General features: G+C 60.0%; 55 protein-coding genes, 3 tRNA genes and 4 pseudogenes (1 of these 62 running past the window's edge). 35 read left to right on the top strand and 27 right to left on the bottom strand.

The genetic code is table 11. The annotated features are described in order from the left end of the window. Positions 1-885 precede the first annotated feature (885 nt). Positions 886-1,692: pseudogene (locus NB231_RS11725) on the bottom strand (IS1380 family transposase); the annotation flags it as partial. Between the two features lie 236 nt (positions 1,693-1,928). On the opposite strand from NB231_RS11725, the gene NB231_RS19720 reads away from it, so the two are divergent. After that, on the top strand, positions 1,929-2,492 hold the full coding sequence (locus NB231_RS19720; protein ID WP_005003073.1) for an IS1634 family transposase: 564 nt from the start codon (positions 1,929-1,931) through the stop codon (positions 2,490-2,492). A gap of 198 nt (positions 2,493-2,690) precedes the next feature. On the opposite strand, the gene NB231_RS11735 is transcribed toward NB231_RS19720, so the two are convergent. From NB231_RS11735 to mutS, 3 genes are all read right to left on the bottom strand, one after another. Then, on the bottom strand, positions 2,691-5,570 hold the full coding sequence (locus tag NB231_RS11735) for a hypothetical protein (protein ID WP_005003077.1): 2,880 nt from the start codon (positions 5,568-5,570) through the stop codon (positions 2,691-2,693). Between the two features lie 18 nt (positions 5,571-5,588). Then, positions 5,589-8,588: a hypothetical protein gene (locus NB231_RS16990; protein WP_005003080.1), complete on the bottom strand. Its 3,000-nt coding sequence runs from the start codon at positions 8,586-8,588 to the stop codon at positions 5,589-5,591. A gap of 403 nt (positions 8,589-8,991) precedes the next feature. Further along, positions 8,992-11,559 carry a DNA mismatch repair protein MutS gene (mutS, locus tag NB231_RS11745; RefSeq protein WP_005003084.1) on the bottom strand — a complete coding sequence of 856 codons (2,568 nt, stop codon included), beginning with the start codon at positions 11,557-11,559 and terminating at the stop codon, positions 8,992-8,994. 156 nt (positions 11,560-11,715) lie between these two features. Between mutS and NB231_RS11750 the strand changes: the two genes are divergently transcribed. The 9 genes from NB231_RS11750 (at position 11,716) to NB231_RS11790 (ending at position 19,652) form a co-directional block, all read left to right on the top strand. Continuing rightward, complete coding sequence (locus NB231_RS11750) at positions 11,716-12,210, top strand: CinA family protein (protein ID WP_005003089.1); 495 nt, start codon at positions 11,716-11,718, stop codon at positions 12,208-12,210. 93 nt (positions 12,211-12,303) lie between these two features. Continuing rightward, a complete protein-coding gene (thpR, locus tag NB231_RS11755; RefSeq protein ID WP_005003091.1) occupies positions 12,304-12,897 on the top strand; it encodes an RNA 2',3'-cyclic phosphodiesterase in 594 nt (197 codons plus the stop codon). Between the two features lie 59 nt (positions 12,898-12,956). Further along, positions 12,957-14,006, top strand: coding sequence for a recombinase RecA (gene recA, locus NB231_RS11760; protein WP_040663931.1), 1,050 nt, complete (start codon positions 12,957-12,959; stop codon positions 14,004-14,006). A 2-nt stretch (positions 14,007-14,008) separates the two neighbouring features. Further along, positions 14,009-14,497, top strand: a complete 489-nt coding sequence (locus NB231_RS11765; protein WP_005003094.1) for a regulatory protein RecX — start codon at positions 14,009-14,011, stop codon at positions 14,495-14,497. Between the two features lie 15 nt (positions 14,498-14,512). Further along, a complete protein-coding gene (alaS, locus tag NB231_RS11770; protein WP_005003096.1) occupies positions 14,513-17,122 on the top strand; it encodes an alanine--tRNA ligase in 2,610 nt (869 codons plus the stop codon). A gap of 56 nt (positions 17,123-17,178) precedes the next feature. Beyond that, a complete protein-coding gene (locus tag NB231_RS11775; protein WP_005003099.1) occupies positions 17,179-18,441 on the top strand; it encodes an aspartate kinase in 1,263 nt (420 codons plus the stop codon). A gap of 321 nt (positions 18,442-18,762) precedes the next feature. Next, positions 18,763-18,972 (top strand): carbon storage regulator CsrA, encoded by a 210-nt coding sequence (csrA, locus tag NB231_RS11780; protein WP_005003101.1) that lies wholly within the window; start codon positions 18,763-18,765, stop codon positions 18,970-18,972. Positions 18,973-19,345: 373 nt separating this feature from the next. Beyond that, a tRNA-Ser gene (locus NB231_RS11785) sits at positions 19,346-19,435 on the top strand. A gap of 140 nt (positions 19,436-19,575) precedes the next feature. Further along, positions 19,576-19,652 (top strand) — tRNA-Arg (locus NB231_RS11790). 62 nt (positions 19,653-19,714) lie between these two features. Here the strand turns inward: NB231_RS11790 and pgl are convergent. From pgl to NB231_RS11810, 4 genes are all read right to left on the bottom strand, one after another. Then, the gene (gene pgl, locus NB231_RS11795) at positions 19,715-20,446 is read right to left on the bottom strand and encodes a 6-phosphogluconolactonase (protein WP_005003103.1); all 732 of its coding nucleotides are present in this window, start codon (positions 20,444-20,446) and stop codon (positions 19,715-19,717) included. Between the two features lie 124 nt (positions 20,447-20,570). Continuing rightward, positions 20,571-21,566, bottom strand: a complete 996-nt coding sequence (glk, locus tag NB231_RS11800) for a glucokinase (protein ID WP_005003111.1) — start codon at positions 21,564-21,566, stop codon at positions 20,571-20,573. 68 nt (positions 21,567-21,634) lie between these two features. Continuing rightward, positions 21,635-22,651 (bottom strand): phosphogluconate dehydrogenase (NAD(+)-dependent, decarboxylating), encoded by a 1,017-nt coding sequence (gene gnd, locus NB231_RS11805; RefSeq protein ID WP_040663933.1) that lies wholly within the window; start codon positions 22,649-22,651, stop codon positions 21,635-21,637. A gap of 309 nt (positions 22,652-22,960) precedes the next feature. Then, positions 22,961-23,314 carry a hypothetical protein gene (locus NB231_RS11810; protein ID WP_005003114.1) on the bottom strand — a complete coding sequence of 118 codons (354 nt, stop codon included), beginning with the start codon at positions 23,312-23,314 and terminating at the stop codon, positions 22,961-22,963. A gap of 410 nt (positions 23,315-23,724) precedes the next feature. Between NB231_RS11810 and NB231_RS11815 the strand changes: the two genes are divergently transcribed. Then, positions 23,725-24,309: a hypothetical protein gene (locus NB231_RS11815; RefSeq protein WP_005003116.1), complete on the top strand. Its 585-nt coding sequence runs from the start codon at positions 23,725-23,727 to the stop codon at positions 24,307-24,309. Between the two features lie 213 nt (positions 24,310-24,522). Here NB231_RS11815 and NB231_RS11820 read toward each other — a convergent pair whose 3' ends face one another. Continuing rightward, positions 24,523-25,059 (bottom strand): YbhB/YbcL family Raf kinase inhibitor-like protein, encoded by a 537-nt coding sequence (locus NB231_RS11820; RefSeq protein WP_156776996.1) that lies wholly within the window; start codon positions 25,057-25,059, stop codon positions 24,523-24,525. Between the two features lie 47 nt (positions 25,060-25,106). Next, the gene (locus NB231_RS11825; RefSeq protein ID WP_232210461.1) at positions 25,107-25,574 is read right to left on the bottom strand and encodes a hypothetical protein; all 468 of its coding nucleotides are present in this window, start codon (positions 25,572-25,574) and stop codon (positions 25,107-25,109) included. Between the two features lie 66 nt (positions 25,575-25,640). On the opposite strand from NB231_RS11825, the gene NB231_RS11830 reads away from it, so the two are divergent. From NB231_RS11830 to NB231_RS11865, 8 genes and pseudogenes are all read left to right on the top strand, one after another. Then, complete coding sequence (locus NB231_RS11830; RefSeq protein WP_005003121.1) at positions 25,641-26,054, top strand: secondary thiamine-phosphate synthase enzyme YjbQ; 414 nt, start codon at positions 25,641-25,643, stop codon at positions 26,052-26,054. 76 nt (positions 26,055-26,130) lie between these two features. Further along, complete coding sequence (locus NB231_RS11835) at positions 26,131-26,472, top strand: DUF1820 family protein (RefSeq protein ID WP_005003122.1); 342 nt, start codon at positions 26,131-26,133, stop codon at positions 26,470-26,472. A 132-nt stretch (positions 26,473-26,604) separates the two neighbouring features. Next, positions 26,605-26,692, top strand: a tRNA-Ser gene (locus tag NB231_RS11840). Positions 26,693-27,698: 1,006 nt separating this feature from the next. Beyond that, a complete protein-coding gene (locus NB231_RS11845) occupies positions 27,699-27,860 on the top strand; it encodes a hypothetical protein (protein ID WP_005003126.1) in 162 nt (53 codons plus the stop codon). A 126-nt stretch (positions 27,861-27,986) separates the two neighbouring features. Beyond that, positions 27,987-28,646, top strand: a pseudogene (locus tag NB231_RS20155) (putative transposase). 304 nt (positions 28,647-28,950) lie between these two features. After that, entirely contained in the window at positions 28,951-31,431 is a 2,481-nt protein-coding gene (locus NB231_RS11855; RefSeq protein ID WP_232210462.1) for a heavy metal translocating P-type ATPase, read from the top strand. Continuing rightward, positions 31,428-31,877, top strand: a complete 450-nt coding sequence (locus NB231_RS11860; protein ID WP_040662304.1) for a DUF411 domain-containing protein — start codon at positions 31,428-31,430, stop codon at positions 31,875-31,877. The genes NB231_RS11855 and NB231_RS11860 overlap by 4 nt, the downstream gene beginning before the upstream one ends. 54 nt (positions 31,878-31,931) lie before the next feature. Further along, positions 31,932-32,213, top strand: coding sequence for a hypothetical protein (locus NB231_RS11865; protein ID WP_005003135.1), 282 nt, complete (start codon positions 31,932-31,934; stop codon positions 32,211-32,213). A gap of 131 nt (positions 32,214-32,344) precedes the next feature. On the opposite strand, the gene NB231_RS20060 is transcribed toward NB231_RS11865, so the two are convergent. After that, the gene (locus NB231_RS20060) at positions 32,345-32,470 is read right to left on the bottom strand and encodes a hypothetical protein (protein ID WP_269593423.1); all 126 of its coding nucleotides are present in this window, start codon (positions 32,468-32,470) and stop codon (positions 32,345-32,347) included. A gap of 415 nt (positions 32,471-32,885) precedes the next feature. Here NB231_RS20060 and mgtE point away from each other — a divergent pair, with 415 nt between their 5' ends. The 4 genes and pseudogenes from mgtE to NB231_RS20355 all read left to right on the top strand — a co-directional run bounded on the left by mgtE (position 32,886) and on the right by NB231_RS20355 (position 35,064). Continuing rightward, positions 32,886-34,214 carry a magnesium transporter gene (gene mgtE / locus NB231_RS11870; RefSeq protein WP_005003147.1) on the top strand — a complete coding sequence of 443 codons (1,329 nt, stop codon included), beginning with the start codon at positions 32,886-32,888 and terminating at the stop codon, positions 34,212-34,214. A gap of 16 nt (positions 34,215-34,230) precedes the next feature. Then, a complete protein-coding gene (locus NB231_RS20345) occupies positions 34,231-34,491 on the top strand; it encodes an IS5 family transposase (RefSeq protein WP_005003148.1) in 261 nt (86 codons plus the stop codon). A gap of 112 nt (positions 34,492-34,603) precedes the next feature. Then, positions 34,604-34,801: pseudogene (locus NB231_RS20350) on the top strand (transposase); the annotation flags it as partial. Further along, the gene (locus NB231_RS20355) at positions 34,801-35,064 is read left to right on the top strand and encodes a transposase (RefSeq protein WP_408634408.1); all 264 of its coding nucleotides are present in this window, start codon (positions 34,801-34,803) and stop codon (positions 35,062-35,064) included. The pseudogene NB231_RS20350 and the gene NB231_RS20355, both read left to right, overlap by 1 nt. 18 nt (positions 35,065-35,082) lie before the next feature. On the opposite strand, the gene NB231_RS11880 is transcribed toward NB231_RS20355, so the two are convergent. Together NB231_RS11880 and NB231_RS11885 are read right to left on the bottom strand one after the other, a co-directional pair. Next, positions 35,083-35,343 (bottom strand): transposase, encoded by a 261-nt coding sequence (locus NB231_RS11880; RefSeq protein ID WP_005003151.1) that lies wholly within the window; start codon positions 35,341-35,343, stop codon positions 35,083-35,085. Between the two features lie 27 nt (positions 35,344-35,370). Then, positions 35,371-35,700 carry a TMEM165/GDT1 family protein gene (locus tag NB231_RS11885; RefSeq protein ID WP_005003153.1) on the bottom strand — a complete coding sequence of 110 codons (330 nt, stop codon included), beginning with the start codon at positions 35,698-35,700 and terminating at the stop codon, positions 35,371-35,373. A 321-nt stretch (positions 35,701-36,021) separates the two neighbouring features. Here NB231_RS11885 and NB231_RS11890 point away from each other — a divergent pair, with 321 nt between their 5' ends. Together NB231_RS11890 and NB231_RS11895 are read left to right on the top strand one after the other, a co-directional pair. Beyond that, positions 36,022-36,861 (top strand): oxygenase MpaB family protein, encoded by an 840-nt coding sequence (locus tag NB231_RS11890; RefSeq protein ID WP_005003156.1) that lies wholly within the window; start codon positions 36,022-36,024, stop codon positions 36,859-36,861. Next, positions 36,858-37,346 (top strand): SRPBCC family protein, encoded by a 489-nt coding sequence (locus NB231_RS11895; RefSeq protein WP_005003157.1) that lies wholly within the window; start codon positions 36,858-36,860, stop codon positions 37,344-37,346. The genes NB231_RS11890 and NB231_RS11895 overlap by 4 nt, the downstream gene beginning before the upstream one ends. Before the next feature lie 16 nt (positions 37,347-37,362). Here NB231_RS11895 and NB231_RS11900 read toward each other — a convergent pair whose 3' ends face one another. Beyond that, positions 37,363-38,415 carry an SGNH/GDSL hydrolase family protein gene (locus tag NB231_RS11900; RefSeq protein WP_005003159.1) on the bottom strand — a complete coding sequence of 351 codons (1,053 nt, stop codon included), beginning with the start codon at positions 38,413-38,415 and terminating at the stop codon, positions 37,363-37,365. A gap of 151 nt (positions 38,416-38,566) precedes the next feature. Between NB231_RS11900 and NB231_RS18670 the strand changes: the two are divergent. From NB231_RS18670 to NB231_RS19185, 3 genes and pseudogenes are all read left to right on the top strand, one after another. After that, positions 38,567-38,776: pseudogene (locus tag NB231_RS18670) on the top strand (IS1380-like element ISTro1 family transposase); the annotation flags it as partial. Between the two features lie 40 nt (positions 38,777-38,816). After that, positions 38,817-39,707: an SWIM zinc finger family protein gene (locus tag NB231_RS11910; protein WP_005003161.1), complete on the top strand. Its 891-nt coding sequence runs from the start codon at positions 38,817-38,819 to the stop codon at positions 39,705-39,707. Positions 39,708-39,715: 8 nt separating this feature from the next. Further along, positions 39,716-40,765 carry a hypothetical protein gene (locus NB231_RS19185; RefSeq protein ID WP_005003162.1) on the top strand — a complete coding sequence of 350 codons (1,050 nt, stop codon included), beginning with the start codon at positions 39,716-39,718 and terminating at the stop codon, positions 40,763-40,765. 43 nt (positions 40,766-40,808) lie between these two features. On the opposite strand, the gene NB231_RS11920 is transcribed toward NB231_RS19185, so the two are convergent. After that, complete coding sequence (locus NB231_RS11920) at positions 40,809-41,069, bottom strand: hypothetical protein (protein ID WP_005003163.1); 261 nt, start codon at positions 41,067-41,069, stop codon at positions 40,809-40,811. Between the two features lie 15 nt (positions 41,070-41,084). Here NB231_RS11920 and NB231_RS11925 point away from each other — a divergent pair, with 15 nt between their 5' ends. Further along, a complete protein-coding gene (locus NB231_RS11925; RefSeq protein ID WP_456299407.1) occupies positions 41,085-41,435 on the top strand; it encodes a hypothetical protein in 351 nt (116 codons plus the stop codon). 164 nt (positions 41,436-41,599) lie between these two features. Here NB231_RS11925 and NB231_RS11930 read toward each other — a convergent pair whose 3' ends face one another. Beyond that, positions 41,600-42,460, bottom strand: coding sequence for an HDOD domain-containing protein (locus tag NB231_RS11930; RefSeq protein ID WP_005003167.1), 861 nt, complete (start codon positions 42,458-42,460; stop codon positions 41,600-41,602). Positions 42,461-42,727: 267 nt separating this feature from the next. Further along, positions 42,728-44,797, bottom strand: coding sequence for a thioredoxin domain-containing protein (locus NB231_RS11935; RefSeq protein ID WP_005003172.1), 2,070 nt, complete (start codon positions 44,795-44,797; stop codon positions 42,728-42,730). A gap of 121 nt (positions 44,798-44,918) precedes the next feature. Here NB231_RS11935 and ampD point away from each other — a divergent pair, with 121 nt between their 5' ends. The 3 genes from ampD to NB231_RS11950 all read left to right on the top strand — a co-directional run bounded on the left by ampD (position 44,919) and on the right by NB231_RS11950 (position 47,154). After that, positions 44,919-45,506: a 1,6-anhydro-N-acetylmuramyl-L-alanine amidase AmpD gene (gene ampD, locus NB231_RS11940; protein WP_050756100.1), complete on the top strand. Its 588-nt coding sequence runs from the start codon at positions 44,919-44,921 to the stop codon at positions 45,504-45,506. Positions 45,507-45,605: 99 nt separating this feature from the next. Next, positions 45,606-46,481 (top strand): regulatory signaling modulator protein AmpE, encoded by an 876-nt coding sequence (gene ampE, locus NB231_RS11945; protein WP_005003177.1) that lies wholly within the window; start codon positions 45,606-45,608, stop codon positions 46,479-46,481. A 109-nt stretch (positions 46,482-46,590) separates the two neighbouring features. Then, positions 46,591-47,154, top strand: coding sequence for a Uma2 family endonuclease (locus NB231_RS11950; protein ID WP_005003178.1), 564 nt, complete (start codon positions 46,591-46,593; stop codon positions 47,152-47,154). Between the two features lie 62 nt (positions 47,155-47,216). Here the strand turns inward: NB231_RS11950 and NB231_RS11955 are convergent, their stop codons facing one another. Together NB231_RS11955 and NB231_RS11960 are read right to left on the bottom strand one after the other, a co-directional pair. Beyond that, positions 47,217-47,534, bottom strand: a complete 318-nt coding sequence (locus tag NB231_RS11955; protein WP_005003180.1) for a helix-turn-helix domain-containing protein — start codon at positions 47,532-47,534, stop codon at positions 47,217-47,219. An 8-nt stretch (positions 47,535-47,542) separates the two neighbouring features. Next, a complete protein-coding gene (locus tag NB231_RS11960; protein WP_005003181.1) occupies positions 47,543-47,824 on the bottom strand; it encodes a type II toxin-antitoxin system RelE/ParE family toxin in 282 nt (93 codons plus the stop codon). 431 nt (positions 47,825-48,255) lie between these two features. Between NB231_RS11960 and NB231_RS11965 the strand changes: the two genes are divergently transcribed. Together NB231_RS11965 and NB231_RS11970 are read left to right on the top strand one after the other, a co-directional pair. Further along, a complete protein-coding gene (locus NB231_RS11965; RefSeq protein WP_198007294.1) occupies positions 48,256-49,542 on the top strand; it encodes a glycosyltransferase in 1,287 nt (428 codons plus the stop codon). Between the two features lie 11 nt (positions 49,543-49,553). Continuing rightward, entirely contained in the window at positions 49,554-50,291 is a 738-nt protein-coding gene (locus NB231_RS11970) for a class I SAM-dependent methyltransferase (protein ID WP_005003185.1), read from the top strand. Here the strand turns inward: NB231_RS11970 and NB231_RS11975 are convergent. The 3 genes from NB231_RS11975 to NB231_RS11985 form a co-directional block, all read right to left on the bottom strand. Then, complete coding sequence (locus NB231_RS11975) at positions 50,288-51,412, bottom strand: glycosyltransferase family 4 protein (protein WP_005003189.1); 1,125 nt, start codon at positions 51,410-51,412, stop codon at positions 50,288-50,290. The two genes, NB231_RS11970 and NB231_RS11975, sit on opposite strands and share 4 nt — an antisense overlap. A 319-nt stretch (positions 51,413-51,731) precedes the next feature. Continuing rightward, entirely contained in the window at positions 51,732-52,055 is a 324-nt protein-coding gene (locus tag NB231_RS11980; RefSeq protein WP_005003191.1) for a type II toxin-antitoxin system RelE/ParE family toxin, read from the bottom strand. After that, positions 52,052-52,291 (bottom strand): type II toxin-antitoxin system ParD family antitoxin, encoded by a 240-nt coding sequence (locus tag NB231_RS11985; RefSeq protein ID WP_040662310.1) that lies wholly within the window; start codon positions 52,289-52,291, stop codon positions 52,052-52,054. Before NB231_RS11985 ends, NB231_RS11980 begins: the two co-directional genes overlap by 4 nt. A gap of 137 nt (positions 52,292-52,428) precedes the next feature. Here NB231_RS11985 and NB231_RS11990 point away from each other — a divergent pair, with 137 nt between their 5' ends. Beyond that, positions 52,429-53,010, top strand: a complete 582-nt coding sequence (locus NB231_RS11990; protein ID WP_005003195.1) for a Uma2 family endonuclease — start codon at positions 52,429-52,431, stop codon at positions 53,008-53,010. Between the two features lie 90 nt (positions 53,011-53,100). Here the strand turns inward: NB231_RS11990 and NB231_RS11995 are convergent, their stop codons facing one another. The 5 genes from NB231_RS11995 to relB form a co-directional block, all read right to left on the bottom strand. After that, positions 53,101-53,814: an ROK family protein gene (locus NB231_RS11995; protein ID WP_005003196.1), complete on the bottom strand. Its 714-nt coding sequence runs from the start codon at positions 53,812-53,814 to the stop codon at positions 53,101-53,103. Positions 53,815-53,910: 96 nt separating this feature from the next. Continuing rightward, the gene (gene glf, locus NB231_RS12000) at positions 53,911-55,005 is read right to left on the bottom strand and encodes a UDP-galactopyranose mutase (RefSeq protein WP_005003197.1); all 1,095 of its coding nucleotides are present in this window, start codon (positions 55,003-55,005) and stop codon (positions 53,911-53,913) included. A gap of 249 nt (positions 55,006-55,254) precedes the next feature. Continuing rightward, on the bottom strand, positions 55,255-55,440 hold the full coding sequence (locus tag NB231_RS12005) for a hypothetical protein (protein WP_005003198.1): 186 nt from the start codon (positions 55,438-55,440) through the stop codon (positions 55,255-55,257). Between the two features lie 294 nt (positions 55,441-55,734). After that, positions 55,735-55,926, bottom strand: coding sequence for a type II toxin-antitoxin system RelE family toxin (locus tag NB231_RS17865; RefSeq protein ID WP_198007366.1), 192 nt, complete (start codon positions 55,924-55,926; stop codon positions 55,735-55,737). Between the two features lie 58 nt (positions 55,927-55,984). Further along, on the bottom strand, positions 55,985-55,995 hold the 3' end of the coding sequence (relB, locus tag NB231_RS12010; RefSeq protein WP_005003207.1) for a type II toxin-antitoxin system RelB family antitoxin. Its footprint extends 217 nt past the window's final position; 11 of the gene's 228 nt are visible here — the last part of the coding sequence; its start codon lies off the right edge, out of view; it ends in the stop codon at positions 55,985-55,987.

Below are 55,995 nucleotides of genomic sequence, written 5' to 3' on the forward strand. Positions count from 1 at the left end.
CCACCGAACGGTGAAGCTCAGCCGCGCAGCGCTAGCTGCGTCGGATGAAGCGCATTGTTGGGCGATATCCACCAAACTCAGTGTGACACACGCAAGAGTATGACCGCGCACCAAGCGGCAAGGGCGGAGATAGCCGAGGAAACAGAGGCAATGACAGCGAACCACCAGAGTCTGGACTCTCGAATACTTCTCGCGGCCTCCTGAATTCTCCTGACCAGTTCATCCTCGAGATGTTTACTTCCGCCGCCGCCATAGGTGGATGACAGGCTACACCCCAATTCCTTCGCAAGCTCTCTTAGCGCCACTTCGCGTCGTTCTTTATCTAAGGACAACGCCTTCTTGATTCTCTTTTGAACATTCATCATTTCAGTTTAGCCCGGGCCGACCACGTGGACTTCGCGGCGCGATGGAGAATCAGTATCACGACGGACGTCAGCGCAACCCATACATAGTCACTGTAATAACCGAACAGCTCAGTCGCGTACCAAGTATAGGGAGCGTCGTAATCGCCTGGCCCTGTGAACCCCACTACGCCGCTAAGCTTGATGATCAGAGGCCACATGAGGCTGACGACGAACGGGGCAATGACACTGACTGGGATAAGCAGAAATTTCCAGGCCGCCCGAAGATGTGTGTACCTAACCCGATCGTTTCATAAACCCGGCGAGCCAGCTCATTTTTCCACCAAAGCGCGATAGATGCACGGTTAACCGGGTTAACCGGTCGCCACGCACCGCTCAAGGCGCGTCTACCCCGGAGAAATCCGCTGCTATGGCGCCTTGCTGACGCCTCGAGCGCATGAAAGTGGCGTGATTCTCCTCGCCGCGCGCAGGGGCGGTTCTCCGGCGGCGGCCGGATGAGTGTTTGGGAGCGAGGCGGCGCGGATCAGGCCGGCTGGCCGCGCGGTGGCGGGCGGCTGTGGTAGAGAATCTCGGTGACCCGATGGAGCAGTGCCTTTACCGGGCAGCTGCTTGGCAGGTGGAGCTTGACGCGGTCTTTGTAGGCGACCACACGTACGGCGATCTTGAACAGCTTCGTGATCACCGTAGCCGGCTGAGCGCGGGCGAGTTCGGTGTGGACGAGCACCTCATGGCAGAGGCTGTGGTGGAGCACATAGGCGGCAGCCGCGAAGAACAGCCGCATCTGATTGGCGAGAAAGCGTGGGCTGGAGGTGCGGTCGCAGGCGAGGTCGTTTTTCATCATCTTGATGAAGTTCTCATCCTGGCCGCGGGCGCAGTAGAGATCGCGGTAGAGCGCCTCGGGGTTGGGTAGATCCAGCGAGGTGACCACGTAGCGGGGATTCTCGCCGAGCGCCATGACCTCGGCTTTGAGGACCACGCGCGCGGGATGCACCCAGCTGCGGGCCGCGTAGTCGACCTCATGATAAGTACGGGTGCGCGGCGGCGGGGAGTCGCCTGCGCGCTTGGCGTTGGCGCAGCGGCGCGCATGCAGCGCGCCGGTGGCGGCGAGATGGGGTACAGCCAGACGCGTGAGCACGGCGTTGCCGGGGAGCCCGAAGAGGAAGTCGGTGTGTGTCTCCTCGAAGGCGAGGGCCATGAGCTCGGGGTTGGCGAAATGCCCGTCGCCGCGCAGCACGATGTGGGTGCTCGGCCACGCGGCGCGCAGACGGCGCAGGAGGCGGGCAATGATCGCGGCGTTCTCCGCGCCCGTGGGGCGCTTACCCGGGCGCAGCGCGTCAGGGTCCGGGGTCGGGCCAGCGCAACCAATTGAAAGTACGCAAATTGCATGTTCCAACGCGCCCGGAATCGGTCTTAGCGATGCAATTTTGACCCCAAAATTGAACGACTGAGCGTACCCTTCCGCCAGGGTCGGACTTGAACCGCCCATTTCGGGGTCGAAATTGGGGTTTTAAGGCTGGATTGACCTCGAAGAGGTGGATGTGTTTTCCAGGATTTCAATCAGTTGCGTTGGCCAGACCCCGAACTCAAGCGGAGATCGAGAGCCTGCGAGATCCGTGCACGCCCGGCCATAGCAAGCGGGTCTGCGCCTTACGTGCGAGCCGCCGCTATGGGCGCTACCTGCGCCTGTCGAAGGCGGGCCAGCCCGTTATCGATGCCACCCGAGTCAAAGCTGCCGAGCGGCTCGATGGCAAGTTCGTCGTCCACAGCAATGATGATACTTTGTCCGCCGAGGACATGGCCTTGGGCTACAAGCAGCTCCAACGCGTCGAGGAGGCCTGGCGGGCGCTCAAGAGCGGCCTGCGCATGCGCCCGGTCTACCACTGGGCGGTCCACCGCATCCACGCTCATGTGGCGCTGACAGTGCTGGCGTTACTGCTCGAGCGAGCCGCGGAGCTGGCCTGCGCGGACACCTGGCGCAATATCCGCGATGATCTCAAGCAGATAAAACTCGCGCAATTGTCGAGCCCCAACGGCACCGTCTGGCAGGTCACAGAGCCTGCCCAAGCCGCCGCTAAGAGACTGAAAGCACTAAAGATCAAAGCCCCGGCACCGCTGCTCGACCTCGTCTGACGACCTGCGTACATGGGTGTTTTTAGCAGCGCCCATAAGCTATTGTTGTACCTATAAAATAGGGAATCATGTGCGTAGGCACTGTCAAAGTCGGGTATAGGACCAGTCTAGACCGAGCCGATCGGGGCGAATGGCGTCTTCATGATGTCGGGTACATCCGCTTCGCTGCAGGATGGGGTGATGCTCCGACTGGAGCACCTAATGAATGGCCCGGTTGCCGATGGAGTCGAAGAAGCATTGGATCATCGAGCCCTTCATTCGGACTGAACGTTCCTCTTCTTCTCGCCTCTCGCGGATTGCCTGCCCGACTTGAATTTCGCGGGCAAGGAATTCGGTGAGCGCGCGGCCGCCAGCTGGGTCTTCCAGGTCGAATGCGTGCCTACCTGGCTCGAACACCAGACCAAAAGGCACATTGTCGCTGTCTTTTCTCCATTTCCGGAAGAGCTCGCGCATCTTTCTCAGGTCGTCAAGATCGAGAACGGCCATCCACCACACGCGGTCCTCGAAGGCGACATCCAGCAGGGTGCACTCAACGATCTGAAATGGGATCACGACCGGCGTTCCGTTCTTGAAGGCGTAGTTGATCCCGTCTTTCACCGGAAAGCCCCGTCCCGCGAGCGGATGCTGGGCCCCTGGGGTCGACAAAATTTGGTTGACCACATACTTGGTCTGTTCCTCCGATAGGCCCCAGGTGGGAAAATTGGCGTCTGCAACGACTTTCCAATCGTAGCGGATGTATCCGTGGGGTTGCTGTGGGCGCCGTTTGTATTCGGTGGGGATCTCCGCGTTGCGCTTGAAGTGACGAGCCAGTGTCAGCAGCGAATTGGGCTGTCTTTGCGGGTCGACGTGGATCAGAAAGTCATCAAGGAACCGTACCGGGGTGGTGGTCGTCACCTCATAGTTGGCAATTGGGTGATTGAGAAAATGGTCGATGACATCCTCCCACTTCGTGACCTGCGCTGTGCGTGGCGATTTGAACCGATGATCATCGGGGTCGTGCGGCGCCCGGATCATCAGGCTCACGATGTAGGCATCCACGAACATCGCCAGGTGCAAGCCCTCCTTGTATAGAAGGGCGGCGTCGTCGTCCTTCGAAAGGAGAGAGTGGCTGCCCAATCTTTCCGATCCGATGATTTGCAGGAAATGGCGCTCGACCTCGTGCACGAGGACCTTTCGGACGTAATCGGCGAGCTTTTCGATGACCTTTTCCGGCACGTCCCGAAGGACGAGTCTGGGAGCGCGCCTGAATTTTCTCCCCAGCTTGACCAGATTGATGATGTCGCGCGCGAGCTTGATGTATTGGAACAAGAGTCGTCGACCGCTGATCGCAAAGTGGATCAGTTGAATGGTATTGATCGCATGCTCGAGAACCTCTGGATCTGCGTCTCTGAAGAGATGGCTGTCACGCAGCAGGTCTTTTACCAGTTGCTTGTCAACATCGGCGGGTGGCTTTGGCTGCTTAGTAATTCCATAGCTATCCAATAGATCCTTATGCTTCTGGGCCGTTTCGTTGGTGATGTCTTCGACGGCCTTCTTCGGATCCTCAATAATCTCGACCACTTCGCCCAGCTTTCGCTTCACTTCAGCCCAGGGATCGGAAATGAACTTGTCGGCCGTTTCCAGGGTGTCGGAAAGCGCTTTGTCGAAGTTCTCCGTCTCAAACGCGTCTTCGATCTGAGCCAAGAAATCGAACAGGACGTGAAAGAACACAACGGCCGTATCCATACAGTCGAAGTATCCGCTGACCAGGTTTGTTTCTTCTGGGAAATCTTTCCAAGACTTGCGGCGGCCGCGTTGCGGCTGATGTTCCCAGCGGTGAAGCCGCTTGAAGATCAGGGACTTTTGGCGGTTGGTGAGAAATTTGGTCCGGCGTTTCCAATCGCTGCGGATCGCATGTTCGACGAAGTTTGTGTGGGCAAAGAAATCTTGCACGGCGTGTAGTGTGGCTCCCAACTTGGCAAGTCCCATGTGCCAAAAGTAATTGGGATCCGAGACCGGTGGGGCTTGCTTCGAAAGCTCGCCGATCCTGTGCTCGCCCAGCTCAAAGAAAGGGATCGCCCAGTCTCGCTCGACCTCATAGAGGCGCGAGATGATGATTTTCAGGTCTTCCCGCAAATAATCGTAGATGCCGTAAGCTGTTTCAGCGGCTTGAGTGTTCTCGGCGCGATAGGGAGACGGGCCTTTCGCATCCAGCGCCCGGTCCAGATGCATGTAGGTCCAGCCAGCGACGTAGTGTTCATCGACGATTGCCTTATAGACATAATAGGGCAAGCGTGGTGCTTTGCCGCGTTCCTCGGGATGCACGAACTTGAAATAGCCGATCAAAGCGACCATCGATTTGAAGAGTTCGTTGATTTCTCCCGCACGACGGTGATTGTCCGGAAAGATCGCATCCACGCTTGCGTGAACCTGAAGGCGGAAGGCCTCGAGCCGTGATTGGATGTCGTCCAGATTGATCAGCTCAAGTTGATTGGCCAGATCAGTGAGGCGTGAAAACAGCGGCTGCAGCTGCTCTTCTATTCGCTGCAGTTGCTGCCGCAAATCGTCAGGCAGCTCTTCCAGGTCCCGCGTCCTTCCCAAGAGTTGACGGCAGGCCTGCTCGCGGATCGTCTCAATCAGTTCAAGCGCGGTGTCAGTCTTGTCCACCTTGGCGTCGGGCAGGAATTCGCTATCGCAACCAAGATCTTCGATTTCTTGGCGAAGGCGATCCAGTGTTTGTTGGGTCGCGTCATTTAGATGGCTGGTCCAATCGTCAAATATCTCCTTGAGCGTGTCAGTGTCTCCGATTCGGTGCAGTTGCTTGGCTATGCTGTCCAGCACGAATTGGCCGCGCCCGTCATCAAGAAAGATGGCGAATACAAGATTGAAGAACGAATCGACCGCGCCGCGAATCCAGCCGGCGACGGCTTGATTCGCGCCAAAGACCGGAATGACGATCTGCGCCATGTCGGTGAGCCAGTTGGCGATCAGCATGGCTTGGGTGTTGGGCTGGGCGGCGATCTGCAGCTGCTTGGCCGTATCCTTGATCACCTCGACGGAAAAGAACGAGGCGATATCCTTGTGGCCCTTGGTCTTCAAGAGAGAATCCCCTGTTCGTTAGGGAGGATTGCCCTCCGGTGGCTGGAAAACGATGTTGGATTCCCCATTCTGACCACCGAACAGAGGATCGCGAAAGCCTACCAGGTTTCCGGCATCTTCCAGCAAGACCAGGGAGGTCGGCACCCTGTACTCCCACGGATCGTCCACCGGGACACCTTCGTCGGGCGCTTCTAGCTCGCGCTTGATTTCATCGATGATTGGAACGTGCAGGTCTTCCCCGATAAGCGGCGCGTCGTCGCCGGCCCACAGCTCACCGTCCTGACAATAGCGAGCCACCACCGCTTCGAATCCAGGCCGCACGGGAACTTGGACCCGCGCCATGCCCGCCTTCACGAATGTGGCCAAGTTTGGATCGGGATCGCCGAATTGATGAAGTACGTTGATCCAGCGATCGCCCGAGCGGCCCCAGAAGTAGGGATAGAAGACATAGGTCATGTTTTCCCATTCGAAGGCGTGTTGAAAAAAGCGGGCCTCAGATCCTTCGTGCAGGGCTCGCGCCTTGTCTAGGCGCCATTCGCCGGCTTCCCCGGTTGGCTGAAATCCGTCGTAATCTTCCAGATCCGTTCCGGTCAGCAAAGAAAGGCAAGAGCGTTGCAGCTCATCGCGGATGATGCGCCCGTTCTCTGCAGGGTTGCGGCCTAGGACCTGAATTCCTTCGCCGATTTCCGCCTGCGCCAGACGCGCCTGGTAGTCCGCCTGGTAATCGCGATAGGCATCTTGAATTGCGGAAAAGGTATCGTAGCGCCATTTACTCATATGGGCATCGGTTCTGATGCACATCAAGTTTACGGCGATGACATAGCTGAAATTGTTCCAGTCGCGGAAGCCGACCGGTACTTGACCGCTGACATAGTCGCCGCCAAAGAAGATCGCCTCGACCTTGTCTTCTTTTCCGCCGGCCAAGATCGCATTGTGGACCATGAGCCGCCAGCCGGCTCGATGTTTGCCGGATCTCCGTTCCTCCTTTGACAGTCCGGCTGAAGCGCGGGCGACGTTGCATACGGCTCCGAAAGCCTCATAGCCGTCGGGCACCTTGAATTCGTGCGTAGCTGTGTGGTAGGCGCGCTCCTGCGCTGCGAGGCTTGTTGCATGGCTGACGAAGGTCAGTTGTGGCGGCGGTGGCTGCACCCCTTGGGCGCCATACTCGGCTGCTTTGCGGAACCAGTTTCTTTCGGTGATCCCTTCTGGACCGAAATCCGGCGGATCGAGCTCTGGAAGCGGTGTCGACGCGGTCTGAGCCTTGACCAGCGACCACAGGTAAAACGCCGCCGGTTCGGGTACTATGAATTCGAACATGTTCCGCATGCCATAGGTATAGACCTGGGCCCGATAGATCTTGTTCAGCCACCTGTAGACTCCGCGAATGTGCCGCGCGCCCGCAGACGCGTTTCGCAGGCCGTGCAGATTGGTTTCCTCTACTTCTCGTATCCGAATGACCTGTCGCTCTCTGAGAATTCGTTCCTTGATGCGCTCGACCGTTCGATCCACGACTTCGCGGGCGAACCGGGAGGCGCGCCGGCTTGAAGTTTCGCTTTGGTACGAGAAGCCGGCACTTGCGTTGGCGGTGAAACTGACGGATGGGCCATAGCTGCCGGTCACCGTGAGACCGCCTTCCACGTTCACGGCCAATTGCGCGGTCCGTTGCGATTCGGCTTCCAGTTCGTGACGCTCAGTGCTCTGCAAATCACGTTCGGATTGGGTGATCTCTTCAACGAGCTCTCTCTCCACTTCCTCCCGCCGGTCCAGCCGGCGATGAGTACGCTCCTTCTCCTCGCCGGCAAGGACGTTCTCGATGTGAGCAATGTCGGCCAACTCATAGGCAATGAGCTCCTGCCGCACGATGCGCAGTTCACCTTGACCCGCGTAGTGGATACAGGAGAGCGGGAGCAGCGCCGCAGGGGTGATCACAGGCGTGAATCCGCCGGTCGACCGAGGTTGAAATCCGGACATCGAGATCAGCATGTTTCCGAACAACAAGGAGTAGCGCGCAGCAGGTGCGGCCTGCGCCTCGGCCCGTGCCAATTCTTCCCCGACGATCTGAGAAGCCGCGGCCAGATTTGTGTTCTCTCGCCCGAAACCGAGAGTCGTCAGGGTTTCGCGCGTCTCTTTACTGAGGCCGTCATAGGCGCTGCCCGACAGCCTTACGCCCGGAGCGGTGACCACGCGGTCAGGCGGCACGTCGATCGAGTCCTCCTCACCGCCTCCGAAGTCGAACAGCGAGAAAAATCCCGTGCGGGGTGGAGTGTAGTTGGCGCCGGTGAACGACAAGGGGTCGCCAGGCTCGAGTTGCATAAGGAGGTGAGGCTGGGTGAGCTCGGCCAGCGATGCATTCAGGCTGGAAATCCTGCGATCGAGATCGTCGCCCGCATCGCCGTTCCCCGGTGCCCCGCCTCCCTTTGGCTGAGGACGACCGGCCTTGATGCTGAAAACGTCGGTTGGCACGACCGGAACCAATCGGTCGATGAGCAGATCGATGGAATGCGGGACGTCAAAGGGCCAGCGGCCTGCAGCCGCCAGCGAGAGCAGATGCACGAGCTTGATTGACCGCACCAGCTCGTCGGGGACATGAACAGGAGGCGGAGGAACAAAGGTGATGCTCAAGATCGCGTCGACCAGACGCCGGCGCGTCTCCAATCCATCCTGGCTTTGCAGCAGTGCACGCAGTTCGGCGGCAGCATTGCCTGGGTCCAAACCAAACACGTCGGTCGCTGTCGCCAGCAACTCACCCGCGCTTAGGGGGCTGCCGCCCAGGGCGATTTCAAGCTCGTAGAGGTTGCGAAACGGCCCGGCTAGAGGCTCGACAAATTGAACAGTCTGTTGGTGGGCGACCGCGGCCTGGGCAAAGTCTGTGCGGTCGGCATTCGCGTTCTTCAGTTGGGCGAGCTGTTGACGGAAATCCGAGCGGTTCTGCGGCGGCACATCGATTGGCACCAGGGTGTTGGCGGAGCGCAGCCGTTGCGGTCCTCGGACGGCCATGTAACGGAAGACATTCTCCATGGCGTGTCTCCTCTCTTTCCGGCTCCATGGAAGGCATGAAGTTCAGCTAAAGCGGAGCGTTCGCATCTGGTGTTCGTGCTTGGCGAAATCGAAGGGACACATGCTGATAGTATAGTGAGGCCGGGTGCTGTGGGCCGAGCTATAGTTGCAAGTCGGCGATTTTCGGATTTGTTTCGCACGATGCCGGTGAGGACCAGATCGCACTTTTACGCAGGAAAAGTCCTAGTACTTCGTTTCGTTAAAACGTTTACTCTCATGTCATTTGGAAGTCGAAGTGCCAGTCCAGGGGCAGGTCTATCATTAGTACGTTAGACTTGGCCCTCGATTCTCTTCCCGGTCCCGATCTCGGTGATGATCAAAAATGCGCTGATTACGTCGGTTAGTTCGCGGGCGAACGGAGCAATTAATTGTCGGCGAGTGTCTTGAGCTCGTAGAGTAACTCCAGGGCCTGTCGCGGTGTGAGCGTGTCGGGTTCGAGCTCGCGTAGGCACTCGAGCGCCGGCTGGCCGGGCGAGGGGTCAAACAGAGGCAGTTGTGCCGCGCGGGTGGGGGGGCGTGCCCGGGCCGTCTCCTCGAGTTGCCGGAGCTTGTGCCGCGCTGCGGTGATGACCGCCGGCGGGATTCCGGCCAGCGTGGCTACCTGCAGGCCGTAGCTCTGGTTGGCCGGCCCCTCCTTCAAGGCATGTAGGAAAACGATGCCCGTACCGTGCTCCGCGGCGTCGAGATGGACGTTGCGCGCGCTCGTATAGTGCTCCGGCAGTGCGGTCAGCTCGAAGTAATGGGTGGCGAACAAAGTGAAAGCGCCGAGCCGGCCGGCCAGGTCTGCCGCGGTTGCCCAGGCCAGCGCCAGACCGTCGAAAGTACCGGTGCCACGGCCGATCTCGTCCAGCAGCACCAGGCTCTCGGGCGTGGCGTTATGGAGGATGGCGGCCGTCTCGGTCATCTCGACCATAAACGTGGAGCGCCCGCCGGTTAGGTCATCGGAGGCGCCGATGCGAGTGAAAATGCGGTCGATGGGACCGATCACCGCCTGGTTTGCCGGTACGAAACTGCCGATGTGCGCAAGCAGCACGATCAAGGCGGTTTGCCGCATAAAGGTGGATTTGCCGCCCATATTGGGGCCGGTGACGATCAGCATCCGGTTGCTGTCATCCAAGCTGAGGTCGTTGGCAACGAAGGGTTCTTCCAGCACTTGCTCGACCACGGGGTGACGTCCCCCTTCGATCCACACCCTCGGTTGCGCCGTGAGCTCCGGTCGAGTGTAGCTCAGCGCTTCGGCACGCTCCGCTAGGCAGGCCAGGGTGTCCACCTCGGCCAATGCCTCAGCGCAACGCAGCAACGCATCGAGCCCGGCGGCGAGGCGCTCGAGCAGTTCCTCGTAGAGCATTTTTTCGCGCAGCAAGGCGCGCTCGCGAGCGGAGAGGATCTTGTCTTCGAACGACTTGAGTTCCGGGGTGATGTAGCGTTCCGCGCCTTTGAGCGTTTGGCGTCGGAGGTAGTGATCCGGCGCCAGATCACTTTGTCCGCGGCTGATCTCGATGTAGTAGCCGTGGACGCGGTTGTAGCTCACTTTGAGGTTGGCAATCCCGGTCGCCTCGCGCTCGCGTTGTTCCAGCTCAAGCAGATATTGATCGGCGTTGCGCCGGAGTCCGCGCAGTTCATCGAGCGGCGGATCGTAACCCTCGGCGATGACGCCACCGTCGCGGAGCAGGACCGGTGGGGTATCCACCAAGGCTCGGCCAAGCAGGTCCGAGGTTTTGGAATGATCCCCAAGGGCTTCGGCCAGCGCGGCCAGTCGCGGGGCGTCACAGTGTTCCAAAGTGGCCCGAATTTCCGGCACCCGCCGCAACGCCGCGCGCAATCCCGTCAAATCCCGCGGCCGCGCGGATTTCATCGCGATGCGCGCCGTGATCCGCTCCACATCGGCTAGGCCGTGCAGCTGTTCGCGTAGTTGAGTAAGGTGTCCATTGCCCATGAACGCCGCCAGCGCCTGCTGACGATGGCGCAGTCGCTCGTGATCGCGTAAGGGCCGATTGATCCAGCGCCGCAGCAGGCGGCTGCCCATGCCGGTGACGGCGCTATCGAGCACCCAAGCCAACGTGTGCTCGGTGGCCCCGGAGAGATTGTATTCCAGTTCCAGATTGCGCCGACTCGTGGCATCGAGGAGTAGGCTGTCCTCGCGCGCCTCGACCCGCAAACTGCGGATATGGGGGAGTGCGGCACGCTGGGTATCGCTCACGTACTGGAGCAAGCAGCCCGCCGCGCCGATCGCGAGCGGCAGGTCCACCACGCCGAAGCCGTGCAGATCCTGAGTGCCGAACTGTCGACTCAGCAGGCGCTGTGCGGTCTGTATATCGAAGTGCCAGGAGGGACGGTGCGTTAGCCCCGGACGCTGCGCGATCGACGCCGGGGCGGCAACGTCCTCGGCGAGCAGCAACTCGGCCGGTCGCAGGCGTTCCAACTCGGCCTGCAGCTCATCGGCGCCGTTTATTTCGCTGACGGTGAAGCGGCCGCTGGCCAGCTCCAAAGCGGCGATACCGAAGCGCTCGGCGTTGCATTTTACAGCCGCCAGCAGTGCGCTGCGACGCTCGTCGAGCAACGCCTCATCGGTGAGCGTGCCGGGGGTAACGATTCGGACGACCCGTCGTTCCACCGGTCCTTTGGTCGTTGCCGGATCGCCGAATTGCTCGCAGATTGCCACCGACTCGCCGCGGCGCACCAGCTTGCTCAAATAGCTCTCATAGGCATGCACTGGAACCCCAGCCATTGGGATGGGTTCACCGGCCGATTCGCCGCGGCTGGTCAGAGTGATGTCCAGTAGTCTGGCCGCCCGCCGCGCATCGTCATAGAACAATTCGTAGAAATCACCCATCCGGTAGAACATTAGGATATCCGGATGCTCGGCTTTGATGCGCAAGTACTGCTGCATCATGGGAGTGTGGGGCTTTGCTTGGGCGTTCGCCTCGTTCATGGTTCCCTTGGCTGGTCGTTTTGTGTCCGTGGATCGCAACGGAGGCAAGGCAGGGCAGTATAACGAGCACTTCGCCGTTTGTGCATGGCCGCTTGAGTGGCACTTTGGATAGATGGGAGAAGCGGAGAATTTAGAGTTGGTCAGAGGAGGCGAGCGGTGATCACGGGAGAACGGGATCTGAGCGAGCTGGCTCAGCGGGTCGGGCGCTTACTCGAGGCTCGGAGACTGCGCCTGACAACCGCCGAGTCTTGTACCGGCGGCTGGATCGCTAAAGTGCTTACCGATGTGCCGGGTTGCTCGCGGTGGTTCGATCGGGGCCTCGTTACCTACTCCAATGCCGCGAAAGTGGAACTGCTGGATGTCCCCTCGCGCACCCTGACGGCCTATGGGGCGGTCAGCCAGGAGGTGGCTGTGGCGATGGCGCGCGGTGCCCTCACCCGCGGGGCGGCCGAGGTGAGCGTTGCCGTCACAGGGATTGCCGGCCCGGAGGGTGGCACACCCGCGAAACCGGTGGGTTTAGTTTGGCTCGCGTGGTACCGCGCAGGCACAGTGCCGGTTACCGAGGGGACGCATTTCCAGGGTGAACGCGAGGGCATCCGCCGGCAGGCGGTGGCGGCGGCGCTGCAGGGGTTGATCGAATTGCTGCGCTAGGCTCTGATCGGTACGCTGCGTCTGGCACTGTCTCGGTTCCGTGCTAGGCTCGCTGCATTAATTGTATGACGGGCAAGGTGGGTCACTGATTTTATGCCCGACAATTGCTCAGATGGTGACACTCAGCGCCTGTTCCTGGCGCTATGGCCCGACGAGGGGGTGCGCTGCGCCGTGGCGAGGCTGGCACGGCGGCTGGTTCCCGACGGGCGTTTGGTACCACCGGAGAACCTGCACGTTACCCTCGCGTTCTTGGGTGATGTGCCGGGCGAGGCCATGCCGCGTGTGCGGGCCATCGGCGCGAACCTGGTCGGAGCGACGTTTGCACTCGAGTTGGATCGCATCGGTTGCTGGCCGCGACCGCGCATCTCCTGGATCGCACCCAGTCATACGCCGGCAGTGCTGGGGCGATTGAACCGGGAGCTGAGACAAGTTTTGCGCAAGGCCGGCTTTCCGGTTCCAAGCCGACGTTTTGCTCCGCACATGACCCTCGCGCGACGCTCGGCGCCGCATGCTTTTCACGACGTCACACCGGTGGTTTGGCCAATCGAGCGGATCACCCTGATCCGCTCGCACCTAGAACGCGCCGGTGCCCGCTACGAGATTTTGTGTGAATGGCCGTTGCAGCCTAGAAACACAAAGGGTTGGGAGTCAGACAAGGGTGGGACGTCTCCTGGGAATATGAAATAATCGAAAATCGGCTGTTGTCTCAGGACGACGACAACATATAGCGACAGCAGGGGATGGGCATGGACGAAAACCGCAAGAAAGCATTGAATCTCGCGCTCGGGCAGATCGAGAAACAATTCGGCAAGGGCACAGTGATGCGCATGGGCGATATGCAAGCGGTACGGGATGTTCCCGTTATTTCCACCGGTTCCCTCAGTTTGGACATTGCTCTGGGCATCGGTGGGTTGCCGCGCGGCCGGGTGGTGGAAATCTATGGTCCCGAATCGTCAGGCAAGACGACGTTGACGCTGCAGACGATCGCCGAGGCGCAGAAAGCCGGCGGGATAGCGGCTTTTGTCGATGCCGAGCATGCGTTGGATCCGGACTACGCGCAGAAGCTCGGGGTCGATATCAACGAGTTGCTGCTCTCTCAGCCCGATACCGGTGAGCAGGCATTAGAGATCACCGATATGCTGGTGCGCTCCGGCGCCGTGGACATCATCGTGGTCGATTCGGTTGCCGCGCTTACGCCGAAGGCCGAGATCGAAGGCGAGATGGGTGATTCCCACGTCGGTTTGCAGGCGCGGCTGATGTCGCAGGCCCTGCGCAAGCTCACGGCCAACATCAAGCGTTCGCACAGCCTGGTTATATTCATCAATCAGATTCGGATGAAGATTGGCGTGATGTTCGGCAACCCGGAGACTACGACGGGTGGCAACGCGCTCAAGTTTTACTCTTCGGTACGGCTCGATATTCGCCGGATTGGCGCCATCAAAAAGGGTGACGAGATCATCGGCAACCAAACTCGGGTGAAGGTGGTGAAGAACAAAATGGCTCCGCCCTTCAAGCAGGCGGAGTTCGAAATTCTCTACGGCGAGGGGATTTCGCGTCAAGGCGAGCTCATCGAGCTCGGCGTCAGAGAGGGCATTGTGGAGAAGGCCGGTGCCTGGTATAGCTACGCTGGGGAGCGTATCGGGCAGGGTAAAGACAACGTCCGCAGCTTTCTCAAGGCACAGCCGGAGGTTGCCGTTCAGATCGAGAGCAGGCTGCGCGAACAGCTGTTCAGCAAGCCGGCTAGCTCTGCTGGAGAGGTCGCGGACAGCGCCCGAACACCGCCGGCCGAGGCCTGAACATGCCCGATGAGCAGATGCGGCAGGCGGCGCGCGCGTCTGCACGGCGCTTGTTGAGTCGGCGCGAGCATTCAGCATACGAGCTCACGCATAAGCTGCGTCAACGCGGCTATGCACTCCCTCTGGTGGAGGCAGTGGTTGCCGAACTCGCACGCGGAGGCTGGGTGAGCGACGCACGTTACGCCGCAGCGCTTGTTCACGAACGGCGCAGCCGTGGTTATGGGCCCTTGCGGATCCGCGCTGAGTTATCTCAGCACGGTGTCGATGCGGCACTCGTGGAATCCCATCTGCAATGCAATGATGCTGAGTGGATACGCTTGGCGCAGCGCCATTGCGTTAGGCGCTTCGGTGATCCTTCGAGCGCATCCCTAAAAGAGCAGCAACGCCGGTTTCGGTTTCTCTTGAATCGCGGGTTCACGCGTGATCAGATTCGCATGGCATTACAGGATATAGGTGCGCGAGCGAATGATCGTTCATGCACCATAGGGTAACGGCACGAACACGACATGGACAGAGCCAAGACAAGCGCGGAGATTCGCCAGGCGTTTCTCGATTATTTTCGTGCCAACGATCACGAGATCGTTCCCAGTAGCTCCTTAGTGCCGACGAATGACCCGACACTGCTGTTCACCAATGCCGGAATGGTGCAGTTCAAGGAGACATTCCTCGGCCACGAGCGGCGCCCCTATAGCCGCGCGGCCAGTGCCCAGCGCTGCGTGCGCGCCGGCGGCAAGCACAACGACCTCGAGAATGTGGGCTACACGGCTCGGCATCACACTTTCTTCGAGATGTTGGGCAACTTCAGTTTCGGCGATTACTTCAAGCGCGAAGCGATCCAGTATGCCTGGGAGTTCCTCACCGAAGTCTTGCAGCTGCCACCGCAACGGCTGTGGGTAACGGTTTTCGAGGAAGACGATGAGGCGGCCAATATTTGGCTCGAGGAGATCGGTGTGGCACCCGAGCGGTTTGCTCGCATCGGCGCGCACGATAACTTCTGGGCGATGGGAGATACGGGGCCCTGCGGGCCTTGCTCGGAGATCTTCTATGATCACGGTCCGGAGGTTGCTGGCGGTCCGCCCGGCTCGGCGCAGGCCGACGGTGATCGTTTCGTCGAGATCTGGAATCTCGTATTCATGCAGTATGACCGGGACGAGCACGGGCGGCTGTCGGCGCTACCCAGGCCTTGCGTGGATACCGGCATGGGGCTCGAGCGCATCGCCGCCGTCGTCCAGGGTATGCACAATAATTTCGAGATCGATCTGTTTCACCACCTAGTCCACTCGGCGGCACGGGTCGCCGGTAGTGCCGATCTGAGCAATAACTCGCTGCGCGTGATCGCCGATCATATCCGCGCCTGTGCTTTTCTGATCGTCGATGGGGTTTTCCCCGGCAACGAGGGGCGAGGTTACGTATTGCGGCGGATTATCCGCCGCGCCATTCGCCACGGTTATAAGCTCGGGATCGAGGAGGCGTTTTTCTACCGCTTGGTTTCGCCTTTGGTAGAGAAAATGGGAGCGGCCTATCCGGCGCTCGAACAGGGTCGAGCTCAAGCCGAGCGCATCCTCAAGCAAGAAGAGGAGCGATTCCGCGAGACTTTGGAGCAGGGCTTGAAGCTGCTCGAAGGGGATCTGCGGCGCCTTGAGAGCCAGACCATCCCCGGTGCGACCATCTTCAAGCTCTACGATACATACGGCTTCCCAGTGGATTTAACGGGCGATATCGCGCGTGAGCGCGGCCTGGGGCTCGATATGCCGGGCTTTGAGCAGGCCATGGCGGCGCAACGCGAGCGGGCCCGGGCGGCGAGCGCGTTCAAAGTGGATTATAAGGAGACCGGTGATTTCGAAGGGCATACCGAGTTCACCGGCTATGATCACCTGCAGGATCAGGGCTTGGTGACCGCGCTTTATGCGGAAGGCCGGCGGCGCAATCACTTGGAGGCGGGCGAGCAAGGTATGGTTCTGCTGGACCGGACCCCGTTCTACGCGGAGTCCGGTGGCCAAGTGGGTGACCGAGGCTGGTTGCTGGCATCCGAGCTGGAGTTCGAGGTCTGGGATACGGTCAAGTACCGCGGCGCCTTCGGGCATGTCGGCGTGGTGCGTCAAGGCCGGCTCGCTGCGGGTGAGCGGGTGAGCACGCGGGTCGACGCCGAGCGGCGCCAAGCCACGGTGCTGAACCATTCCGCCACCCATCTACTGCACGCGGCGTTGCGCCGAGTACTCGGCGAGCATGCCCAGCAGAAGGGTTCGTTGGTCGCCCCGGATCGCCTGCGCTTCGACTTCACCCACTTCGAACCTGTGAGTCGAGAGCAGCTCGAGCGCGTCGAGCGGCTGGTCAACGACCGGATCCGAGCGAACGATGTCGCGGACGTGCGCTACATGAGTTATGACGAGGCCATGGATTTCGGTGCCGTTGCGCTGTTCGGCGAGAAATATGCCGATACCGTTCGTGTGATGCGCTTCGGCGAGTTCTCGACCGAGCTCTGCGGTGGTACTCATGTGCGCCGAACGGGCGATATCGGCTTTTTCAAGCTGGTCTCCGAAACCGGTATCTCGGCCGGTATACGCCGCATCGAGGCAATAACCGGTCAGTGTGCGGTGGCTTGGGCGGAGACGGTATCCCGGCAGCTCGCTCACGTGGGCGAGCTGCTGCGTTGCAGCAGCGACAACATTGAACTGCGCCTCGAGCAGTTGATCGACCGGAGCCGTCAACTGGAAAAGGAGTTGGCGCGCCAGCAACAAAAGCTTGCCAGTCAGGCGGGCACGAATCTCGCCGATCGGGCCGTGCTGATCGATGGAGTCAAAGTGCTGGCGACGACGGTGGAGGGAGGTGACAACCGAGCGCTGCGCGACACCTTGGATCAGCTCAAGCACAAGCTCGGCAGCGCCGTGGTCGTCCTGGCAAGTGTGGACGGCGAGAAGGTGCGCCTGGTCGGTGGCGTGACGAAGGATTTCACCGACCGTCTCAAAGCCGGCGAGCTTATCAATGCGGTGGCCTCGCAAATCGGTGGGCGCGGCGGTGGTCGAGCGGATTTCGCGCAAGCGGGGGGGAGTGATCCTACCCAGCTTGATCAGGCACTCGAATCGGTGGCGGCGTGGGTGCGTGAGCGGCTGAGCTAAACTGAGTTTCGGCCTTCGAAGGCCTGGTGCGTCAATATGAGACAATAGGCAGGAACATGGCGCTTATCGTTCAGAAATATGGCGGTAGCTCGGTAGCGACCGTTCCACGCATCGAGCATGTCGCCCGCAAGGCGGCCGCTACTCGTAGCGCGGGAAACGACATCGTCGTCGTGCTCTCCGCGATGAAAGGGGAGACGGACCGTCTGCTTGCGCTTGCCTACGAGGTTTCGCATTCCCAATGTCCGGCACCGCGCGAGCTCGATATGCTGTTGTCGACGGGTGAGCAGGTGACCATCGCGCTGCTGACGATGGCGCTCGAGCGCCTGGGGGTGGCCGCTCGCTGCTATACGGGCGCCCAGGTGCGTATCCTAACCGATAGCTCCCACAGCAAAGCGCGCATTCTCGATATCGACGAGGAGCATCTTGTCGAGGATTTAAAGCTGGGGCGCATCGTTGTCGTAGCCGGTTTCCAGGGTGTCGATGAGACCGGAGCCATTACCACGCTCGGACGCGGCGGTTCCGATACCACCGCCGTTGCGCTTGCCGCTGCACTCGGTGCGGGCGAGTGCCAGATTTTTACCGATGTTGACGGCGTCTATACGACCGACCCCAGGGTGGTGCCTACGGCTCGACGCTTGGATCGGATCACTTTCGAGGAGATGCTGGAGATGGCCAGCCTCGGTTCCAAAGTGCTGCAGATCCGCGCTGTCGAGTTCGCCGGTAAATATCAGGTACCGCTGCGCGTGCTGTCCTCGTTCGAAGAAGGTCCCGGCACGCTTATCACTTATGAGGTGGAAGGCATGGAAGAACCGTTGATATCGAGTATCGCATTCAACCGTGACGAGGCAAAGCTCACCATTCTGGGCGTGCCGGATCGCCCGGGAATTGCGGCCCAAATCCTCGGTCCGGTCTCCGCCGCTAATATCAACGTGGATATGATTGTTCAAAATATCAGCAAAGAAGGTCTGACGGACTTCACGTTCACGGTCCACCGCAGCGAGTACGAGCGGGCGCTTGAGCTTACCCAAAAGCACGCTCAGGAACTGGGGGCGCGTGAAGTGTTTGGCGATACGGATATCGTCAAGCTCTCGCTGGTCGGGGTAGGAATGCGCTCGCATGCCGCCGTCGCCAGCCGGATGTTTACTGCGCTGGCGGATGAAGGGATCAACATCCAGATGATTTCCACCTCCGAGATAAAGATTTCCGTTGTGGTTGATGAGAAGTATTTGGAGCTCGGTACCCGCGCCTTACATAGAGCTTTCGACCTCGATGACAAGGATGGACGCAGGGTGAAAGTGGAGGGCGCGGAGGTGGGCTGAGATCCTTTGCCGATTGTGCAGTAGTTAGTTAGTCAGTCCCGACTAATATAAAGAAGATGGTTGGTATTTCACTTGGCTTGATTAGGTTCAGAGGTTGGATGTGGTTGACGTCCGATTGACCCGCACAAGCTTGGTCTCACGTCGATCTCCGAGCCGGTAGCGTCGATGATCCGCCCTCCGGGATTATGGCCGGGACCGGCCTATATCGCCGACAGAGAGCATGGCGAAGGGAACGCTGTCGGTGATGTGAGGACGCAGGAAGCATTATAGTGTTGCGGGGCAGGAGCCGGGCGGATCGAAAGCAAGGAGAGGAATTGGAAAATGCTTATTCTCACTCGGCGAGTTGGTGAGACTTTGATGATTGGCGACGATGTGACCGTGACCGTATTGGGAGTGAAAGGCAATCAGGTCCGAATCGGTGTTAATGCGCCCAAGCATGTCTCGGTCCATCGTGAAGAAATCTATGATCGAATCCAGCGCGAACAGCAGGAGAAATCCGCATCCGGCGGCGAGAGCGATCGTTCGGAATGATTCGGTTCCAAGGCGTGCGGGTTTACGTGTGTGCCGTTTTTCTCGTATCCTGCAGCCTTGTGCCGGGCTGGGTAATTCCCAGACTCGCAAGGAGGATGAATTTGGGATGGTGATCGGCTCGGTGCTCGGTGAAAATGGCCAACGATGCAAAGCGCGGCGTGGGTGTCTTGCACGCGAGCCGAGCCAAGTCGATTGGTGGTTGGTCTGAGCATTGCCGGGAGATGGCCGAGCGGCTCGCAAAATTCGTTGGGAGTGATTTTTATGCTGCAAATCGGTGTCCCGCGAGGACGGAGCCCAGTAGGCTTGGAGTAACGCGCTCCCTTTACGGGCCGCAGGCCCGTTCGGTTGCAGAGCGTTGCCAGAATCGAACATTGGAGAGATGGCCGAGCGGCTGAAGGCGCTCCCCTGCTAAGGGAGTATGGGCTAACCCCCATCGAGGGTTCGAATCCCTCTCTCTCCGCCATTTATCGCGCATTTGCTCTGATTGTGGCATCCATGGGTGCATAGGAGCGGAGGGGCGTTGATGTCGATGCCTGTGGTCACGCCAGAGTTGCGGGGTTGACGCGCGATAGTAATCTCGCCATACTTCGCGCCGATCATTAAGCGCCCGTAGCTCAACTGGATAGAGCACCTGACTACGGATCAGGAGGTTGGGGGTTCGAATCCTCCCGGGCGCGCCACAAACAAGGGCTGCAGTGATCAGGGAGGCTGGGGCTGCGCTCCAACCCCGCCGAGTTTGTGGTTAGCGCGCCGCGGCTGCGTCGAGGATCCATTTGAGCTCGCCCGCGCGGGGCCGGATCAATTGCGCTGGCAGCCGCTCCGGATCGTAGCGGCCCTCGAGCACGGCTTTGCGCGCGCGCGCCTTGTCACTTCCGCTCACTAGAAAAATCACGCAAACGGCGTTGTTGAATACCGGCGCAGTCAGCGTGATGCGCCCGGTTCCGAGCTTGTCGACCCAGTTTGCCACCGCCATGCGCTTTTGTTCGTGCAGCGCGCGGGTGCCGGGGAAAAGCGATGCGGTGTGCCCATCCGCGCCAAGCCCCAATAGAACCAGGTCAAAACGCGGTAGCGCATCCGGTTGCAAGTGGAAAAATTCGGCCAGGTTTTGCTCATAGGCGGTCGCCGCCTGTTGCGGCGCAAGCTCGCCTTTTATGCGATGGAGATTGGCAGCCGGTACCGGTACCCGGGAGAGCAAAGCGGTCTGTGCCATACAGAAGTTGCTGTCCGGATGATCCGGCGGCACCGAGCGTTCATCACCCCAGAAAAAGTGGCTGTCTCGCCAGGGAATTTTCTGCTGCAACTCGGCATCGTCGGCAAGCAGCGAATACAGTGCCTTCGGTGTGTGGCCGCCGGCGAGGGCGACGCTGAATACACCTTTTTGCTGCACTGCGGTTGCCGCGCGGTTGGCAAATTCGTGGGCGGCGGCGCGGGCCAGAGCCTGGGGGCTTTCAACGATGCAGATCTCGGGTTTCATTAAAACGCTTCACCCAAAAGACGTCGCGGAAAAACAGCGCCAATCTGGCTCGTCAGCGGTGAGGCTGTGTCTTGAAAAGCCGCGCCTAGGCGATTTGATCGATGCTCCCGTGATTCCGACATTTTCATAGCAAACCCGCCTTCAGCGCCGCGCAGCGTGCTGCACCCAACAGCGCGGTCTGATCGTTCATAATCACCCGCACGGGTATTTCCTGTAACAAATCTTTCATGCGGCCCTTGCCGGTGAATGCGGCCATGAACTCCGGACCCTTTAGCTTTTCGATGATGCGGGGTGCGATTCCGCCGCCTAAGTAAACCCCCGCACTTGCCATGAGCTTGAGCGCGAGATTGCCCGCCGCTGCGCCGTAGATCGCGACAAAGAGATCGAGCGCCTGCACACAGAGTGCGTCTTCGCCCTTTAGTGCTGCCTGAGAAATTACGGCTGCCGGGTCTTTGGCGCGCATCGCCTCGGCAAGTTGTTGCGATTCATCGCCGCGCCCGGTATTGCGAAGAAATCGGTAGATGGTGTGCAGGCCCGGTCCCGAGAGCACGCGCTCGTAGCTCACGCGGCGATACCGTTGCAGTAGGTAGTGCAGCAAATCGATTTCCAGTTCGTCGCGCGGGGCGAAGTCCACATGCCCCCCTTCACTGGCAAATGCACGATGACGTTGGCCGTCCCAGTAAAGCCCGGCCTCACCGAGCCCGGTGCCGACGGCGATGACCGCCGCGTTGCCGGTAATATTCGGATTGCCTTGGTTGAGCACGGTCAAGTCGGCGGGGGCTAAGGCCATTGCGCCCCAGGCATTGGCCTCGAGGTCGTTGATCAGATCGACGTTTTTTGATTGCAGGTCGAGTTCCCGTGCCAGTTTCGCGCTGTCGATGAGCCAGGGAAGGTTGGTCGTTTTTGCCTGCCTGTCACGCACCGGGCCGGCTACGCCAAAAGCGGCATGCCGGATGCCCGTGCACCCGTAATCCTTCTCGAACTGCCGCACCACCTGCGCCAAGCTGTCATAATTGCGGCTGCGATAGGTTTTCCCCGCCACGATTGCGAGCCGTTCGCCCTGCAGTTCGAAAAAGGCCAACCGTGTCGAGGTTCCGCCGATATCGCCTGCCAGTATCATGAGTTGCTGCTTCTCCAGCTATTGTCCGTTGCGGTGGCGCCGCTTCGTGATGCGCGTGGCCTCGTCTCCTATTCGCCATGTTCCACGTGCCCGCCGAATTGGTGGCGCATTGCGGAGAGCACCTTGGCTGCGAACTCGTCATTGCCGCGCGAGGCAAAGCGCTGATGGAGCGCGGCACAGAGCACCGGCGCCGGCACGCCCTCTTCGATGGCCGCCAACGCCGTCCAGCGTCCTTCGCCGGAATCCGCCACATGGCCGGTGTATCCGGACAGATCGGGCTGATCGAGTAGCGCGCTCGCGGTGAGATCGAGCAGCCATGAGCCGATCACGCTGCCGCGGCGCCAGACTTCCGTCACGTCGGCGAGCGCGAAATCGTAGCGGTAGCGCTCTGGGTGCGCGAGCGGCGTGGTCTCCGCATTCACCGCCGCCTCTTTTTTCCCCACGTTGGCTCGGTGCAGGATGTTCAATCCTTCGGCGTAAGCGGCCATAACGCCATACTCGATGCCGTTGTGCACCATTTTGACGAAATGTCCTGCGCCCGAGGGGCCGCAGTAGAGGTAGCCTTCCTCGGCGGTACCGCCGGCTTGTTTGCGGCCCGGCGTGCGCGGTGCTGCGGCGCGGCCCGGGGCTAGCGTTTTGAAGATCGGGTCGAGCGACCGGGCCGTCTGTTCGGGGCCGCCGATCATCAGACAATAGCCCCGCTCAAGACCCCAGACACCGCCGCTGGTGCCGACGTCGAGATAGTGGATTCCTTTCAACCCGAGCTCCTCGGCGCGGCGCAGGGCATCCACGTAATACGAATTGCCGCCGTCTATGACGATATCATCGGCGCTTAGGTGGGGGGTAAGTTCATGCAGCACACCATCGACCGCTCCGGCCGGCACCATTAACCACACGGCCCGCGGGGGGGCGAGGCGCTCGACGAGCTCGTCGAGCGATTCGGCCGCCCGCGCGCCTTCCTGCTCCAGCGCGCGCCTCGCCGCGGCGTTGAAATCGAATACGACACACTGATGCTGGCCGCTGCGCATGAGCCGGCGCACCATATTGGATCCCATCCGGCCGAGGCCGATCATTCCCAACTGCATGTCCATTCTCCCATTTGCTTCAATCCGATCGAAGTCTCGTTTCGAATCCACGCCATCCCATATGAGACATGGAAAGAACAGCTATAAAGCGGTGCGCTATCGCTCTAGTGAACACCTTCGGTATTGGCTGGCGGTAGGTGCGGAGGTCCATGTGACGAGGTGGACGCTTATGAATTCGAGGCGTGGTGACCGAGGGTGCCGGCTACCCATGCTCCCTGAAGGTGCGTGGCCGATGCCGTGGTTGTTCCCTTGTTCGATGGGTCCGTGGTCCATATCGCTACCGCTGGGGCTTCGGTCGCGTTCGCACCCTCAGTGTAGCGTTGGCCGGTCCTCTTGTGCCGGCGATACTGCAGCGATGCCCAGGTCGGCACGGGCCATTTTGCTGATCACGGTCCAGATCGCATCATAGATCGCATATGGGCTTGTGAGTAGCGTTTGAGCGTCGATGATATCCGCGGCGCTCCATTCTTGAAGGCGCCTGGCGTAAGCGCAGGCGATCGCAAGCCGTGCCCGCTCGTAGGCGGCGCCCCAGCGTTGTTCCTCCGCCGCGATGATGGCGCGTTCGAGCTTTGCGGTGATTTGGGGTAAATGCGATCCTGCCAGCTGTAAATGTCTTGCCAGAATCTCTTGAGCCCAGCGGACCTGTCTTTCGGTGCCTTGCATCGGTGCTCTCCTTGGATACACCCCTATCTGCCCTCACCTATACGCTAGGAATGGCCGTTGCGAAAGGCGTAATTCGTCTTTACGGCACGATCACAGGCGCAGGCTGTACAGTCCCCCCGCCGATAGTCGGCCCAGTGCAACGGCAGCGAGTGCGCCGCAGGCGCTTCCAGGCGCATTGTTGTGGCAAGAGGGGGTACTCGCTGCCGCTTGCCGTAATGCTCCTCCGGGCTGCGGATTTTGCAGTAAGGGGCGGCTGCTTGCCTTCAGTAGGGCTTGCTTGGCTTCGGAGAGCATGCTATCTGACAGTTGGGGGTGTTTGTTGTCTTAATAATAAATGAGGGGTATGCCACTGGTAGTGCACCAACGGCGGCTTGGCAAGGCAACGACCGCAAGCGGTAGGGTGGGCTGATATGGGAGAGAGCAATAAGTATCGAGCATGGCCGGACGAGAGTATCGGCACGTCCTCGGGCGCAGTCTGGCGACAGACCGGAGCGGAGCATGCGAGCATCGCACCGCCCCCATGCGCGTGGAGCAAGGTGTGGCGACAGGAGTTGCATTGTTCCGCCATCCATGAGGCGGGGCATCTGGTGGTCGCGCGCCAGCGTGGTTACTGGGCGCGTGCGCGTCTCTACTACCCCATGAACGGGGGGAGGCATTCGCTGTACTGGTCCGGGCAGACCATGCTCCAGCCTAATGTATTGCCTGCGGATGCAGTGGCGATCGGATTGGCTGGTTTTATATCCGAGATGGTTCATATCGGCGGTGTCACCATCGCGGATTGCCCGGGCGTGTACGCTCAGGCGGCTTATGACGATTTCACCACGCTGTCCGTATCCGACCGTGCCTACATAGCTTCCGCCGGCGGTATCGATCCGTTCGATCTGCAGCCTCGGCACATTGCAAAGGTCGCCAGAGAAGTGGCGATACTGCGCACCGAAATTCGCCGTGAGGCGGCGGTACTGATCAGGGCGGCCCAGGCGCTGCGATTGAGATAGCGGCGCTTGTTGCCCGTTTTCGGGTAGCTGGCGGGGCTGCTTTTGCGATCATGTGCACCTTGGCGGCGTTGCGATAGGCGGCGGCTGGCAAGGTGGCCGTGTCGGGATATGGTATTGCCCGCTGCCCTGCGCTTGTGCTCAATCGCTTTCCCGGCCGCTTCGCGGATGTCAAGTTACCTCCCATCAGGTTCAAAAAAGCGATTCAGCGGCTCATCACCGACTGCGCTTTGCATACGTGCCTAAGAGCGCAGCCTCGCTGATCACATGCCCCTGCATGGCCCGACGCAGCTCCGTCGCACTCGATTGCTGGGGTACTTCGAGTAGCCGGTCTAAAGCGTAGAGGTGAAAGAAATAGCGATGACGGCCGGTCGGAGGGCAGGGGCCACCATATCCACTGCGCTTCCAGCTATTCATTCCATCGTGGATCGCAGCCGAGAGTTCTCTTGGATCGACATTCTCGGGTAGTCCGGGCAGCGTCGGTGGGATCGCATAGAGTACCCAGTGATACCAGGTTCCGCGCGGTGCATCGGGATCCGAGACGATGAGCGCCAGGCTGCGCGTGCCGCTCGGAATGTCGCTCCAGGCAAGCGGAGGCGAGATATCGCAGCCGTCGCAAGTATAACGCGTGGGTACGGTGCCGCCGTGCGCGAAAGCCTCCGAGCTCAGATTCAGGCTTCCGGCGCTGGCCGTGCCGATGACACCGAGCGCGAGCGAGCCAACAGTTGCAGCCAGGTAAGCTATTCCACGCATGGCCCGCATCCTCTGCTGATTCGCCCTCTAGGATGCCGGCGGGCGCTTTAGCGGGTGGCGCTGCGCGCTTGCAGATAGCTGATGAGACGCGCTGTGCGTTCCTCGCCGGTGAGTGCGCCCGCCTTGGCACTTGCGAGCAGAGCCGCCGGCCAGGTGTCCTCCGCCTCGAGCAATTCGTCGAATGTACCCCACCATACGATCCGGAAATAGGGGTGTACGCAAGCATTGTAAGCCGCTTGCGCTTTGTCGTTGTAGCCGATGACATCGACCGGGGTCAGAACATCCACCAACCGCGGCTTCACCGCGATCAGATCGCCCATTTTCATGCCCCAGCGTCGGGGCTCCATGCGGGTGAGGTACTGAGTGAGTTCGGCTACCGACCGGAACCACTGAATTATCTCCGTCCCGTCCGCGCTGGCGGTGGCGCAGCCGTGCCTAAAGCGTTGTGGATCGCGTTTGACCGTAATCTCGGCCACATCTTGGAATTTCTTGCCTTCCCAAGCATACATCGCCATGGTGCTACCCATTGAAATTGGTTTGCCTCATACGCAAGGATAAACGAAACAAATAGGAAACGGCTCATGCATCAGGAGACCAAAGAGTTCGCAACGCCGGGCCGCTGTATTCAGGAAATCACGGCGGATGTGGCCAGCGTGGTTCGCGAATCCGGGATTCGCAGCGGTCTTTGCCAGCTATTCATCCACCACACCAGCGCCTCGTTGATTATCTGCGAGAACGCCGATCCGGCGGTGCGTGAGGATCTGGAGCATTTTTCACAACGCCTGGTGCCCGACGGCGACCCTTTGTTCACGCACCGCGAGGAGGGTGCGGATGATATGGCGGCCCATGTCCGCACCGTGCTCACTCAGAGTTCGCTGGCCATCCCCGTGGCCGACGGCCGCCTGGCGTTGGGTACGTGGCAGGGCCTCTTCCTATGGGAGCATCGCTACCGCGCTCAACAGCGCCGCATCACGATTACTGTGCTCGGCGAGTGACCGACACCACCCCGGTTCAGGCTGCAGTGTGCTATCCTTGCGCTGCTTCTTGGCAGAACGACAATAGTGACCACGCATGGCGGCTCGACATATATACCGGGTGATCTTCCACAATCAAGGCAAGGTCTACGAGATTTACGCCAGGAAGGTTGCCGATAGCGGAATACTCGGCTTTGTGCAGATTGAAGAACTTATCTTCGGCGAGCGCACCCAAGTGGTGGTCGATCCCGCAGAGGAGCGATTGAAGGGCGAGTTCGACGGAGTCAAGCGCACCTTTATACCCATGCACGCCATTATTCGCATCGACGAGGTGGAGAAACAGGGCGTCGCCAAGATCACCGATGCCGAAGGCAACATTGCCCAATTTCCGATGCCGATGTATCGGCCCGATCGGGGCGGTGGCGGCGACCGCAGCTAACCGGCAGGCGATTGAATCAGGGGCTCTTCTAATATACCTTGCGTACTGCGAAATTGGAGTAACGAGCAGCCTAGCGTGCTCCGTCGGTCACGCGCCTGGGCGATTTTCGAAGTGGACAAGGCCAGCTTATCCGGAGAGGTGTCCGAGCGGTCGAAGGAGCACGCCTGGAAAGTGTGTGTACCTCACGGTACCGAGGGTTCGAATCCCTCCCTCTCCGCCAATCAATTCGATTAACTGGCTGAATTAAATCAGTATTATCGGTTAGTTAAGCGACGCAGCCCCCTAATTGGTCCCCATGTAGGCGTTTGTCTGATTGCCTAGCTCTATCCGAAGCACGCCTGCCGGATGGCGATCAAATGCTCACCGGCAAGTGCGCTTTCGGTAGCAGTCAGACGATTCCAGGGATTTCTTTCATGACTCACCGGGATTTACCTTAGACGGCGGTTTAGCTGGTGACCACTCCAGACAGCAGTTGGCCCCGTCGAAGGCGATTAGTCGTCCAGGCGTGTATCAGTTACCTCGAAACTCGCTCCGCACCGTGCAGACACCCTGGCTAAGTGTTATGAGGGCCGTGGTTTGGAGAAAGCGGCGAATCTGGCGAAAATGGTTGCTACGCTTGGCTTTCGGCGTGGCGGGCATCTGGCGATTGGCGGCGAAAACTGGCGAAAGTTCTCTGCCACCCGTCATGCTACTCGGCTGTATCCCGGATCCCCGTTAACCGGATGTCCCATCCGGTCTCCGCGAGCAGCCGTCCCGGCATGGCCCGCTGGGTAATGCCACGTGTGCTCCATGTGGTTCTGACCGGACCTGGTGGCCTCGCCACGGTTGGCGTCGCTGCTGGCTACATGCTTGCTTGGCGTATGGTCGCCCGCTAGTGCGAAAAGGCCCGTGATCCGTGACTCCTCGATTGACACGTCCCTGCGATGGTCGCTCACTGGCCAAAAGCTGCCATACGCAACAAAAGCCCACTGATGCCGAATTCTTCTGATTGTTGCGCGGCGGATGATACTGTCGAACTTCTTTACACTAACGTACTGTATTTGAGCGATTTGTTGCGCTGCTCTATTTTATCTATTTGATTAGTCGATTGATTGTCAATTACAACTTAAATATTGCCAATGCTCAATATGCGTCGGTTTTGCTTCCATAACCCCAAACGCCGCGTCCGTTCGGAACCGCGGCCGGCGGAGAGAAGTCCTCGAAAGCATATGGGCAGGGGGAACACTATGAACCCAGACCAACAATTCCTGGATGCGCTCGCCGGCGAACTGGCACGCCTAAATCACGAGTTGAGCCACACCACCAGTTGGGTCAAGCAGGTTCAAGCCGGCAAGCAGTCCGTCGAACTTCTCAAGCACGGTCTCACGAGGCGCGATGTCGAATACTGAGCTCGTGGCGCCATCCGGGCTCAACAGAAGACACGGGCCAGGTTGGCGAAGATGTACGCACGGTTCAACTCCAGAATCCACGAGTGATCGCAAGACCTGATCAGGGCTACACGCGTCACGATCGCCATGCGCGTTGCTCCATGTCCCATCGTTTTGCTTCCATACACTCATGGTGACACCGCCATCTTGTGCACCGACTATCGCTGCGAGGCCGCACCCTTGGCCACGGCGATGTTCGCCCGCTGGTCGCAGGAGAACTTCTTTAAATATGCCCGCGAATACTTCGTTTTGGACCGCCTGGCGGACTATCGTATTGAGGTTGTTTCCGACCCCCTGCGGGTCGCCAATCCAGCGTATCGTCACCTCGATGGGCACGTACGCTCGGCCACCGGCAAGCTCACTCGGCGCTTAGCCAAGTTCGCCGCCATGACTCTCGAGGAGCCCACCGAGCCACAGCGCGTCGAACCATTCCTACGGCACAAGGCGGCGTTGCAAGAAGAAATCGAGGCTCTGTAGTAGGAGCTCGACACCCTCAAGGTCCAGCGCAAGGAAACCCCTCACCATATCACCGTCGCGGAGCTGCCCGAGGCGGCGCGCTTCCGCCAGCTCAGCACCCAGTCTAAGCACCTCGTTGACACCATGAAGATGATTGTCTACCGCGCCGAGATGGCGATGGCCAACAACCTGCGCGAGACCTCACACGCCCCGACGAGGCCCGTCGGCTGTTGCGCGCCCTCTACACCACCGAGGCGGATCTCCTACCGGATCGCGAGGCGGGAATCTTGACCGTGCGGCTGCAGCACAGCGCCAATGTCGCCAAATGACCGGGTGATCGAGAAACTCTGCGAGGAATTCAACGCGACAGAGAAGCTGTTCGCGCAGACGAATCTACGCCTGGTGCTGAAGCTGGGTTCGAAGTAAATTCCTCGAAGTCAGTTCATTTGAACATAGGGATGATTTCGCTCCGGTTAAACCAAAATAGGAATGATTGGCTATGTCTACGCCGTTCTATCCAGTACCCACACTGTCTGTTTCCGGTGCGACATGTCAAAGGTGTGCCAGGAAAATACGCAGCGCACTGGCTCCGTTAGTGAGTGATCCCGAACAGATATCAGTGGATCTTGACCAGCAAACTATTTCCCTGCCCTCAGGCACAGACGTCCAGATTGCTGCGGCGGCGGTGACCGAAGCCGGTTACCCCGCGCAGCCGTTAGCGCCAACGAAGAAGCCAGGCGACACCAAGCAACCCGTCTCGCTGCCAAAGACGGGCGCAAGCTCTGCCAATCCGCAGACAAACAAGGCCAAGCCCAGTGAAGAACTAACATATATTGCCGTTACTGGCGCCACCTGCGCCTCTTGTGTCCGCACCATCGAACAAGCGTTGATGTCGGTGAGCGGTATTACCTCGGCGCACCTGAACCTGGCGGACAACACCGCGACCGCTGGCGGCGAGGCCGATGCAGACCAGCTGGTTAAAGCCATCGAACAGGCCGGGTACGGCGCCCGCGTGATCACCGATCCCGACACCGCTGATGTGCAAGCCGATCAGGCCAACCGGGCACAGTACCGTTCCCTGCTGCTCAAAATGGCCGTCAGTCTGGGCCTGGGGTTCGCGTTGATGGTGTGGGGCATGGGTTTCGATTCCATGTCTGTAACCGACGCCAACCAGACCAGCTGGTTTGTTCTCGGCATTGTTACCCTGGTGGTTATGGCCACCACCGGCGGGCACTATTTTGTCGGTGCGGTGAAAGCACTGCGTCACGGCAACAGCAATATGGATACACTGATTGCGCTGGGTACCGGCACCGCGTGGCTGTACTCCATGGTCGTAGCAGCAGCACCCGGGTTACTGCCGGAAATGGCACGACATGTCTATTTTGAAGCTTCTGCCATGATCATCGGCTTCATAAACCTGGGTCAGGTGCTGGAGCTGCGCGGTAAGGGAAAAACCTCAGCAGCCATCCGCCGGTTGCTGGATTTGCGTGCAAAAACGGCACGGGTCATTCGTAACGGTGAAGAGCACAACATTCCGGTTGAAGAGGTTCAGCGCGGCGATCACATCCGCGTCCGTCCCGGCGAAAAACTGCCGGTTGACGGTATTATGATTGAAGGCGAAACCCGCATTGACGAAAGCATGCTCACCGGCGAACCCATGCCGGTGGCCAAGACCCAGGGCGACGAGGTATCCGCCGGCACTCTCAATACCCGCGGTGCCATGGTGTACGAGGCCACCCGGGTTGGTAGCGAAACCGCTCTGGCGCAGATCATTCAGTTGGTAAAAAAGGCCCAGGGATCCAAACCCGCCATCGGCAGACTGGCCGACCGCATTTCGTCGGTGTTCGTACCCAGCGTGGTGGTCATCGCGCTGGTATCGGCCCTGGTATGGTATCTGCTCGGGCCGGAGCCGAAAATTGCCCACATGATGATCGCAGCCACCACCGTGCTGATCATCGCCTGCCCCTGTGCCCTGGGGCTGGCCACCCCCATGTCGGTCATGGTAGGGGTGGGCAAGGCTGCGGAATACGGCGCACTCATCCGCCAGGGCGATGCCCTGCAACTGGCTGGCAAAGTGGATCTGGTGATTCTCGACAAAACCGGCACCATCACCGAAGGCAAACCGGCGGTCACCCAGGTTGTTGCACTGGATAATGACGAGTCTGCGTTGCTGGCGCTGGCGGCGGGTTTGGAGCAGCATTCCGAGCACCCGCTAGCCGACGCCATTATGGCGGAAGCGAAATCCAGACAACTGGCTCCGCGCCAGGTCAGCGGCTTTGATGCCCGCAACGGCCAGGGTGTGCAAGCCACCTGCAACAACGCCACCATCCGCATTGGCAACCGCCGTTGGCTCGAAAGCGAGGGGGTTGATCTGGCGGCGCTGCGTACCCACGAGCACAGCATCGCTGCCGAAGCCGGTACGCCGCTGTTTATCGCCCGCGACCGGCAAGCGCTGGGGGTGATCGGGGTGGCCGATACCATCAAGGCCGACTCCAAAGCGGCCATTGCCCGCCTGCACGAGGCCGGTATCCGCGTGATGATGGTCACCGGCGATATCGGTGCCACCGCCGAGGCTATCGCCAAACTGACGGATATTGATGACATCCGTGCGGAGGTATTGCCTAAAGACAAAGCCGCCATCGTGGAAGAGATGCGCAAAAAAGGCCATGTCGTCGCCATGGTGGGTGACGGCATCAACGATGCCCCGGCCCTCGCCGCCGCCGACGTTGGCTTTGCCATTGGCACTGGCACCGACGTCGCCATTGAAAGTGCGTCAATTACCTTAATGCGCGGCTCGCTGCACGGTGTGCCGGATGCCATTGAAATCTCCCGTGCCACCGTGCGCAATATTCATCAAAACCTGTTTGGCGCGTTTATTTATAACACTCTGGGTATTCCCATTGCCGCTGGCGTGCTCTACCCGGTCTGGGGCATGCTGATGAGTCCTATTTTTGCGGGTGCCGCCATGTCCCTGTCCTCGGTAACCGTAGTCACCAACGCCAACCGTTTGCGACTGTTTAAAACCAGCACCCCTAATCAACTCCAGTCCCATACCGATAAAGGAAAAGAAGCATGAAACGCGCACTACATAGTCTCAGCCTTGCCGTTGTTCTGTCTTCCGCCAGCACACTAGCGGCGGCTGACACCAAGCCTGAAATCACCGTATATAAATCCCCCACCTGTAGCTGCTGCATCGATTGGGCTAAACATATGGAAGCCAGCGGTTTCAGCGTCAAGCGCATCGATACCAAGCGTATCAACACCATCAAGGCAGACGCAGGGCTGACCCCGGATCTGGCCAGTTGTCATACCGCCTTTATCGACGGTTATGTCATTGAAGGCCACGTGCCGGCAGACGACGTTAAGCGCTTGCTCGCAGAATCCCCAGACACTCTGGGGCTATCGGTACCGGGTATGCCCATTGGTTCGCCCGGCATGGAGATGGGCGACCGGCACGATTACTATCAGGTGCTGATGTTTAACGACCGCGGCCAGAGCCGGGTGTTTGCCGAACACAACTGACACGGTCAGGGAAATCTTTCAGTCATCACGCGCGGTGGTTCGACGCTCTCCAGTGTGCCGGGGCAATACGCAAGCCTCTACGACAACGTTTTCATACCGGGTAACCACTTGTTAGGTAAGGCAACAACCGGCGTCTTCAAGTATCCGGAGATCTATCATTGGGACTGGCAGAAAATGCGCAAGCGCGTAAGCGACCACGTGCCGGTCTACCTCGTGCTCGGTGCCCGCGAACTCATGCTACGCAAAGGCGGTAACGCGCTAGCCGATGGCCTAATCAATGCCAACGCCGCCACGCGACTGCATCGATCTCAACAGCGCCGGCGCGGAGCAGCTTGAGCGGCTCGTGTAGGTGGGGTCGGCGCGGGCGAAGGCGATAATCACGCGGGTGACCGTGGCATTCCGTCGGCGAATTCGTGCGAGCAAGGGGGGCTTGGCAAGGCGCGTGTAAGTGACATCGTGGCGTCCGGTCAAATCTGCCCACGGTGCCCATTATGGATCGCCTGCACGCGCTCGGCATCGGTGTCATCGCGGCGCCGCGGCCAGCCATAGAAACCGCTCCTGGAGGCCTGTATGACTCGGCAAAGCATGCTCACCGGATAATTCACCTTCCCCGCCTTAATGAATTGATACCTCAGATCGACTCGTCGGCGAAGAAGGCGGCCGCTTTTTTAGAATATCTCGTTCCATCCGGAGCTTGCGTCTCTCCTCGCGCAGCTGCCGTAGCTCCACATTCCGCTCATCTCTCTTCGCCGATGGTCCAACGCGCCCGGCCTTCGCAAGGGTAGGATACACGACAAGGGGTGCGCTGAATTACGACGGCGTCTGCTGATGGCGCTTCGCCGGGCAAAAGCTTGCTTTGATCCGGTGAACGGCAAGTGCAGATCATAGATGCGGCTTGTCCGATCGCGGATTGCGGTGCGAGCTTCCAACAGCGGTGCGAACCTACCGACCGGGCGGGTGGGCAGCGTTTGAACGCCGGTCCATGGAACGTCTCAGGAGAGAAAAGCGATGTCGCGGAGTCCAACCTCCCATCCGCGCGATGCCAGCGACGAGGCCCTTCGCACGTTTCTCGCTTCGGCGCATAGGGTCGATCTGGCATTATGGCTAAGCCAACTGCCTCGTGACGAAGCGTGGCAGCACCTTTCCGGTCTAGAACTATCGCGGCAGGCAATGGTCTTCGAGAACCTGCCACTGGATGTCCAGGTCGCCATGGCACGAAAGGTGCCGCGACAGAGTCTGGCCCGGATCGTCCATGCCATGGATGCTGATGGTCGCGCGGACTTCTACAAACGGCTTTCGCCCGGCGAACAGGATCGGCTGGCCGGCGACCTGGAGCCGGAGGATCGCGACGATGTTCTGAGGCTCTCGACCTATGCCGAGGAGTGTGCGGGTGCGATCATGACATCCGATTACGCGACGCTCGACGCCGATATGACCGCTGAGCGCGCGCTTGCGGAGTTGCGCCGGCAGGCTCCGGGCACCGAAACGATCTATCGCTCCTACGTCGTGGATCGCGACCATCGCTTGATGGGATCGGTTCGACTGCACGCGTTGATCCTGTCCGCCGACGATACGCCAATCACGGATCTGATGGAGTCGGCGCCGGTTTCGGTCGCGCTCGACACTGATCAGGAAGACGTCGGGAAACTCATCGCGCATTACGATTTGCTCGCCATTCCCGTAGTGGATTCTGACGGGCGATTGATGGGCATCGTTACCCATGACGATGCGGCCGATGTAATGCAGGCCGAAGCTACCGAGGATTTTCAGAAGATCTCCATCGTGCTGCCCTTCACGCAGAACCTGCTCCAGGCGGGGATCGGCATGCTCTATTCGAGGCGCATCGTTTGGCTGACGCTACTGGTGTTCGGAAACCTCTTTTCGGGCGCCGGCATCGCCTATTTCGAGGATATGATCCTGGCCTATGTCTCGCTTGTCTTCTTCCTGCCGCTTCTGATCGACAGCAGCGGCAATGCGGGGTCGCAATCGGCGACGTTGATGGTGCGAGCACTGGCCACGGGGGACGTGGCTCTGAAGGACTGGCGCGATCTGATCCTGCGCGAACTGGCTGTCGCAGCAGCGCTTGGGGGGACGATGGCGGCGGTGGTGTTTCCTGTTGGCGCGTGGCGCGGCGGCGTGGATATCGCTCTGACCGTCGGCCTGACGATGTTTGCCGTAGTGATGATCGGCAGCCTCGTCGGGATGTCGCTGCCTTTTCTCCTCAGTCGCTTGCGGCTTGACCCGGCGACGGCGAGCGGGCCGCTGGTCACGACGATTTCGGACGCAACCGGCGTTCTAGTCTACTTTTCGATCGCAACGCTAATTCTCAGTCTCTGATCATTAAAGCCTGTCCATGATTTTTGATATACGCGAGAGTGGAGAGGTGAGGAAGAAAGCCTATCCCAGTGACATTACTCGCGAGCAGTTTGAACAGATCAGGCCATTACTGGAGAGTGCGCGCAAGCGCACCAAACCGAGGACGGTGGATCTCTATGAGGTGTTCTGCGCGATCCTGTATCTACTCAAAAGCGGTTGTCAGTGGCGAATGTTGCCAGGCGAGTTTCCGAAGTGGCGCACGGTTCATTCCTACTTTGCCAAGTGGAGCGAACCGTGAGGAGAGGGTGGCAGCCTGCTGGAGCAGGCGTTAAAACAATCAGGTTGGCGCGGCCCGTACCAAACAGGGGCGCAGCGCCACAACGAGCTTTTTGATCGTTAATGCATAGAGTGTGAAGAACACGGACAGTGCTGAACACAAGGGATATGACGCGGGCAAGAAGGTCTCGAGAATCAAGCGCCCTATTGCGGTGGATACCCAAGGGTTGCCGCATGCCATTGCGATCACCACGGCCGATGTGACCGACCGCAAAGGGGCCTTGGCGGCCATGGATCGCTGCGCATCGAATCTACAGCCGGTTCAGAGCGTATTGGTGGATGGGGGCTACACGGGGCGCCCTTTTGCGCAAGCCGTACAGAAGAAGCTCCAGGCGACGGTACAGGTGGTCAAACGCACGAAGCGCACACCTTTGCCGTGCTGCCCCAGCGTTGGGTTGTGGAACGCTCCTTCGGCTGGCTGGAAAAATGCCGCCGCTTATGGAAGAACTGCGAGCGTACGCTCAATACCAGTCTGCAGTTCGTCCATCTGGCGTTTTTGGCACTGTTGCTTCGGAGATTGTGGGCAGGCTCTTAGAAGCTGTCTGGGCAAATGTTATACGCATTTTGCGAGCATGAGGCGCAGCATAGCGATTCGCACCCTATTCTCGGCCGAGAGCGGCAGGATTTCGTAGTCCTTGGACAGGCGGCGGTAATTGCCGAGCCAAGCAAACGTTCGCTCGCCGATCCAGCGCATTGGCAAAACGGCAAAGGTATCTTTGATCTTTTGGGCGATGTGCCGCTTCAATCCCAACGTGTTCTCGACAAAGCCAACGGCTGTGCCACGATAGCCCGCATCGTCGGAGAAGCCCTTCACCGCGCTCAGGCCGGGTTTAATGAGGTGTCACAAGATGGGCCGGGAATCGCTGGCGAGACGGAAACCTTCGGCACCGGCTAGCCCAGCAATGACTTTGCCGAGCGCCAGCACGCCGAAGATGAGGAACAGCACGGCTGCCGACCGATGCACCCAGCGTGGCGAGACCCTGCGGAGCAACGTTCGGCCAACGAGAATTCCCAACAGCGAGACGGCCCATAAAGCAAGGGTCCCGCCGACGAACACGGACCAGAGTGCCCCCGATTGCGCTGCGAGCGCGACCATTGCCAGCTGAGTTTTGTCGCCCACCGCTGCGAGAAAGAGCAACGCGAATGCCGAGGCCAGTGCGCTGTAGTCCACGGGATGCCTATGTCGGTCTCTTTTTGGAACAGTGAACACGCTGGCGTCACGGTATCAAATAACCGGCCCACCAAGCCTAATTTGTCTCTGGACAAACAAGTCGAGTGCCTGAATCGCTCAACCAAGACAGCTACCATCAAGGTACCATTATGACGAGTTACAAGAGCAACGATTCAGCGGCTGACCTCGCGCCATCCGCAACCCATCCTGGCAGCGTAACCGGTCCGTGTCCTGCAGACTGTGCCGGGACTCTATAATCAGATCAGTTGATCACGCTTGCCGAAGCCAACTATGCGAAGCGTTCACGCCAAGCGAATCTCTATGCTGGATCCGGTCCGCGACTGCCGCGAGATCGTCTACCTGCTGACCTGCTACGAGTTTCCCTGGGACATTGAGCGCGCCCTGGAGTTCGCCCTGTTTCGCACCTACGCCGTACCCTCCATCTCGGGCCTGCTCGACCGAACAGGAGAGTTCACTCGGCGGCCGCGCAAGCGTTACGACGACACCGAGTTGATCTTGGCGGAGATCCTGGAAAACGGGTTCGACACCCCACGCGGGCAAGCCGCGCTCAAACGCCTGAACGGGATGCACGGCCGCTTTCGCATCGCCAACGGCGATTTTCTCTACGTCCTCAGCACCTTCGTGTTCGAGCCCCCGCGTTGGATCGATCGCTTCGGCTGGCGGCCCCTCACGGCTACGGAACGGCTCGGTTTCTTCCACTACTATCGGGAACTCGGCCAACGGATGCAGATCCGCGACATTCCCGCTACCCTCGAAGCGTTCGAGCGATACAATCAGGACTACGAGGCACGGCGCTTTCGATACCGGGACACCAACCAGCGTATCGGCACCATCACCCGCGACCTGCTGCTCGGCTTCTATCTACCGCGGTTCCTGCTGCCCCTGGGCCGACCGTTCGCTCATGCAGTGATGGACGAACCCCTGTTACAGGCGATGGGGTTCAAGCGGCCCTCCAATCTCCTGCGCCGCCTGGTCACGGGGAGCCTGAAGCTGCGGGCGCGGGTCCAGCGATGGATGCCGCCGCGGCAACGTCCCCATTTGCTGACGCGTGTCAAACGACCCACCTATCCAGAGGGATATGAGATCGCTGAACTCGGCACGTTCGACGAGAAACCGAGCAGTAGCGGAGCCCCGGTATGAGGCCGGTCGAATTTCACCTGCACTCGCACTGGCGCGTCCAGGCGGGCATCGACGAGGTCTTCGAAGTGATCAGCGAGCCCCTGCATTTCGTCCGCTGGTGGCCGGCCGTCTATCTGGAGGTGGAGGAGATCGAACCGGGTGACGGCGACGGTGTCGGCAGGACGCTGAATCTCCACACCCGGGGCCTGTTGCCCTACACCTTGCATTGGCGGGCTACGGCGACGGAGGTGAACAAGCCCATGCGGCTGGTCGTCGAGGCGCGGGGAGACCTCGAGGGCACGGGGGAATGGAACCTGCACCAGGATGGCGAATGGACCGAAGTCGACTACGACTGGAAGGTGTTCGCCAATAAACCCTGGATGCGGTACCTGGCCCCGCTCCTGCGGCCGGTGTTCGCGGCCAACCACCACTGGGCGATGAACAAGGGCCGCCAGGGACTCGCGCAGGAACTGCGTCGGGTGCGGGACGGCCAGTCAGCTACGTAATTCCGGGGCCTCACAATCACGAAACGGCAAGCCGATGGACTGTGCCTATGGCGAATAGGCCGATCGCGACCAGCCATGCGATACCGGGGACGGGTACCGCATTCGCCGCCAATTGTCCTAACACTCTGTGGGTAACCGCTGTCGGATGGATCTTGTCGAAAAAAACGAACTCCCGAGGCTGGCTGCACAGTGTACCCGGAACGCCGATGAAACCTTCGAAACAGGGTTGCGTCGTGTTCACCCCAGCCGGCAGTCCGAAGCCTGTCGGGTCGTCGATGAAATCGCGCAGGAACGTGAATACATCCAGGCGTGTAACCTCGGCACTGATGGAGTCGAGGCCGGCATCAACGAGGTCGTTGAAATTCTGCGACAGCGTAGTGGCCAATAATTCGATCCCCGGTACGCTGGGCGCGAGTGCCATCATCTCTGGTATCAGGCCGAGATCAGGGACCGAGGGGATGAGCAGGTCACGCGCACCCGCCATGACCAGGTCGTTGATGGCCACAAGCAAATCGGCTGCGCTTTGTGCAATGAGCTGATCGGCGAACTCCGGCGATCCGCCGTTTGCGACCGAAAGGATGGCATCACGCACGTCGTTCGATCCAATCCAGACCGTGTATAGACTGGCCGAATCCAGGTGGTCGCCATTGTTGAACAAAAGGAGATCCCGCTGGCCGAACAACGTCAGCTGGAGCGCTGTCGTGGCGTCAGTGAGGGGGTTGAAAGCTGGGTTGGCTAGATCGGAGGCGTGATATCTAGTACGTGCGCCACCGACCGCATAGTTGGTACCGCCGGCGAATGACGGATTGATGTCACCCGGAAGCCCGAGTCTGCGCCACAGCGTTTCGGTGTAATTCGGCCCGTCGGAAAACCGCCCTTGAAAATAGGGCGGGTCTTGCGGCAGCGGCCCACCAGGCGAGCCCTGCGTGGCCAGGCGTAGATTACCCACATCCGACAGACTGTCACCCAGCACCACGAGATCGGCATAGGCATGAGACAAAGCGGGGAGCAGGCACGACAACAAGGTTAGCACCGCAAGCGAACGACGGATTGTAATTGGCATAGCCATGGCGGATGTCCTCGACGATAAAGCGATAAAGGGGCCAGACTCAATGGCGCTTAGCTCGGAAAATTCACAAAAAAGGCGATCCTCGTTTAACCCACTGATATAATGGGTGTTCCGCCAAAAACGCTTCGGAAGAAGCCAAACGAGGTCGCCCGTGTCGAATTCTACCCCGGAGCAACTGCGTTTTCCTGCCATCGATGGACTCGCCGTACGCGGCGCCTTCGACGGCGGGGCGCTGTCCTCGGATTTCGACGCGCTTCTGCTGCGCGGCGTCGACCGCCAGCTCGGACTCACCGCGCGCCTCGCGGCGGCTATGTCGATCACCCGCTGGCGGCACTGTTCGCCGATCCGCGAGATTGCCGCGGCTGTCGAATGCGCAGAGCGTGGTGCGCGGGAGGACACACATGAACGTGCCGAATAGCACCATCAGCACCATCCTGCGGAAACTCGACTTCGATGATCTCCACGACTGGGCCGGTGCGAAGATCGTCAATCGGGGCAAGAATTATGTGAAGCACGTCGATCAGCTTTCCCACACTGAGGACAATACCCTTGTCGCATGGGTCACCGGCAACGATCGATACGCAACGTCCGTCCGGATCGGCGCTGATGGTGATTTCGACGAGTTCTGCACCTGCCCCTATTCGTGGGGACCGTGCAAGCACGCAGTAGCCGTAATCCTGGCCGCGGCAGAACATTTGAAGGTCAAACGGATGATCCCGTCACTGGATGAAGGCAGCGATCTCGGCCAGACATTGCGTGGCGATATCGAGGAAAACGAATGGCTCAACGGCGAGCGGGAGGAGAACAATGAGTCTGGGCGCACCCCAAGTCGCACAGAGGCTCAGACCAAGCTTGAAGAAACGCTCGAAAGTAAAAGCTACGATGAACTGCTCCACCTGCTCATTGAGCTGAGCACCCGGTTCCCAAAGGTCAAGCAGTACATCGTCGAATCCGAACAGCTTGCTAGTGGCCATGTGGACAAGCTCGTGCGTGCATTGCGATCGGAGATCCGGGATCGCACCGCCGAGGCAGCCTGGTACAACCACTGGCGAGGCGAAGGCAGCCTGCCCGATTACTCACACGTCGAGGATAGATTGCGCGCATTGGCCGAGCAAGGCTATGTCAATGCGGTGCTCCAGCTTGGCGAGGAGCTCTGGATCAAGGGAAACCAGCAAATTGAGCAGTCCGATGACGAGGGCGAGACCGCCATGGCGATCTCCGGGTGCTTGGAAACGGTGATTGCCGCGCTGCCGGGATCATCTCTGTCGCCATCTGAGCAGCTACTCTGGTAATCGACCGGATGCTGGAGGATGACTATTCTCTGCTGGATTGCGCTAACGAGTTCCTTAAACGGCCTGCCTACGCGCGCGTCCATTGGCAGGAAGTCGCGGGTACACTCGAGACACGATTGCAGACCCTACCCAAATCGCTTAGCGCCGATTTTTTCGACCGGTATCGGCGCGAACGACTGATGAACACACTGCTTGAAGCGTACGCCCGTGCCGGATGGAAAGACAAGATCATCCCCCGGCTCGAAGACGACGCGGACGCCAGTCACTGCTACCCACAGCTAGCCGATGAGTTACTGGCGGCTGACGAGCGTGATCGGGCCCGCCGATGGTGCATTCAAGGCTACACACGTACCGTGGACAATGCCCCCGGCATTGCTTCCGCTTTGCAAGAGCGGCTACGCACGATCGCGCAGCAGGAGCGGCGATACGACTTGGTCGCGGCCTATCGGGCACAGGACTTCTTCCACCGGCCCTCGAGCAGAGATTACCAAGAACTACGCAAAGCAGCCGAAAAGGCGGAATACTGGCCCGCCGTGCGGAATGCGGTCCTTCATTATCTCGAGACCGGGCAAAATCCAGCATTCGGTCACCTAGAGGGTAAGAAAAGCGGCTGGCCGCTGTCTTCGCCAGAGGTCGAACCGCCAACCACCCGCAGTCGAAAAGCCTATCAGCGGTTTCCAGATATTGAGACGCTCATCGACATCGCTATCTTAGAAAAGCGTCTCGATGACGTCGTCAACCTTTACCAACGTCTGCGCAAAGCAAAACGGTGGGGCCGGGAGATAGACAAGACCGTGGCGAAAGCCGTGGCCGATACACACCCGGACCTTGCTCCCACGATCTGGACAGAGATCGTCAACAGTCTAATCGATCAGGTCAAACCGAAAGCTTATGAGGAAGCAGCCGTTTACCTGCGTTTAATGAAGAAAATCTACGCGCGGAATCACCGCTTGGAAGATTGGCAGAAGTTGTTGGAAGGATTGCGAAGAGGACACAAAGCCAAGCGGCGGCTCATCGCGATCCTCGATACCCTGTCGAACAACAAGCTCGTGGACTGACTGGCAGCACCGGGCAGTGAATTTCGTTCGCTCGCTCAATGGCTCAGGCCGGATTCGCGTCGCCCCGTTTGCAGAAAACGTGCGCGCAACGCCAACACAGGATGTAATGCGTCTTCTGGCTGCGTGCCGGCTGGAAATCTTCGTTTGCCTGCCCCGACTTTGACACTCCCACGTACAGAACCACATCGCTGCTCTTCGAGATCGGCGAAGAGGACACCGGCGCCGGCGAGGCGGGCACGGTGCGCGGCAGCGTGGCGCCCGAGGCAAAGCCGCCGAGCGTCTCGATGGCAAGTTCGTCGTCCACAGTAATGATGATACTTTGTCCGCCGAGGACATGGCCCTGGGCTACAAGCAGCTCCAATGCGTCGAGGAGGCTTGGCGGAGACTCAAGAGCGGCCTGCGCATGCGCCCGGTCTACCACTGGGCGGTCCACCGCATTCACGCTCAGGTGGCGCTGACAGTGCTGGCGTTGCGGCTCGAGCGAGCCGCGGAGCTGGCCTGCGCGGATACCTGGCGCAATATCCGCGATGATCTCAAGCAGATAAAACTCGCGCAATTGTCGAGCCCCAACGGCACCGTCTGGCAGGTCACCGAACCTGCCCAAGCCGCCGCTAAGAGACTGAAAGCACTAAAGATCAAAGCCCCGGCACCGCTGCTCGACCTCGCCTGACGACCTGCGTACATGGGTGTTTTTAGCAGCGCCCACAAGCTATTGTTGTACCTATAAAATATGGAATCATGTGCGTAGGCATTGTCAAAGTCGGGCGCGAGCGTATCGCCTAGAAGGGTCTGTCGGTATATGGACGTCGATCGTCGATCAGGCACCAGGTTCCCTTAAGGGAGCGGGTTGCCGAACAGCATGCCGTAGACTTCGATGGATTGCGCATCCGCATCGACGGCGAGTTCTTCGGCCAGTGACGCGGTGAGTGCAATTCGCGGTCGGGCGTTCGGCTCGAAAGACGGGGGTGCTGTGTGGTCCCGGGTAATTTTGTGGCCGGGTTCGATCTTGGCACTCAAAGCGTCTGCGGCATGCACCACCCAGGATTCGTCCCGATAATGCCGGCTCCGATTAGGATGATGGTGATAGGCGGTTACCTCACAGAACACCGCCGGTAGGCCCCAACGGTGCAATAAAGCTTTTCCAACCGCAGCATGGGTAAACCCGAGCACCTTCTGTTCCACACGATAGAGCGGATCGTTCGAATCGGCGAACCGGGACAAAACCTGCTCCGAGTGCTCTGGGAGCTGCTGATAGATCGCCAACTTGCCGATGTCGTGGAGCAGCCCGGCGACGAAGATTTGCTCGCTCTCGGCGATCCGTAGCCGCTTGGACAATAAGCGCGCCATAATGCCGCAGTAAACGCTGTGGTGCCAAAAATCGGCGACATCAACCAGCTGCGTGTCAATGCGGGCAAACGCGCTGGCTACGCTAGTGGCGAGCACGAGCTCGTGCAGCGCTCGGATCCCGAGCACCGAGATCGCGAGGGGTACGCTGTCGATCCGGGTCGCTAGGCCGAAATAAGCACTGTTGACCAAGCGCAGCAAGCGTGCTGTGAGAGCCGGTTCGTGGCGGATCACCTTGCCTATATCCGCCACACTGTAGCGGGTGTCGGCCAGCATCTCGTTGATGCGGTGATAGGCTCGTGGCAGGGAGGCGAGGTTCGCGGTATGGGCGGCAATTTCATCGGCTGTCATCGCGCGAATGGCTTTCCATGCGGTAGCTGTGGGTGTCCTGCGAGTCGAGGGTTGCCATGACACACAGAAAATCATCCTGCCACTGGATGTGTGTGGTGCGAGGCCCTGAACGTTGGTTGTATTCGACCAATCACCCGTAATCTTAGCGTTCGGGCTCCGCACGAAGTTTCGAAGGTTTCGCAATAATCAAAAATGCATCCTGACTCGCAAGGCATCGCGTGAACGTCTGACCGCCTTAGCCGATCGCCCGCTGTTCGGCTTGTGCACTCAATCCTCGTGCCGGGCAAGCTGCTCAGTCAGTTCGGCGGGCGTTTGCAGCGGCGGTAAGCAGCTGTGTGCACGGCAGATCCAGGCTCCCTGGCCTTCCAGGTGTACCGCGCCAATCGCCATGAGACCATCATCTCCGGGCAAAAAGAACACCTGTCGGGCGGGCGCATAATCCTGCTCGACGGCTCCGCGCCAAGCCGCTGCCTCTCCCGGAGGGCAACGGATTAGGACCGTTTCCACCGGGTTGAGCTGTTCTTCGAGTGCCGTGATCAGCGCGCAATGGCCGTGCGGCAACTCTTTCATGGCGCCGGCGCCGGCCTCTACCGTGCGTTCGGCCGCTGCCAAATAGCGCGGTTCGGCGAGTAGATGTCCGAGCCGTGCGAGCGCGAGCGCGGCAATGGCATTGCCCGAGGGGCAGGCGTCATCGCCGAGCGGGCGGGGACGCTGTACCAGCGGCTCGTGGTCGTCGGCGGTAAAGAAAAAACCGCCGTGGGTCTTATCCTCAAAGCGGGCTAACAGCAGATCGGCGATGGCGCGCGCCCATTGCAACCAGTGCGGCTCCCAGCGCGCTTCGAGCTGTTCGAGCAGCGCGGCGAGCAGATAGGCATGATCATCCAAATAGGCCGGCAAATCCGCCTGGCCGTCTTTCCAGACCGTAAGCAGGCGACCGTTGCGCCAGAGGTTCGAATGTAGGAAGTGCAGCGTTTGATCGCCTGCGGCCGTAAGGGCTGTATTGCCAAAACGCCGCCCCGCTCTCGCCAGCCCGCTGACCATCAAGGCATTCCAGCTGGTAAGAACCTTCTCATCCCGCGGCGGGCGTGGCCTTTGCTCACGGGCCTCGCGCAGGCGCTCACGCGCCGATCGCCACAGGGCTATCAACTCCTGGCGCGGGCGGTGCTGATTGTTGGCTAAGTCGGTGAAGGTCAAACGGACATAAAGGTGCCAGCGGCCTTCGAAATTGGGCTGATTATTAAGACCGCAACGGGCCAGGACGACCTCGGCCTCGTCTTCGCGCAGCACATTGCGAATCTCCTCCGGAGTCCAGAGGTAGAAGGCGCCTTCGCCGCCTTCGCTGTCTGCATCCAGGGAAGCGTAGAAGGCCCCGTCTGGATGGCGCATTTCGCGCAAAGCCCACTCGGCGGTCTCGTTCGCCACCCGTTGGAAGAGCTCCTCGCCAGTGGCTCGCCAAGCGTCTGCGTAGAGTGCTAGAAGCTGGCCATTGTCGTAGAGCATTTTCTCGAAGTGCGGAATGATCCAGTAATTATCCACCGAATAGCGGGCGAATCCGCCGCCGATTTGATCGTAGATTCCGCCCAACGCCATTTTGCGCAGCGTCAATTGGGCCATGCGCAAGGCGTCGTAGTCGGGGACGTCGTTGGCCGCCGTACGGGCATAATGGCGTAGCAGCCGCTCGATGCTGCTTGGCTGGGGGAACTTTGGCGCTGGACCGAAGCCGCCGAAGGTTGAATCAAATTCTCTGGCCAGCGCACTGCGGGCGTTGTCGAACAGCGCCGCCTTCGGTGCTCCGGCGCGGTTCGGCGGTGGCTCGGACAGGCGGTTAAGCGCATCCAGCACGGCCTGATTTTGCTTTTTGATGGCCTCGTGTTGTTGGCGATAGGCTTGGGCGATCTGCAGTAGAATTTCGTGAAAGCCTGGCAGCCCGTAGTGCGATTTCGGCGGGAAATAGGTTCCGCAAAAAAACGGCATCTGCTCGGGGGTTAGGAACACGGTCAGCGGCCACCCGCCTGGCCGGTTGTTCAACAGCTGGTGGGCCGTTTGGTAAATTCGGTCCAAGTCGGGCCGCTCCTCGCGGTCGACTTTGATGTTGATGAAGTGTTCGTTCATCGCCCGCGCGATTGTCTCGTCTTCGAACGACTCGTGGGCCATGACGTGGCACCAGTGACAGGCCGAATACCCGATGGAGAGCAGGATAGGGCGGTCCTCGCGCCGCGCTCGCTCCAGTGCCTCCTGACCCCACGGGTACCAATCAACCGGGTTGTCGGCGTGTTGGAGCAGATACGGGCTGGTAGTGGCGGCGAGTCGATTGCGAGCATGTCGGGCTTTGCGCATAGCGGCGACCTCACTGCTGGCGGAGGATGGGCGGAGCCGCGGGGCACCAACGGCGCCAGACTGGATTTGCCCATGCTAACATCTTCGGCGAGGGCTTCGGCGGTGAACCAAGGAGGCGTAGTTGCGCATCGATCCACACAGCGGATTGGTAAGTCGCGCGCGTCATGTGGCCTCGCCGAACTGCGATGAGCGCCCACCCGAGACCGTGGTGGATCTGGTGGTTATCCACGGTATCAGCCTGCCGCCAGGGCAATTCGGTGGGCCCTGGATCGATGCCCTGTTCACCAATACCTTGAGTCCGCGCGCGCATCCCTATTTCGAGCAACTACACGGCCTGCGCGTTTCAAGCCATCTACTGATCCGCCGCCGGGGTGAAGTGATTCAGTACGTGCCCTTGCATCGGCGGGCCTGGCACGCAGGTGTCTCCCGCTTCGAGGGACGGGAGCGCTGCAACGATTTTTCGATCGGCATCGAACTGGAGGGGGCAGACCATCGCCCTTATACCGAGGCTCAGTATCGCCGTTTGCTTGGCTTGCTGCGCGCCATTATGGTGGCCTATCCGGCTGTGACCCCGGCGCGGATCGTCGGGCACTGCCATGTTGCCCCTGGACGCAAGAGCGATCCGGGGCCGGTTTTTGACTGGCAACGGCTGCACGTCGAGCTTTGTGTCCCAGGCTCCGAAGATGAAACACTCTGTATCAGTCCATAAAGTGTGGAGTCGGCCGGCGCTGGGCTTGCCTGCCATACAAGCAGCGTGCGAGCCGTATAATCAGTATGCCGGTAACACCTCGGTTGCAAGGAAGAGCGCATGCATTTGATCGCCATTTTGCTTGCCCTATGGGCCAAACAATATCCGCAGCAATTGGACCGATTGCGCGTTACCGACTCATGCTACCGTTATGCACGTTGGCTGCAGGCTCGGTTGCCGGTAGGGCTTTGGGATAACCGTGCCGGAGTGGCCCTTTTGCTGTTGCCCCCGGTACTGGTTGCCTGGTTGATCCAAGGCTGGTTCGGGGATTGGTTGTTTGGCTTGGGTGGCATGCTGCTCAGTGTGGTCGCGCTGCTATTCGCGTTTGGCACGGAACACAGTGACCAGCTGGTAGAGCAGTTTTTACAGGCTTGGCGCGAGGGTGACCAAGCGTTCGCGCGACAGGCGGCCGCGAGCTTGAATGGGGGAACGCTTCCGCCGACCCTTGGCGAGGGACTGCCGCAAGCCGCGGTGCAGGGGCTTTTCTGTTACAGCCATGAGCGAATTTTTGGCGTGCTCTTCTGGCTGGTTGTGCTGGGCCCCGTAGGCGCCTTCGCTTATCACTTGATTGTGCTCGCGCGTCGCTTTGGGGACCATCATCCGGACAGCGGACACGGCTTTCGCCAGTCAGCGAGAGAGTTTGCATGGGTGGCCGGCTGGCTGCCGGCGCGTGTTACCGCTGGCTCATTCGCGTTGGCCGGCAGTTTCATCCATTGTTTGGAAGGTTGGCGCGAGCGGCGCCATCTTCCGGAGCTGGACGGCAACGCCGAGCTGCTTGCCGCAACGGGGTTTGGTGCGCTCGGCCTTGCGCCGAGCAATTCCCTGCGCGATCTGCTGGATCAGACGCTCAACGATGCGCGGTCTTTGATCCGTAGGGCAATCGTGGTCTGGCTCGTGGCCATTGCTCTGCTGACCCTGTTTGGTTGGGTGCCATGATGTGAAGTACTAACGTTTGGAACGCAGTCGGATCTACAGTCGCCTGGCTTTCCGTGTTGAGAACACGATCGTGCTATATAGTGTTAGTTTTGGATTTGGGTAGACGGTGATGGGTACCCGACAACAGCCGCGTCGCGCTCGCTATGAAGACCTCTTCTCGCTGCCCGACACTGTGGTGGGGGAGATCATTGCGGGGGAGCTCCACGCCCACCCAAGACCCGGTCCACGCCATGCGCTGGCGAGTTCCTCGCTTGGCGGGGAACTCGACGCTCCCTTCGGCAAGGGGCGCGGCGGGCCGGGTGGTTGGTGGATACTGGACGAGCCCGAGCTGCACTTGGGGGAAGACATTCTCGTTCCCGACCTGGCCGGCTGGCGGCGGGAGCGGATGCCGAGATTGCCGACGACTGCCTGGTTCGAGCTGGCTCCGGACTGGGTCTGCGAGGTCCTCTCACCGGCCACGGCGAAGCTCGACCGTATGTCGAAGATGCCCCGCTATGCGGCCAATGACGTGGCCCATTGCTGGCTGGTCGACCCCGATGCCCGCACCTTGGAAGCCTTCAAGCGCAGCGACGGCCGCTGGCTTTTGCTGGCGAGCTTTGTCGACGAGGCCGATGTGGTCGCCGAGCCGTTCGACTCCGTGCCCTTTCCGCTCGCCGTGTTGTGGGCGGAGTGAAGTCTCTCTTGAATTCTGCGGCCGGGCTTACTTGCCGGCCATGCCGACTTCGTCAACCGTCCTCAATGTGCCGCTATCTGTGGCGCGGTCTCTTGCTCAATCTGCTCATCCCGCTTGGGCCGCGCAATCTCCAGATCGTATTGCTCTTGTAGCCCGAGCCAGAGCTGGGGTGTGGTCTCGAAGTAACGGGCCAGACGCAACGCGGTATCCGTTGTCACGTATAGCTCGTGGGCCGGCGCGTTGACGTTGATGTCCAGCGGCTCTAGGAATTCATGGTGAAGGATATCGCCCGGGCTCGTCGGCGCAATCGGTTCGCCACCCGCTTCCACCACATCGGTGAAGTCCGTTTCCTCCAAGTCTTCGATTCGGATGCTCATCATCAAGACCCTCAATGATACTCGGCTATCTCCACATCGTAGGCGTTGCCGTCCTCCCATCGGAAGCATACCCGCCAATGGTCGTTGATGCGGATGCTGTGCTGACCAGCCCGCTCGCTGTTCAGAATCTCTAATCGGTTGGCCGCCGATACGCGTAAGTCATTGAGCACATAGGCTCGATGGATCATGTCCAGCTTCTCGCGCGCCCACTTACGGATCTCTGGCGGTAATCGTTTGATCGGCATTCCTAGGAAGACCGCTGCTGTTGTTTTTTCACCGAACGTTCGAATCATGCTGTTCTCAGGAGAAGCTTTGAAAAATTCTATCCGTGATTAATTTATGTATAATTTTCAAAAATTTAAATTAAAACCCGACGAGTTCAAGAGAACTTTGTTAGAAGGGCGAAGCGAATGGAGTATGCATGAAGTAACATATAAAATAAATACTTGGTTGAAGATGAATTCTTTACCAACCCGGCCCAAGGGTGTCGAATGCCCGCGTCCTTTCGGCGCGGGATGCGATGACCAACGGTTTGTGTTGGCGAGGCCATGGCTGAAGAGCGCTAGGCGCTTGCTTGGCAGAAGCGTTCACCTACATTGAGAATCCCTTCGCGGAATTGCCGAGCCGCTTCGTCCAGATTGGGGCGATTGAGGCGGTAATGTAGCTACGAGGTCCTCTCCCGCATCACAGTGTGTGATTGGCGTTATGTGGGATGTTCAAGCGAATGATATTTACCAGCCAGCGCCGCCGCGGCCATCTCCAACCCATGCCGGCTGAGCCGCGTAAACCGACGCTACTGGTGCTGACCTCGACCTATCCGCGTTGGCCAGGCGACCATGAACCGGGGTTTGTGCACGCGCTGTGTCAGCGTCTGACCGATCGCTTCGAAGTGGTGGTGCTGACCTCGCGCGCGCCCGGCGCCGCTCTCAGGGAGACGATGGGCGGAGTTGAGGTCATCCGCTATCGCTATGCACCACAGCGCTTGGAAACACTGGTCTACGGCGGCGGCATCGCCGCCCATCTCGAGCGTTGCCCATGGAAGCTGTTGTTGGTGCCGGGTTTCATCCTCGGCCAATACTTGGCCGTTCGGCGACTAGTGAAGCGTCGGCGCATCGATTTGATCCACGCGCACTGGCTGATCCCGCAAGGCATGATCGCGCGCTGGCTCGTGCGGTACGTGGTGCCCGTGCCGTTTGTCGTGACCTCACATGGTGGTGATCTGTTCGGTCTGCGTGGTCAACGGCTGCAGCGAATCAAATGCGGAATTGCGACCGCGAGCGCGGCCATGACCGTAGTCAGTGAGGCCATGCGTCAAGAGGCAGGACGGCTCGGACTGCACCCGCCGCGTCTGGAAGTTTTACCTATGGGCGTGGACATGTGCGATCGGTTCATCCCAGACGACACGATCACGCGGTGTACCGACGAGATTCTGTTCGTCGGCCGCCTGGTGCCCAAAAAGGGGCTGTCGTACTTGCTCGATGCCATGCCCGCCGTGCTTGCACAGCGGCCGGGCGCGGTCCTCTCCATTGCCGGGTTCGGTCCGGAGCAGGAAGTTTTGCAGGCCCAGGTCGCGCGGCTCGACATCGAGGCGAGTGTGCGCTTTTTGGGTGCGTTTACTCAGGCCGATCTCCCGGCGTTATACCGCCGCGCCGCGTTGTTGGCGGCACCGTTCGTGCGCGATACCAGCGGTAACCAGGAAGGTCTGCCGGTGGTGCTGATGGAGGCAATTGGCTGTGGCTGCCCGGTGGTGGCGGGTGATGTGGCCGGAGTGCAGGATCTGCTGGGCGAACATAGTGATTGGGTATGCGTGGATGCCACCAACACCCCGGCGCTGGCCGAAACCATCCTGCGCGTGCTAGCGCATCCGGTGGAGGCAGGCGAACGAGCGCTCAACCTGCGCGAGGCGCTGGCACGCCGTGTGGATTGGCGCATCATCGCTCGCGGCTACACCGATTTGCTCGAAGCTTGCCTGGCCGGTGCCGTTGGCGCTGTGTCGGCCGCGCCACGCTGAGGTTATGGCAAATGAACAAACAACCCAAGCTGGTTCTACGTGAGAGCTGCGTTTACGATCTCAGCCGTGATTGGGCGCCTGGTCGATTCGTGGAGATGGGCGCCGGCACTGGCCACATGGCCAGTTTGTTTTTGGCGCGTGGCTTTCGCGGTGCCTGCCACGATCTCGGAGCCGACAGCCGAGCTATGATCCGGCGTCGATTCGCCGACGCCGGAGAGGCTATCCGGGTGGTCGATATGGTGTCTCAGCTAAACGATGCCGAGTTCGATTATCTGTTGGCATTCGAGGTGCTCGAGCACATCGAGGACCACCTTGATATTCTGCGTCAGTGGGTCCAAAAGCTGCGCCCCGGTGGTCGCGTGCTGGTGTCCGTACCCGCGCACGCATGCAAGTTCGGGCGTTCCGATCAACTGGTCGGTCATGTGCGCCGCTATGAACGAGCCCAGCTGCATGAGTTATTGGAAGCCGCCGGTATCGGCGCGATCCGTATCGTCAACTACGGCTTTCCCATCACCGAGCTAACGCGTCGGTTATCCAACTGGATGGTGCGCAATGACAGCAGCTATGAGCATCTCGATGCCGAGCAGCGCAGCATCCGCAGCGCGCAGAGTAAGCCGCGGGCGATCGATCGTGCGCTCTGCGTGGTCAGCGGCAACGCGGTGCGTCCGTTCTGCGTGATCCAGCGCTGGTTCTACCGCTACGACCTCGGCGACGGTTTGGTCGCCAGTGGCGTTAGGATCTCCGCCTAGACCGTGCGGGCGCGCAACGCTTTCAGACGGGGTTCCAGGCGCCGGATCAGCGCGGCCCAGTCTTCGATCGCTACATTCGGGCGGCGTCGATCGGATAGCTGCGCCGTGATCGCGCGTGCCAGATCGTGTGCGTCCTCGGCACGATACAATACTGCCGGCGTATCGGCGAGCAGCGTAGGCATCACACCTACTGCGGCGGCTACGAGTGGCAACTCGCAGGCGAGCATTTCATAGGCCTTCTGCGGGAAGCAATAGCGCCCGAACGCAGTATCGCGCAGGTAGATCACGCCCACATCCAGTGCACAGAATAGCTCCGCCGTGCGCGCGTGCGGCAGCGTGCCAAGGTAATGCACGCGCGCGTGTCGTGGCGGTGGGAAGTCGTGATCGTGGGGTCCGGCCAGCACGAGCTGCGCGTGTGGATGAGCGGCGGCCACCACGGGCCAAGCAGCATACAGCGCGTCCACGCCCTTATCCTTGCGCAGATTGCCGGCGGTGCCGATCAGTACGCCCTTCTCGGGTAGGCCCAGGTTGCGGCGGCAAGCCGACGGGTCGCGCGGCCGGAACACGACGGTATCCACAGTGCTCGGCATCGCGATGACCTCGCCGCGGGCGCGATAGCCGGTGCGGATCAGTTCGGACAGCGGTTCGCTGGTGGTGGTCACCAAATCGGCGTTGCGGATGGCGCGGCGCAGCGCACCCACCAGGCCGGGAATGTGCGCCTGGCCAAAGCTCTCGAAGTTGTCGTACAGATCGGCGGCATAGGGTCGATTTATGCGCTTGGCGAGCCACGCGCCCAGCACCACGTGCGGGATGTCCGATGCACCGATGACGATATCCGGCGCAAAATCGCGCAGGCGGCGTAGCAAATGCAATGGATAGCCGGCCAGGGCCGGGGCATACAGCCGGCCCAGCGAGCGCGATTCCCAAGTCAGGCGGCCACGGCCCGTACCCGCATCGTGCACCCATTCGCCGGCTGCATGTCCCTGGTAGCTGAGACAGAAGCCGCGCACATCGTGTCCCAGCCGCGCCAACTGGAAAGGAATCTCGTAGAGCCGCGCGTATCGCTCGGCGATGACGTCCTTGCCCATGTAGCGGCGCTTGCAGAGGAAGGCGATGCGCATGCGGTGTCAAACCGGTTTCGGCGCCGGCCGCGTCGCGGTCGGAAAGTCAACACGGATGCGGGCGGTGGGATGGTGCAGCAATGGCATTGCGTCCCCTGGTTCCAATGAGGCCCATGCTCCTATCCCTTGTTGGCCACTGGGACCTCACATGCCCCCAGCGGCGTTGCCTGATGCAAGGCTTTTTCGGAAACAGGCAAAGGACAAAGCGATTGTCCCGCAAAGGCGTGTGCCCGCATTGAGAATCCTGTCGCGGAATTGCGATTTACCTCATCCGGATGGGCGCCGAGGCCCCAGCATGGGATTCCTCGCTGTTGCGGGTTTACTCGGGGGTTTGCATCCAGGTGGGGATGTCACGCCGTCCGTGAAGGATGCGCCAGACATCGATGTGATCATCCCGCTCGACGTAGAAAGCCAGATAGGGATAGCCTTTTATCGGCCAGCATCGCAGACCGGGCAGGTTCAATCCATGAGCATAGCGTGTCGAGCCGATGGTCGGGTGGCGGCTTATGTGCTGGAAGGCCCGTTCCAGAGCATCGATAAACGCGAGCGCGGCGCGCTCGGCCCCCTCGTTCCAGTAATAGTCGATGACATCTTGAACATCCCGATCCGCTTGGGTGCGGGTAATAATGGGTTTAGGCTTCACTCTGAAGCGCGCTGACGGATGCGATCACGCAAGCGGTGAAAATACGCCTCATCAGCCGGGCCGCTGAACGGGGAAGCGGCGCCTTGCAACAATAGACTACGCAAACGGGTGCGCTCCTGATCCTGTCGGATTAGCTCACGGATATACTCGCTGCTCGAGCTATAACCGCCCTGTATGACTTGTTCGTCGACGAAGGACTTGAGCGAATCGGGGAGAAAAACATTCATCGTACTCATGACGTTATGATGGATGTCTTGGATATTCTTGGCAAGAATGCCTGTGGCTGAGGAGCGCCAGTGCGGGTCGACGCTCAATAGCCATTGTAAAGCGTATTAGACTGAAAGGGGCACTTAAAGCGCAGAGCAGCCACGCGATGACTGTCCGGACAAGTAGCAATCATCTCGGCGTCAACGACTACTTGGCAGGCGAGCTCCTGAGTGAGCGGCGCCACGAGTACATCGGCGGTGATATCTACGCCATGGTGGGCGCCAGCGATCGGCACAACCTGATTGCCGGCAATCTTTTCGCCGCCCTGCATCCGCTTGTCCGCGGCATCCCGTGCCAGCTTTTCATGGCGGACATGAAAGTCCACCTTACCGTTGCCGGCGAGGATGCGTTTTATTACCCGGATCTCATGCTCGCCTGTGATCCCGATGACCGCGCCCGCTATTACCGGCAGCGCCCGTGTCTCATCGTGGAGGTGCTTTCGGAGGCGACCGAGCGTATCGACCGCCGCGAGAAGCTGCTCGCCTACAGCCGTATTGAGAGCCTCCAGGAATACTTGCTGCTGTCCCAGAACGAGCCGCTGGCAGAGCTTCATCGCCGCCGTGATGACTGGCACGCTTACCGGGTCCGCGAAGGCTCGGTGCCGATCGAATGCCTCGATACGGCGTTGGATATCGACACGATCTACGCGGATCTCCCGCCCGTCGAGAGCGTACGAAGCGAGCCATAATTCAGTGCCGTCTTCCGTGCGCCAATCTCTGGAGCGTCCTTGATTGTGTTTTCGCCTATTCTGCACGGCGAGCAGGTGTCGCGGCTGTACTCAGATCTTCAAGGTCGGGTCGAGCCACAGACGGAAGCCACCGGCAAAGGCGTTCTCATTGTCGCCGCGGCGGCAGTTTGACGGCAGCTTCTTGAGTTCGTCGACATTGCCGCCCCCGATGACGATGTACTGCGGCAAAAGCGCAGCTTGTAGTTTTTCGATCACCTTGCAGACCGACTTGCGCCACTTCTTTTTGCCGCGGCGTTCGAGGCCCCGTTCGCCGACGAAATCCTCAAATGTGCTGCGCTTCTTGTAGGGAAGATGGGCCAGTTCCAGCGGTACGCAGACGTGCTCGACGATCAGCGCCGAGCCGAGACCGGTACCCAGACCGAGAAACAGCATGCGCCCGCCCTGATAGCTGCCGATCGCCTGCATCATCGCATCGTTGACAAGCCGAACCGGCTTGTCGAAAGCCGCGCCGAAATCGAAATCCTTCCAGCCCGGACCGAGATTGACCGGATCGGCTGCGGGCCGATTGTCGGAAACTGGACCCGGGTAGCCGATTCCGATTGCATCGTAATCCCAGTCTGCGGTGAGCTTCGTCATTTCCTCGACCATCTCCTCGGCCGTCATATCGGCGCTGGAATCGATCCGGCGCTTTTCGCTGCCTGTGCTCAGGCGAGCCTTGACATGCGAGCCCCCGATGTCGATCGCGAGAACGATTCTGTCTCGTTGCGCCGCGGCCCCGCGTTTTGCTGTGGTGTCTGCGCCCACCTTCGAGCTCCCTCGCTCAGCTCTAGAGTATTGCTTTGTATTTAATAAGATAATACTTCGCTGTTGACGCGGCTAGGCGGACAGCGATGTGTGCGCTCAACCGAGCAGACGTTTGGCGCTCGCCAGTGCCGCGCCCACGACTTGATCCATGTTGTAGTAGCGATATTGCGCCAGCCGGCCGACGAAGGTCACCTCGGATTCCTGCTCCGCCAACGCCTGGTAGCGCTTGAACAGTGCCTCGTTCTCGGCTCTGGGGACCGGATAGTAGGGATCGCCCTCGGCCTGCGGATACTCGCGCACGATCGACGTGCCGGAATGGTGCTGGCCGGTCAAGTGCTTGAACTCGGTGATGCGCGTGTAGTCGTGCTCGTTGGGGTAGTTGACCGTGCCGGTTTCCTGGAACTGCGCTACATCGGGCAAGTGCTCGTGCTCGAAGCGCAGCGAGCGATACGGCAGGCGGCCGTAGCGGTAGTCGAAATAGGCGTCGATCGGTCCAGTGTAGACGATATGCCGGGCCTTGATCCGGTCCCGGAGGGCGCTGAAATCCACGCCGAGCTCGACCGTGATGTTCGGGTGATCGAGTATAGCCTCGAACATCTTCGTGTAACCGTGCTTCGGCATGGCCTGGAAGGTATCGGTGAAATAGCGGTCGTCGGTGTTGGTGCGCACCGGGATCCGCGCCGCCACGCCGGCTTTGAGCTGCGAGGGCTCCAGCCCCCACTGCTTGCGGGTGTAGTTGAGGAAGAACTTCTCGTAAAGGTCGCGCCCGACCGAGTTCAGCACCACGTCCTCGCTGCTGCGCACCGGCTCGCGCGGCTCGCGCACGCGCTCGAAGAAGGCGGCCGCACCTTGCTCATCCAGCTCCAGCCCGTACAGCCGGTTGAGCGTGTCCCGGTTAATCGGAAACGGATAGCCCACCCCGTCGACCACGCCGCGTACGCGGTGCTCGTACGCCCGCCACTCGGTGAACCGCGACAGGTACTCGAAAATGCGCTCGCCGTTGGTATGGAAGATGTGCGGCCCATAGCGATGCACCAGTACACCGTGCTCGTCGTATTCGTCGTAGGCATTGCCCGCGATGTGCGCACGGCGGTCGATCACCAACACCCGCTGGCCGGCGTCAGCCAGTTCACGCGCTACGACACTGCCGGCGTAGCCGGCGCCGACGATGAGGGTGCTCAGCGATTTCATGCGATTGTTCTGTAGTATCGGACGACAACCCGCGGCGAGTTCGAGTGCGGTTCCGGCAAAGCGGGGGAATAAACGGCCTGGGAACCTCGAAAAGTCCTATTTCGCATCGTCATCCCGGCGCAAGCCGGGATCCATCTCGCTTTTCCCCAAGAAAAAATGGATCTCGGTCCGCTCGAAGCGCTATCACGCGACCAGCATAGCCCGCACCGGCGGCCAAAAAATCCGCATGGTTCACAGATCGTTCTCTTCCTACCATTCCTGGAATTCGGAAGGACGTAGCCGATAGCGTGCGATATTGTCCTCATGCAACTGCAGCAGCTCATTGATGGCCATGGCCACGAATGCGTTCACATCCTCAGCGGCAACGGATGTGCCGGCCAACTGCCGCACTGCGGGTGGCGTGATGGCGGAGCCGCTGCGCACGATGCCGCTCACGACGGCGATGAGCGCATCGCGGTAGCGCAGACGCAGGGGGTCGGGCTAGGGCAGAGCTTGCTTGATCAACTTATAGCGTAACTTCTCATTAAGTCCGGGCGTAATGTGTGCGGGGTGGCGGGATAAGATTACGGTCGTGCATTAAATGCAAAATTATCAAGTGCTTATTGTTGATGGTAAGCAACGAACCACTCTCTTCAATGTCTTCTTGCCGGACTTAATGAGAAGTTACCTTATAGCTTATAGCGCCGTAAGAAATTGAATTTTACCCAATTTCCTGGCCGGTTCATCCACTTACCTATATGCTGGCTTTCGGTGCCCGATTCGGACGACGAGCACAACGAGGGCTTCGCCCTGGAGTTCACAGATGACGCGGTAATTGCCGACACGATAGCGCCACAACACCGAGTATTTGCCCGTGGGCGACTTCCCGATCCGGCGTGGATTGTCTAATGACGCCACACGCTGTTCGAGAAAGTCGCGAATTCACTGTCGCGTTTACGGATCGAATTTCCTGACCGTCTTTCGAACCAATCGAGCGTACTCAATCCTCCA

The organism is Nitrococcus mobilis Nb-231, from assembly GCF_000153205.1.
GTDB lineage: Bacteria > Pseudomonadota > Gammaproteobacteria > Nitrococcales > Nitrococcaceae > Nitrococcus > Nitrococcus mobilis.

Coding starts and splice junctions, on each gene's coding strand:
- NB231_RS11970 (WP_005003185.1), top strand. CDS start 49,554: ATGAACAAACAACCCAAGCTGGTTCTACGTGAGAGCTGCGTTTACGAT.
- NB231_RS11775 (WP_005003099.1), top strand. CDS start 17,179: ATGGCGCTTATCGTTCAGAAATATGGCGGTAGCTCGGTAGCGACCGTT.
- gnd (WP_040663933.1), bottom strand. CDS start 22,651: ATGCAGTTGGGAATGATCGGCCTCGGCCGGATGGGATCCAATATGGTG.
- NB231_RS11990 (WP_005003195.1), top strand. CDS start 52,429: ATGACTGTCCGGACAAGTAGCAATCATCTCGGCGTCAACGACTACTTG.
- recA (WP_040663931.1), top strand. CDS start 12,957: ATGGACGAAAACCGCAAGAAAGCATTGAATCTCGCGCTCGGGCAGATC.
- NB231_RS11765 (WP_005003094.1), top strand. CDS start 14,009: ATGCCCGATGAGCAGATGCGGCAGGCGGCGCGCGCGTCTGCACGGCGC.
- ampE (WP_005003177.1), top strand. CDS start 45,606: ATGCATTTGATCGCCATTTTGCTTGCCCTATGGGCCAAACAATATCCG.
- NB231_RS11830 (WP_005003121.1), top strand. CDS start 25,641: ATGCATCAGGAGACCAAAGAGTTCGCAACGCCGGGCCGCTGTATTCAG.
- NB231_RS11985 (WP_040662310.1), bottom strand. CDS start 52,291: ATGAGTACGATGAATGTTTTTCTCCCCGATTCGCTCAAGTCCTTCGTC.
- NB231_RS11835 (WP_005003122.1), top strand. CDS start 26,131: ATGGCGGCTCGACATATATACCGGGTGATCTTCCACAATCAAGGCAAG.
- NB231_RS11890 (WP_005003156.1), top strand. CDS start 36,022: ATGCTGGATCCGGTCCGCGACTGCCGCGAGATCGTCTACCTGCTGACC.
- thpR (WP_005003091.1), top strand. CDS start 12,304: ATGCCCGACAATTGCTCAGATGGTGACACTCAGCGCCTGTTCCTGGCG.
- NB231_RS11910 (WP_005003161.1), top strand. CDS start 38,817: ATGAACGTGCCGAATAGCACCATCAGCACCATCCTGCGGAAACTCGAC.
- glf (WP_005003197.1), bottom strand. CDS start 55,005: ATGAAATCGCTGAGCACCCTCATCGTCGGCGCCGGCTACGCCGGCAGT.
- NB231_RS11845 (WP_005003126.1), top strand. CDS start 27,699: ATGAACCCAGACCAACAATTCCTGGATGCGCTCGCCGGCGAACTGGCA.
- NB231_RS11935 (WP_005003172.1), bottom strand. CDS start 44,797: ATGCGCAAAGCCCGACATGCTCGCAATCGACTCGCCGCCACTACCAGC.
- NB231_RS11860 (WP_040662304.1), top strand. CDS start 31,428: ATGAAACGCGCACTACATAGTCTCAGCCTTGCCGTTGTTCTGTCTTCC.
- NB231_RS11820 (WP_156776996.1), bottom strand. CDS start 25,059: ATGCGTGGAATAGCTTACCTGGCTGCAACTGTTGGCTCGCTCGCGCTC.
- glk (WP_005003111.1), bottom strand. CDS start 21,566: ATGATACTGGCAGGCGATATCGGCGGAACCTCGACACGGTTGGCCTTT.
- mutS (WP_005003084.1), bottom strand. CDS start 11,559: ATGAACGAGGCGAACGCCCAAGCAAAGCCCCACACTCCCATGATGCAG.
- NB231_RS11810 (WP_005003114.1), bottom strand. CDS start 23,314: ATGCAAGGCACCGAAAGACAGGTCCGCTGGGCTCAAGAGATTCTGGCA.
- csrA (WP_005003101.1), top strand. CDS start 18,763: ATGCTTATTCTCACTCGGCGAGTTGGTGAGACTTTGATGATTGGCGAC.
- NB231_RS16990 (WP_005003080.1), bottom strand. CDS start 8,588: ATGGAGAATGTCTTCCGTTACATGGCCGTCCGAGGACCGCAACGGCTG.
- NB231_RS11965 (WP_198007294.1), top strand. CDS start 48,256: ATGATATTTACCAGCCAGCGCCGCCGCGGCCATCTCCAACCCATGCCG.
- NB231_RS11955 (WP_005003180.1), bottom strand. CDS start 47,534: ATGATGAGCATCCGAATCGAAGACTTGGAGGAAACGGACTTCACCGAT.
- NB231_RS11895 (WP_005003157.1), top strand. CDS start 36,858: ATGAGGCCGGTCGAATTTCACCTGCACTCGCACTGGCGCGTCCAGGCG.
- pgl (WP_005003103.1), bottom strand. CDS start 20,446: ATGAAACCCGAGATCTGCATCGTTGAAAGCCCCCAGGCTCTGGCCCGC.
- NB231_RS11950 (WP_005003178.1), top strand. CDS start 46,591: ATGGGTACCCGACAACAGCCGCGTCGCGCTCGCTATGAAGACCTCTTC.
- NB231_RS11975 (WP_005003189.1), bottom strand. CDS start 51,412: ATGCGCATCGCCTTCCTCTGCAAGCGCCGCTACATGGGCAAGGACGTC.
- NB231_RS11825 (WP_232210461.1), bottom strand. CDS start 25,574: ATGGCGATGTATGCTTGGGAAGGCAAGAAATTCCAAGATGTGGCCGAG.
- NB231_RS11900 (WP_005003159.1), bottom strand. CDS start 38,415: ATGGCTATGCCAATTACAATCCGTCGTTCGCTTGCGGTGCTAACCTTG.
- NB231_RS19185 (WP_005003162.1), top strand. CDS start 39,716: ATGCTGGAGGATGACTATTCTCTGCTGGATTGCGCTAACGAGTTCCTT.
- NB231_RS11930 (WP_005003167.1), bottom strand. CDS start 42,460: ATGACAGCCGATGAAATTGCCGCCCATACCGCGAACCTCGCCTCCCTG.
- NB231_RS11815 (WP_005003116.1), top strand. CDS start 23,725: ATGGGAGAGAGCAATAAGTATCGAGCATGGCCGGACGAGAGTATCGGC.
- NB231_RS11960 (WP_005003181.1), bottom strand. CDS start 47,824: ATGATTCGAACGTTCGGTGAAAAAACAACAGCAGCGGTCTTCCTAGGA.
- alaS (WP_005003096.1), top strand. CDS start 14,513: ATGGACAGAGCCAAGACAAGCGCGGAGATTCGCCAGGCGTTTCTCGAT.
- NB231_RS20345 (WP_005003148.1), top strand. CDS start 34,231: ATGATTTTTGATATACGCGAGAGTGGAGAGGTGAGGAAGAAAGCCTAT.
- mgtE (WP_005003147.1), top strand. CDS start 32,886: ATGTCGCGGAGTCCAACCTCCCATCCGCGCGATGCCAGCGACGAGGCC.